At 58.5% G+C, this 57,421-nt stretch carries 53 protein-coding genes; 31 read left to right on the forward strand and 22 right to left on the reverse strand.

Translation table 11 applies throughout. The features are described from left to right. Positions 1 to 98: 98 nt before the first annotated feature. Complete coding sequence (locus AC3WMT_RS03330; protein ID WP_103302893.1) at positions 99 to 1,667, forward strand: SulP family inorganic anion transporter; 1,569 nt, start codon at positions 99 to 101, stop codon at positions 1,665 to 1,667. A 91-nt stretch (positions 1,668 to 1,758) separates the two neighbouring features. Here the strand turns inward: AC3WMT_RS03330 and aroE are convergent, their stop codons facing one another. Further along, a complete protein-coding gene (aroE, locus tag AC3WMT_RS03335) occupies positions 1,759 to 2,580 on the reverse strand; it encodes a shikimate dehydrogenase (RefSeq protein ID WP_103302892.1) in 822 nt (273 codons plus the stop codon). Between the two features lie 9 nt (positions 2,581 to 2,589). Beyond that, entirely contained in the window at positions 2,590 to 3,504 is a 915-nt protein-coding gene (gene hemF, locus AC3WMT_RS03340; RefSeq protein ID WP_103302891.1) for an oxygen-dependent coproporphyrinogen oxidase, read from the reverse strand. A gap of 162 nt (positions 3,505 to 3,666) precedes the next feature. Between hemF and AC3WMT_RS03345 the strand changes: the two genes are divergently transcribed. Then, the gene (locus AC3WMT_RS03345; RefSeq protein ID WP_103302890.1) at positions 3,667 to 4,644 is read left to right on the forward strand and encodes an NADPH:quinone reductase; all 978 of its coding nucleotides are present in this window, start codon (positions 3,667 to 3,669) and stop codon (positions 4,642 to 4,644) included. A gap of 7 nt (positions 4,645 to 4,651) precedes the next feature. On the opposite strand, the gene AC3WMT_RS03350 is transcribed toward AC3WMT_RS03345, so the two are convergent. The 8 genes from AC3WMT_RS03350 to AC3WMT_RS03385 all read right to left on the reverse strand — a co-directional run bounded on the left by AC3WMT_RS03350 (position 4,652) and on the right by AC3WMT_RS03385 (position 12,814). Then, positions 4,652 to 5,983 carry a phenylacetate--CoA ligase family protein gene (locus AC3WMT_RS03350; RefSeq protein WP_256583479.1) on the reverse strand — a complete coding sequence of 444 codons (1,332 nt, stop codon included), beginning with the start codon at positions 5,981 to 5,983 and terminating at the stop codon, positions 4,652 to 4,654. After that, positions 5,940 to 7,208: an aminotransferase class I/II-fold pyridoxal phosphate-dependent enzyme gene (locus tag AC3WMT_RS03355; RefSeq protein WP_103302889.1), complete on the reverse strand. Its 1,269-nt coding sequence runs from the start codon at positions 7,206 to 7,208 to the stop codon at positions 5,940 to 5,942. The genes AC3WMT_RS03350 and AC3WMT_RS03355 overlap by 44 nt, the downstream gene beginning before the upstream one ends. Continuing rightward, complete coding sequence (locus tag AC3WMT_RS03360) at positions 7,205 to 8,299, reverse strand: DUF3419 family protein (protein WP_103302888.1); 1,095 nt, start codon at positions 8,297 to 8,299, stop codon at positions 7,205 to 7,207. Before AC3WMT_RS03360 ends, AC3WMT_RS03355 begins: the two co-directional genes overlap by 4 nt. Positions 8,300 to 8,341: 42 nt before the next feature. After that, a complete protein-coding gene (locus AC3WMT_RS03365; protein ID WP_103302887.1) occupies positions 8,342 to 9,076 on the reverse strand; it encodes an iron-containing redox enzyme family protein in 735 nt (244 codons plus the stop codon). Beyond that, positions 9,054 to 9,698 (reverse strand): GNAT family N-acetyltransferase, encoded by a 645-nt coding sequence (locus AC3WMT_RS03370; protein WP_256583478.1) that lies wholly within the window; start codon positions 9,696 to 9,698, stop codon positions 9,054 to 9,056. Before AC3WMT_RS03370 ends, AC3WMT_RS03365 begins: the two co-directional genes overlap by 23 nt. 296 nt (positions 9,699 to 9,994) lie before the next feature. Then, entirely contained in the window at positions 9,995 to 10,552 is a 558-nt protein-coding gene (gene tsaC, locus AC3WMT_RS03375) for an L-threonylcarbamoyladenylate synthase type 1 TsaC (RefSeq protein WP_103302885.1), read from the reverse strand. Between the two features lie 55 nt (positions 10,553 to 10,607). Beyond that, positions 10,608 to 11,708: a DNA-processing protein DprA gene (gene dprA, locus AC3WMT_RS03380; RefSeq protein WP_103302884.1), complete on the reverse strand. Its 1,101-nt coding sequence runs from the start codon at positions 11,706 to 11,708 to the stop codon at positions 10,608 to 10,610. Positions 11,709 to 11,788: 80 nt separating this feature from the next. Further along, positions 11,789 to 12,814 (reverse strand): LysM peptidoglycan-binding domain-containing protein, encoded by a 1,026-nt coding sequence (locus AC3WMT_RS03385; protein ID WP_103302883.1) that lies wholly within the window; start codon positions 12,812 to 12,814, stop codon positions 11,789 to 11,791. Positions 12,815 to 12,972: 158 nt separating this feature from the next. On the opposite strand from AC3WMT_RS03385, the gene def reads away from it, so the two are divergent. The 5 genes from def (at position 12,973) to AC3WMT_RS03410 (ending at position 17,685) form a co-directional block, all read left to right on the forward strand. Beyond that, complete coding sequence (gene def, locus AC3WMT_RS03390) at positions 12,973 to 13,479, forward strand: peptide deformylase (RefSeq protein ID WP_095182315.1); 507 nt, start codon at positions 12,973 to 12,975, stop codon at positions 13,477 to 13,479. A 57-nt stretch (positions 13,480 to 13,536) separates the two neighbouring features. After that, positions 13,537 to 14,496, forward strand: coding sequence for a methionyl-tRNA formyltransferase (gene fmt / locus AC3WMT_RS03395; protein ID WP_103302882.1), 960 nt, complete (start codon positions 13,537 to 13,539; stop codon positions 14,494 to 14,496). Then, a complete protein-coding gene (gene rsmB / locus AC3WMT_RS03400; RefSeq protein WP_103302881.1) occupies positions 14,493 to 15,803 on the forward strand; it encodes a 16S rRNA (cytosine(967)-C(5))-methyltransferase RsmB in 1,311 nt (436 codons plus the stop codon). The genes fmt and rsmB overlap by 4 nt, the downstream gene beginning before the upstream one ends. 22 nt (positions 15,804 to 15,825) lie before the next feature. Further along, positions 15,826 to 17,202 (forward strand): Trk system potassium transporter TrkA, encoded by a 1,377-nt coding sequence (gene trkA / locus AC3WMT_RS03405; RefSeq protein ID WP_103302880.1) that lies wholly within the window; start codon positions 15,826 to 15,828, stop codon positions 17,200 to 17,202. Between the two features lie 168 nt (positions 17,203 to 17,370). Further along, complete coding sequence (locus tag AC3WMT_RS03410) at positions 17,371 to 17,685, forward strand: tetratricopeptide repeat protein (RefSeq protein ID WP_103302879.1); 315 nt, start codon at positions 17,371 to 17,373, stop codon at positions 17,683 to 17,685. Position 17,686: 1 nt separating this feature from the next. On the opposite strand, the gene AC3WMT_RS03415 is transcribed toward AC3WMT_RS03410, so the two are convergent. The 3 genes from AC3WMT_RS03415 to AC3WMT_RS03425 all read right to left on the reverse strand — a co-directional run bounded on the left by AC3WMT_RS03415 (position 17,687) and on the right by AC3WMT_RS03425 (position 19,521). Next, complete coding sequence (locus AC3WMT_RS03415) at positions 17,687 to 17,926, reverse strand: pilus assembly protein PilZ (RefSeq protein WP_103302878.1); 240 nt, start codon at positions 17,924 to 17,926, stop codon at positions 17,687 to 17,689. Positions 17,927 to 18,034: 108 nt separating this feature from the next. Beyond that, positions 18,035 to 18,922, reverse strand: coding sequence for a lysophospholipid acyltransferase (locus AC3WMT_RS03420; RefSeq protein ID WP_064389687.1), 888 nt, complete (start codon positions 18,920 to 18,922; stop codon positions 18,035 to 18,037). A 41-nt stretch (positions 18,923 to 18,963) separates the two neighbouring features. Next, positions 18,964 to 19,521 (reverse strand): DNA-3-methyladenine glycosylase I, encoded by a 558-nt coding sequence (locus AC3WMT_RS03425; protein ID WP_103302877.1) that lies wholly within the window; start codon positions 19,519 to 19,521, stop codon positions 18,964 to 18,966. An 80-nt stretch (positions 19,522 to 19,601) separates the two neighbouring features. Between AC3WMT_RS03425 and glyQ the strand changes: the two genes are divergently transcribed. The 4 genes from glyQ (at position 19,602) to AC3WMT_RS03445 (ending at position 24,012) form a co-directional block, all read left to right on the forward strand. After that, positions 19,602 to 20,555 (forward strand): glycine--tRNA ligase subunit alpha, encoded by a 954-nt coding sequence (gene glyQ / locus AC3WMT_RS03430; RefSeq protein WP_025112261.1) that lies wholly within the window; start codon positions 19,602 to 19,604, stop codon positions 20,553 to 20,555. After that, the gene (glyS, locus tag AC3WMT_RS03435; RefSeq protein WP_103302876.1) at positions 20,552 to 22,606 is read left to right on the forward strand and encodes a glycine--tRNA ligase subunit beta; all 2,055 of its coding nucleotides are present in this window, start codon (positions 20,552 to 20,554) and stop codon (positions 22,604 to 22,606) included. Before glyQ ends, glyS begins: the two co-directional genes overlap by 4 nt. A gap of 4 nt (positions 22,607 to 22,610) precedes the next feature. Then, the gene (gmhB, locus tag AC3WMT_RS03440) at positions 22,611 to 23,150 is read left to right on the forward strand and encodes a D-glycero-beta-D-manno-heptose 1,7-bisphosphate 7-phosphatase (RefSeq protein ID WP_177431363.1); all 540 of its coding nucleotides are present in this window, start codon (positions 22,611 to 22,613) and stop codon (positions 23,148 to 23,150) included. Between the two features lie 82 nt (positions 23,151 to 23,232). After that, positions 23,233 to 24,012, forward strand: coding sequence for a lysophospholipid acyltransferase family protein (locus AC3WMT_RS03445; protein ID WP_103302874.1), 780 nt, complete (start codon positions 23,233 to 23,235; stop codon positions 24,010 to 24,012). Between the two features lie 168 nt (positions 24,013 to 24,180). Here the strand turns inward: AC3WMT_RS03445 and AC3WMT_RS03450 are convergent, their stop codons facing one another. Next, positions 24,181 to 25,713 carry a sensor histidine kinase gene (locus AC3WMT_RS03450; protein WP_103302873.1) on the reverse strand — a complete coding sequence of 511 codons (1,533 nt, stop codon included), beginning with the start codon at positions 25,711 to 25,713 and terminating at the stop codon, positions 24,181 to 24,183. A gap of 167 nt (positions 25,714 to 25,880) precedes the next feature. Here AC3WMT_RS03450 and AC3WMT_RS03455 point away from each other — a divergent pair, with 167 nt between their 5' ends. After that, the gene (locus AC3WMT_RS03455) at positions 25,881 to 26,600 is read left to right on the forward strand and encodes a response regulator transcription factor (protein ID WP_103302872.1); all 720 of its coding nucleotides are present in this window, start codon (positions 25,881 to 25,883) and stop codon (positions 26,598 to 26,600) included. Between the two features lie 60 nt (positions 26,601 to 26,660). Here the strand turns inward: AC3WMT_RS03455 and AC3WMT_RS03460 are convergent, their stop codons facing one another. From AC3WMT_RS03460 to dnaA, 5 genes are all read right to left on the reverse strand, one after another. After that, a complete protein-coding gene (locus tag AC3WMT_RS03460) occupies positions 26,661 to 28,772 on the reverse strand; it encodes a DUF6311 domain-containing protein (RefSeq protein ID WP_103302871.1) in 2,112 nt (703 codons plus the stop codon). A gap of 146 nt (positions 28,773 to 28,918) precedes the next feature. Next, the gene (gene gyrB, locus AC3WMT_RS03465; protein WP_103302957.1) at positions 28,919 to 31,336 is read right to left on the reverse strand and encodes a DNA topoisomerase (ATP-hydrolyzing) subunit B; all 2,418 of its coding nucleotides are present in this window, start codon (positions 31,334 to 31,336) and stop codon (positions 28,919 to 28,921) included. A 5-nt stretch (positions 31,337 to 31,341) separates the two neighbouring features. After that, positions 31,342 to 32,445, reverse strand: coding sequence for a DNA replication/repair protein RecF (gene recF / locus AC3WMT_RS03470; RefSeq protein ID WP_007911886.1), 1,104 nt, complete (start codon positions 32,443 to 32,445; stop codon positions 31,342 to 31,344). Positions 32,446 to 32,459: 14 nt separating this feature from the next. Further along, positions 32,460 to 33,563 (reverse strand): DNA polymerase III subunit beta, encoded by a 1,104-nt coding sequence (gene dnaN, locus AC3WMT_RS03475; protein ID WP_007911887.1) that lies wholly within the window; start codon positions 33,561 to 33,563, stop codon positions 32,460 to 32,462. A gap of 39 nt (positions 33,564 to 33,602) precedes the next feature. Further along, positions 33,603 to 35,126 carry a chromosomal replication initiator protein DnaA gene (gene dnaA / locus AC3WMT_RS03480; RefSeq protein ID WP_103302870.1) on the reverse strand — a complete coding sequence of 508 codons (1,524 nt, stop codon included), beginning with the start codon at positions 35,124 to 35,126 and terminating at the stop codon, positions 33,603 to 33,605. Positions 35,127 to 35,692: 566 nt separating this feature from the next. Between dnaA and rpmH the strand changes: the two genes are divergently transcribed. The 5 genes from rpmH to mnmE all read left to right on the forward strand — a co-directional run bounded on the left by rpmH (position 35,693) and on the right by mnmE (position 39,620). Next, positions 35,693 to 35,827, forward strand: a complete 135-nt coding sequence (gene rpmH, locus AC3WMT_RS03485; protein ID WP_003213577.1) for a 50S ribosomal protein L34 — start codon at positions 35,693 to 35,695, stop codon at positions 35,825 to 35,827. A gap of 16 nt (positions 35,828 to 35,843) precedes the next feature. After that, complete coding sequence (rnpA, locus tag AC3WMT_RS03490) at positions 35,844 to 36,245, forward strand: ribonuclease P protein component (RefSeq protein ID WP_011336726.1); 402 nt, start codon at positions 35,844 to 35,846, stop codon at positions 36,243 to 36,245. Further along, positions 36,238 to 36,483, forward strand: coding sequence for a membrane protein insertion efficiency factor YidD (gene yidD / locus AC3WMT_RS03495; RefSeq protein WP_010465488.1), 246 nt, complete (start codon positions 36,238 to 36,240; stop codon positions 36,481 to 36,483). Before rnpA ends, yidD begins: the two co-directional genes overlap by 8 nt. Before the next feature lie 2 nt (positions 36,484 to 36,485). After that, a complete protein-coding gene (gene yidC / locus AC3WMT_RS03500; RefSeq protein ID WP_103302866.1) occupies positions 36,486 to 38,168 on the forward strand; it encodes a membrane protein insertase YidC in 1,683 nt (560 codons plus the stop codon). 81 nt (positions 38,169 to 38,249) lie between these two features. Next, a complete protein-coding gene (gene mnmE, locus AC3WMT_RS03505; RefSeq protein ID WP_103302864.1) occupies positions 38,250 to 39,620 on the forward strand; it encodes a tRNA uridine-5-carboxymethylaminomethyl(34) synthesis GTPase MnmE in 1,371 nt (456 codons plus the stop codon). Between the two features lie 41 nt (positions 39,621 to 39,661). On the opposite strand, the gene AC3WMT_RS03510 is transcribed toward mnmE, so the two are convergent. The 3 genes from AC3WMT_RS03510 to AC3WMT_RS03520 form a co-directional block, all read right to left on the reverse strand. Next, a complete protein-coding gene (locus AC3WMT_RS03510) occupies positions 39,662 to 42,097 on the reverse strand; it encodes a TonB-dependent siderophore receptor (RefSeq protein WP_103302862.1) in 2,436 nt (811 codons plus the stop codon). A gap of 120 nt (positions 42,098 to 42,217) precedes the next feature. Continuing rightward, the gene (locus AC3WMT_RS03515; RefSeq protein ID WP_103302861.1) at positions 42,218 to 43,165 is read right to left on the reverse strand and encodes a FecR domain-containing protein; all 948 of its coding nucleotides are present in this window, start codon (positions 43,163 to 43,165) and stop codon (positions 42,218 to 42,220) included. Then, positions 43,165 to 43,671, reverse strand: coding sequence for a sigma-70 family RNA polymerase sigma factor (locus tag AC3WMT_RS03520; protein WP_103302859.1), 507 nt, complete (start codon positions 43,669 to 43,671; stop codon positions 43,165 to 43,167). Before AC3WMT_RS03520 ends, AC3WMT_RS03515 begins: the two co-directional genes overlap by 1 nt. Before the next feature lie 581 nt (positions 43,672 to 44,252). Here AC3WMT_RS03520 and mnmG point away from each other — a divergent pair. The 14 genes from mnmG to glmU all read left to right on the forward strand — a co-directional run bounded on the left by mnmG (position 44,253) and on the right by glmU (position 57,242). Beyond that, positions 44,253 to 46,151 carry a tRNA uridine-5-carboxymethylaminomethyl(34) synthesis enzyme MnmG gene (gene mnmG, locus AC3WMT_RS03525; protein WP_103302856.1) on the forward strand — a complete coding sequence of 633 codons (1,899 nt, stop codon included), beginning with the start codon at positions 44,253 to 44,255 and terminating at the stop codon, positions 46,149 to 46,151. Next, entirely contained in the window at positions 46,148 to 46,792 is a 645-nt protein-coding gene (rsmG, locus tag AC3WMT_RS03530; RefSeq protein WP_103302854.1) for a 16S rRNA (guanine(527)-N(7))-methyltransferase RsmG, read from the forward strand. The genes mnmG and rsmG overlap by 4 nt, the downstream gene beginning before the upstream one ends. Before the next feature lie 18 nt (positions 46,793 to 46,810). Beyond that, entirely contained in the window at positions 46,811 to 47,608 is a 798-nt protein-coding gene (locus tag AC3WMT_RS03535) for a ParA family protein (RefSeq protein WP_007911909.1), read from the forward strand. Positions 47,609 to 47,617: 9 nt separating this feature from the next. Then, a complete protein-coding gene (locus tag AC3WMT_RS03540) occupies positions 47,618 to 48,490 on the forward strand; it encodes a ParB/RepB/Spo0J family partition protein (RefSeq protein ID WP_042607989.1) in 873 nt (290 codons plus the stop codon). A 148-nt stretch (positions 48,491 to 48,638) separates the two neighbouring features. After that, complete coding sequence (locus AC3WMT_RS03545; RefSeq protein WP_003229783.1) at positions 48,639 to 49,046, forward strand: F0F1 ATP synthase subunit I; 408 nt, start codon at positions 48,639 to 48,641, stop codon at positions 49,044 to 49,046. A 16-nt stretch (positions 49,047 to 49,062) separates the two neighbouring features. Continuing rightward, complete coding sequence (gene atpB, locus AC3WMT_RS03550; RefSeq protein ID WP_034152183.1) at positions 49,063 to 49,932, forward strand: F0F1 ATP synthase subunit A; 870 nt, start codon at positions 49,063 to 49,065, stop codon at positions 49,930 to 49,932. A 133-nt stretch (positions 49,933 to 50,065) separates the two neighbouring features. Continuing rightward, positions 50,066 to 50,323, forward strand: a complete 258-nt coding sequence (gene atpE / locus AC3WMT_RS03555) for a F0F1 ATP synthase subunit C (RefSeq protein ID WP_003097235.1) — start codon at positions 50,066 to 50,068, stop codon at positions 50,321 to 50,323. Positions 50,324 to 50,382: 59 nt separating this feature from the next. Next, entirely contained in the window at positions 50,383 to 50,853 is a 471-nt protein-coding gene (locus AC3WMT_RS03560; protein ID WP_003229781.1) for a F0F1 ATP synthase subunit B, read from the forward strand. 12 nt (positions 50,854 to 50,865) lie between these two features. Continuing rightward, positions 50,866 to 51,402 carry a F0F1 ATP synthase subunit delta gene (locus tag AC3WMT_RS03565; RefSeq protein WP_007911956.1) on the forward strand — a complete coding sequence of 179 codons (537 nt, stop codon included), beginning with the start codon at positions 50,866 to 50,868 and terminating at the stop codon, positions 51,400 to 51,402. A gap of 21 nt (positions 51,403 to 51,423) precedes the next feature. After that, entirely contained in the window at positions 51,424 to 52,968 is a 1,545-nt protein-coding gene (gene atpA / locus AC3WMT_RS03570; protein WP_103302851.1) for a F0F1 ATP synthase subunit alpha, read from the forward strand. Positions 52,969 to 53,018: 50 nt separating this feature from the next. After that, positions 53,019 to 53,879 carry a F0F1 ATP synthase subunit gamma gene (gene atpG, locus AC3WMT_RS03575; RefSeq protein ID WP_007911960.1) on the forward strand — a complete coding sequence of 287 codons (861 nt, stop codon included), beginning with the start codon at positions 53,019 to 53,021 and terminating at the stop codon, positions 53,877 to 53,879. 27 nt (positions 53,880 to 53,906) lie between these two features. After that, positions 53,907 to 55,286: a F0F1 ATP synthase subunit beta gene (atpD, locus tag AC3WMT_RS03580; RefSeq protein ID WP_007911961.1), complete on the forward strand. Its 1,380-nt coding sequence runs from the start codon at positions 53,907 to 53,909 to the stop codon at positions 55,284 to 55,286. A 45-nt stretch (positions 55,287 to 55,331) separates the two neighbouring features. After that, a complete protein-coding gene (locus tag AC3WMT_RS03585; RefSeq protein WP_007954164.1) occupies positions 55,332 to 55,757 on the forward strand; it encodes a F0F1 ATP synthase subunit epsilon in 426 nt (141 codons plus the stop codon). 117 nt (positions 55,758 to 55,874) lie between these two features. Next, a complete protein-coding gene (gene glmU, locus AC3WMT_RS03590) occupies positions 55,875 to 57,242 on the forward strand; it encodes a bifunctional UDP-N-acetylglucosamine diphosphorylase/glucosamine-1-phosphate N-acetyltransferase GlmU (protein WP_103302849.1) in 1,368 nt (455 codons plus the stop codon). The last annotated feature ends 179 nt before the right edge of the window (positions 57,243 to 57,421 follow it).

Here is a 57,421-nt window from a genome sequence, read left to right on the forward strand (position 1 = left end):
TGGGACGCGGAGCGTCACGGGCTGCATTCCCACGCAGAGCGTGGGAATGATCGGCGTAAGGGCTGATACCCTGTTTAAAATTTCAACCGCGAGGACCCATGGCCTTCCCCAGTCGCCGCTCACTGCTTCCCTTCCTCACCTGGCTGCCCCGGCAAACCCGCGCCAGCGTCGGACGGGATCTGATCGTCGGCCTCAGCGGTGCGATTCTCGCGTTACCGCAGTCGATTGCCTACGCCTTGATCGCCGGTCTCCCACCCGAATACGGCCTCTACGCCGCCATCATTCCGGTGCTGATCGCCTGTCTGTGGGGTTCCTCGTGGCACCTGATCTGCGGCCCGACGGCGGCGATTTCGATTGTGCTGTATGCCAGCGTCAGTCCGCTGGCCGTGCCGGCCTCCCAGGACTACATCACCCTGATTCTGCTGCTGACCTTTCTCGCTGGGGTTTTCCAGTGGTTGCTCGGCTTGCTGCGTTTCGGCGCACTGGTGAATTTTGTCTCGCATTCGGTGGTGCTCGGTTTCACCCTTGGCGCGGCAGTAGTGATTGCCATCGGGCAGTTGCCGAATCTGCTGGGGCTTGAGTTGCCAGCGAAAGCCACGGCGCTCGCCAGCCTGATGGATCTGCTGGGGCATTGGCGGGCGGTGGATAAACCTTCATTGCTGCTTGGCGTGGCAACTGTGTTCGTCGGTGTGGTGCTGAAACAAATGGTGCCACGCTGGCCGACCCTGCTGATCACGTTAGTGCTGGCCAGTCTGGTGGTGTGGCTGTGGCCGGCGATGTTCGGCCATGTGCATCTGGTCAGTGCTTTTGTGGGGCGGTTGCCGCCGTTCAGTGGATTGCCGCTGGATCTCGACATGATTCTGCGCCTGCTGCCGAGTGCGATCGCGGTGGGCATGCTCGGACTGGTCACCAGTCTGTCGATTGCCCGTTCGATTGCTGCGCGATCGCAGCAGTTGCTCGATGCCAATCAGGAGGTTCGCGCACAGGGTTTATCGAATATCGTCGGGGCGTTCTTTTCCGGATCGTTGTCCGCCGGATCATTTACCCGCTCGGGGTTGAGTTACGAGGCGGGTGCGTGCTCGCCGCTGGCCGGGATGTTTTCGGCGATCTGGGTCGCGCTGTTCGCAATTTTCGGCGCCGGGTTGATCGCGCACATTCCGATCCCGGCCATGGCCGGCAGCATTTTGCTGATCGCCTGGGGGCTGGTGGATCATCGAGGCATTCGTGCATTGCTGCGGGTCAGCCGTGCCGAGTTCGTGGTGATGGGCCTGACCTGCCTCGCCACGTTGCTGCTGGAATTGCAGACGGCGATTTATGCCGGGGTGCTGGCGTCGCTGTTCTTTTACCTCAAGCGCACTTCGCAGCCACGGGTGCAGCATTGGCGCGATGGCGAGGACGATGTGCTGCGCGTCGGCGGCTCGATCTTTTTCGGCGCCAGCCATTACCTGCAAGTGCGCCTGCAACGCCTGCACGGCGCGCGGGTGGTGATCGAGGCGCAGCAGATCAACTTCATCGACTATTCCGGAGTGGAAATGCTGCATCAGGAGGCGCGGCGCTTGCTGAGCCAGGATCGCAGCCTGACCTTGCGCCGGGCGCGGCCGCAGGTGGTGGAGGAGTTGAGGAAGCTTGAAGGGCCGGAGAAATGTCTGATCCGGTTTGAGGATTGATCTGATATCCGTGTCGAACTCAATCGCTGGCAAGCCAGCTCCCACAGGGATTCAGGTGATCCTTGTGGGAGCTGGCTTGCCAGCGATGCTTTTAAAGGGCCAGTTGCCGACGCAATTCTGCAAGCACAGGCGCCGTGTCAGGACGCACACCGCGCCACAAAAAGAATGCCTCTGCGGCCTGCTCGACCAGCATCCCCAAGCCATCCATCGACACCGCTGCGCCATGCTCGCTGGCCCAACGGCAGAACGCAGTCGGTTCCTTGCCGTACATCATGTCGTAGCACAGAGTCTTGCCCGGCTCGATCAGGCTCGGTGAAATCGGCGGCACCTCACCGGTGAGGCTGGCGGAGGTGGCGTTGATGATCACGTCCACCGGCTCCTGCAACCAGTCGAAGCCGCTGGCCGACACCGGGCCCAGATCGCAGAACAGTTCCGCCAGCAGCTCGGCTTTATCCACCGTGCGATTGGCGATGATCACCGACACCGGTTTCTCCGCGAGCAACGGCTCCAGCGCCCCACGCACCGCGCCACCAGCACCGAGCAGCAGGATGCGTTTACCGGTCAGACTGAACCCGGCATTCACCGTCAGATCACGCACCAGTCCGGCGCCATCGGTGTTGTCGCCGAGCAGCGAGCCGTCAGCCAGTTTGCTCAAGGTGTTCACCGCGCCGGCGCGTTGTGCCCGCGCCGTCAGGCTGTTGGCCAGGCGGTAAGCGTCTTCCTTGAACGGCACGGTGACGTTGGCACCGCGACCTTCCTGGAAAAACGCCGTGGCGCAACCGGCGAAGTCGTCGAGCGGCGCCAGCAAGGTGCTGTAGTCGAGGCTCTGCCCGGTTTGTTCAGCGAACAGTTTGTGAATCATCGGCGACTTGCTGTGACCGATCGGGTTACCGAAAACGACGTAACGATCCATCAGATGTCCTCAGGCCTGGGCCAGCCAGTCGCGGTCTTGCAGGAAATATTCAGTCAGGCGCGCCTCTTCGCTACCAGGCTCGGCCTTCCAGTCGTAGCCCCAACGCACTTGCGGCGGCAGCGACATGAGGATCGACTCGGTGCGCCCGCCCGATTGCAGACCGAACAGCGTGCCACGGTCGTAAACCAGGTTGAACTCGACGTAACGGCCACGGCGGAATTCCTGGAACTCGCGCTGCTGGGCGGTGAACGCATCGTTCTTGCGGCGCTGCACAATCGGCAGATAAGCGTCGATGTAGGCATCACCGATGGCACGCATGAAAGCGAAACTGGTGTCGAAATCCCACTCGTTCAGGTCATCGAAAAACAGGCCGCCGATGCCGCGCGGTTCGTGGCGATGCTTGATGTGGAAGTAGGTGTCGCACCACGCCTTGTAGCGCGGATACACGTCCGGGCCGAACGGCGCGCAGGCTTGCTCGGCGACGCGGTGCCAGTGAATGCAGTCTTCTTCATTGCCGTAATACGGGGTCAGGTCGAAGCCGCCGCCAAACCACCAGACCGGCTCTTCGCCCTCCTTCTCGGCGATGAAAAAGCGCACGTTGGCGTGGGACGTTGGCACGTGTGGGTTGTGCGGGTGAATCACCAGCGACACACCCAGGGCTTCGAAGCCACGGCCGGCCAGTTCCGGACGATGGGCGCTGGCCGAGGGTGGCAGACCGCTGCCAAAGACGTGGGAAAAGTTGACGCCGCCCTTTTCGATCAGCGTGCCGTTCTCGATCACGCGGGTGCGACCACCACCGCCGGCAGGCCGGGTCCAGGCGTCTTCGACGAAACGCGTGCCGCCGTCCTCGTTTTCGAGTGCGGCGCAGATGCGGTCTTGCAGGTCGAGCAGATAGGCCTTTACGGCGTCGGTGCGGGTCGTCATGGCTTCACCTTGAACGGGGCATAACTACGCGGCGCCCCGCAGGCGGGGGTCGGCGCAAATGGGCGCGTAGCATACCACCGCAGGCAAGCGCGCCGCAGTTGACGAAGATCAAGCATGAGAGTTGGATAGGGACCTCGCAAAAGACCCAAGGAGAGCAGGCAGATGGCAAAGCGTATCCAGTTCCGCGCCCACGGCGGTCCCGAAGTGCTCGAATATGTTGACTACCAACCCGCGGCACCCGGCCCCAATCAAGTACGTGTGGCCAACAAGGCCATCGGCCTGAACTTCATCGACACCTATTTCCGCAGCGGCCTCTATGCACCGCCAGCCCTGCCGTCTGGCTTGGGCGCTGAAGGCGCCGGCATCGTTGATGCGGTCGGCAGCGACGTCACCCGTTTCAAGGTCGGTGATCGTGTGGCGTACGGCAGTGGCCCGTTGGGCGCCTACAGCGAATTGCACGTCCTGCCTGAAGCCAATCTAGTGAAGCTGCCGGACGAGATCAGTTTTGAAACCGCCGCCGGGGTGATGCTCAAGGGCCTGACCGTGCAATACCTGCTGCGCCAGACCTACGAACTCAAGGGTGGCGAAACCATCCTGTTCCACGCCGCTGCCGGGGGCGTCGGCTCGTTGGCCTGCCAATGGGCCAAGGCGTTGGGCGTGAAGCTGATCGGCACCGTGAGCTCGAAAGAAAAAGCCGATCTGGCCAAGGCCAACGGGGCCTGGGCAACCATCGACTACAGCCACGAAAATGTTGCCGAACGCGTACTGGAGTTGACCGACGGCAAGAAAGTCCCGGTGGTCTACGACGGCGTCGGCAAAGACACCTGGCTGACGTCGCTGGACAGCGTGTCGCCGCGCGGTCTGGTCGTGAGTTTCGGTAATGCCTCTGGCGCAGTGGACGGCGTGAATCTGGGCATCCTTTCGGCGAAGGGCTCGCTCTACGTGACCCGTCCGACCCTGGCGACCTACGCCAACAACGCCGAAAACCTGCAGCGCATGGCCGATGAGCTGTTCGAAATGATCATCAGCGGCAAACTCAAGGTTGATATCAGCCAGCGTTATCCACTGGCTGACGCAGCGAAGGCGCAGACCGAGTTGTCGGCTCGGCGCACCACCGGCTCGACCGTCCTGCTGCCGTGACACGACGTTACCCCGCTGAGTCCGGGGTAACGCCCAGCTCGATAAAAAATGGCGTCTTGCCGGCAGAGGTTGTTTCGAAACCACTGCGGTCAAGACGCTGTACCCGCAATCCCAACACGCCAGGCAATCTGAGCAGAGCGCTGGCTTGCGCTTCGCTTTGCAACGCCTGTTCGAGGGCGACTTCTGCACGGGCAGGCAGTTTGTCCTGAGCGATCACCAGTCGCATGCGGGCACCATTGGCCTGCCGATTGATCTGTACCTGAACGTCGCTGGTGTCCAGGTCAGGCAGCGCCCGGGCGAGTACGCTCATGACCTGCCGCTGCGTGACGATCGCACCGCCCAGTTTGATCGTGGTTTCGACCCTCCCCTCGAGTTGCAGCACGGGCAGTGTGCTGCCACAGGCACACTTCGCCACATTACGCAGCACCCGCCCACGATCACCAATCCGATACCGCAACAGCGGCACATGATCTGGCAGCAGGGATGTCAGCAAAAACTCGCCGCGCTCACCTTCGGCCACTGCTTGCAGGGTCAGTGGATCAACCACTTCGAGCAGCATGGCGTCGGCGTGCAGATGATAGAACCCGTGCTCAAGATGAGCGCACTGAAAGCCGATGGGGCCGGTCTCCGTCGAGCTGTAGCCCAGCGACCGAATTTTTATCGCGGGCCAGTCCCGCGCCAATTGATCGCGCAGCCGCTGACTGCATGGCTCCCCGATGTAGTAGAGCCATCGCAGACTGGCCAATTGCTCTGTATCAATATCGTCGTGGTTGAAAAGAGCCGCCGCAAAGGAAGGGGTGCACATCAACGCATCGGCCGTTTGCGACTGAATCAGCTCGGCAATCCGCTGAACGCCCATCAATGCTCCAGCGGGCAACAGGCGCGCACCGATGTGCTCGACGATGGCTGCGGCGTGCTGAAAAGCGCCCTGCATCTCGCCGGCGGTCAGGCAGTTGATGACCACTCCGGGACGTTCATCCGCCACACCGAACATCCTCGCACCCAAAGGCACGATGCTCGCGTTGAATGCCCAGGAATGGGTGATGTGTTTACGGTTGCCGGTGCTGCCTCCCGACGTCAGGGTCAGCCCGCCACCCAGCGCACGGTGCGAAGCCTCGCCCAGCGCGGAAAACAACACACCACCGTGTTCATCTTCCACGGCTTGGATCGGCAGGCGATGCAGGTCTTCCCGGGTCTGCACCTGCAGGATCTGCGGACACAATTTACAGAACCACGGCAGTGACCGCGCATTGGCAAGTTTGCGCGCAAAGGCCTGATCGGGCGGGACTGTCGGATCAATGTTCATCGCCGCGCCCTCCCTGACGAATGCCCAACTCATCGAATCCGTCCGTGATGGCATTGGCCAGACATTCCAACTGGGTCTGACTGTGGATCGCACTGATGGCCAGACGCAGAATCGCCTCACCTTTGGCCACCACCGGAAACAGTGCGGTGGTGACCGCAATGCCCTGCCGCCGCAGGTGCAGCGCCAGATTGATCGCATCGCGCTCGGCGCCGACACGGACAAAACGAATAGGCGAGGCGACTTCATGGTTACCCAGCACCGGGCCGAGCAAAGCGTCGATCACGGCCACATTTCGCCACAGTGCCGCCTGTAATAGCCCGAGCTCAGGCGACAGGTGAATGTCCCCGGAGGCGACCGCCGCGCCAACGCCGCCCATCGACAGTGGCCCGCCGAAGGTATAGGTCGACGCATGGCGTCTGATCATCTCGGCATCGGCGGCGGTCAGCACGGTAATCGCCCCGCCCGTCGCACCAAACGCCTTGGACAGCGAAGACAGAAGGATCAAGCGATGACGCAGTCGCGCATCGGCCGCGGCGAGTGCATAACCACCCCCTGACGTGCCGTGGATCGAGGTGCCGTGAGCATCATCCGCATACAGATATCCCTCAAAGCGCTCAGCCAGTTGCAGCATTCGATTGATCGGATACACACCTCGCATCGAGCCAATGCTGTCGGTCAGGATGATCGGAGTATTGCCAGCGGCTACCGCAGTGGAGCAGGCCTGCTCGACTTGCTCCACATCACTGCAATCGCAACGCTGGACGGGCCCGAACTGCCACAGAATCCCTTGCAGCACTTGCATCGAGGCATGCGCCGCCCGGTCGACGATCCAGCAAGGACCACGCCGTAACGGGTAGGACGGCAACTCGCCAGAACCCAGCAAAGGCAGACAGCCCAGATGCGCACTGCCCACCGAGTTGAAGGTGACCGTGTGCCCCTGAAATATCTGGTTCAACTGCTCATCCAGCTCAAGCATGGGCGGCAGCAGGGCTCGGGTGCGTGCGGCGGCAAACTGCACACCAAAGGATTTCACGGCGCTCACCGCACTGTGAATCAGGCGTGGATCACACTCCAGTCCCAGGTAAGAGCATGAGAGGAACTCGGTCAGCCGTTCTCCGCTGCTCAACTCAATGTCCTTGCCCTCGCGCCTGACCAGCTCCAAGCGGTTGAGCCCGGAATCGAACAACTGCTGCTGATCGGCGCGCGCCTGTCTGACACGGTTTTTTACCCAATTGACGGTCGGTTGCTGAGTATTCATCGGGATGCCTGCAAAGATGTCGTCCGGCGATAGACCTGCACACGCCAGAGCTGGGTTTTCTCTCGTGCAATCGCTGCCTGGTATTCGGCGGTGGTATCGCAGAAACCTGCACAATCGGGCCGGACAACATGCAAATGGGCACGGATGACCGTCAGCGCTTCCTCGGCCAATGACGGGCGCAAGCGCTGCAAGACGCTGGCACCGGTGGCCTTGGGCATGAAGGAAGGCACGTCCGAGAGCGAGACGAAATCGATATCCGTGTGGTTGGCGGCGCAATCGAGGATGTCGGCCTGCACCACCCGCAACTCGCACTGTTGAAGAGCTTCACGGGCCTTGTGGAAAATTTCCGGCTCGCACTCCAGCGGGAAACCTTGCGGGTCGCGCAGTTCACCGAAAAACAGCATTTGCAGGAAAAAGCTCTCACGCACGACTTGCGTGGTGAACAGGGCATGGAAAATCCCCAGGTACACCTCGCGAGAACTGATACCCAGGTTGTTGCGAGGAAACGAGCCCTTGTACAGCAGCGAGTTGAGCACCGCTGCGTTGCCCAACAACGCAATCACCGCCCGCCAGCGCTTCAGAGGGAAACGGGTTCGGTAATAGTTCGTTTGCTCGTCGAGGTCCCGGCACTGAAAAATCTCCCGACCCGCCTTGCCAGTAAATAGCCGGTTGATCTTCGCCAACCGCTGTAGGGTTTGCTCGAACGCCCCCATGTAGATCGGCGCTTGCCATTGACGGGCCTGGAACAACTCCGCCAGCCAGCGCCGATCGGCTCGCGGTACGTTGAGTTGCTGCAGGATGGATTGGCGTCGTGACACCAGAGTCCCCGCCCGGTACCCCATGAAATCCATGAACGTTTCGTGATCGGTCTGTTCCAGCAGGGCAAATCGTAACCGCGTGTACGCCAGTTGCGGCGCGCTGATATCGGTACAGGTCATGCGCGCCGGACTGCGGGCCAACAGCGGCAACAGCCGTCCGCCACTCCCGGCGATGCCCATCACATGCTTGGCACGTGCGGGCAGGATCGCGTATTCCAGCGCGGAGTCTTCATCCCCCAGTGCGGAGTTCAATTGCTGGAAGTAGTCAGCCATGCCTGCCTCCCGGCACCCATCGGGGAAATCGCCGCAGGAGCCTCATGAGTCGGCCAGTGCATGGAGAAAGTCATAACGCGGCGCGAGGTCGTTTTGCCAGGCCTCATATTGCTCATAAACGGCTTCAAGCATATTGCCGGTCAGGCGCAAGCTGGTTTCCATCACATTGGCAATGGCGTCCCAGTCGCACTGGCGCTTGCACGTACGTTGCAGGATGACTTTTATTTCGTTGAAGTGTTCGACATCAATATCGGAGTGAGCAACGAAGAACGTCAATTGCGCCGATTTCAATGACAGCGTTTCGCTCAATTTATTGATTAGCGGCGTGATGAATTGATAGGCATTTTCCGCCCAATAACTGTATCCGAGGCGTTGTAGTGGATTACCGGTGAACGATATCCAGTACAAATAGGCAATCAATACTTCGGTTGCCGGAAGTGCCGGGGGTATATCGAAACTCTCATTCTTGAGTCCAAGACTCATGACATCATGCAGGGCCATTTTTTCATGACCTACTTCTTGCGCTGCGTGCTCAAAACAGAACTTTGCATAGACCGGGTTATCGGCATGACGCACACCGACCAGTCCCTGGTTTCGCGCATTGTGCGCGGTGTAGTGAAAGGTTTCGATCATGTAAATCGCATATAAGGCTTTGGACACACGACCTTCACGTATGGCTTTTACCAAGCGAGAACCATTGAGTATCTCGGCCCATGCTTTTTCGATTCGGTTATCAAGCTGGATCAACTGTTGTTCAAAGCTGAGTGGCGCATTCATTGTGGTGCTCCGGTTGGTCTACGGTGGCGTGGTCAGGTTGTTGTACAGCCGCAAGGATCTGCTGCCATTGCGCGGATAGCAGCCAGTAGCCACCGCGAGCGCGTTGCTCGATTTGCAGGGCGTCGGAGGTGATCGGTGTCAGGCCGAATCGCTGGAACAGTCGCCGTTGCGGCGTTCGGCACAAGGCAGTGACGCCTTGATATCCATGGTTGATTGCCCACGCTGTGGCGGCTGCCAGCAGGCAGGTGATCGGCACGGGCAGATGGGTTCGCGAGTGAGTAATCAAGCGGCTGAACTCGACATGGCGCGACAACGCCACGGTGGGAGAAACATGCCGATGCGCCAGTGACGCCCACTCGAACGGCGCAGGCGTTACCCTTAATACCGCCACAAGGTGGTCATGCTGATAAAGCAGGAAGTGCGTACTGCGCGACGTGATCCCGAGCCGCTTTTCAAGCATCCGGGCCCGGGAGGTCAGCATGTAATGTTGCAATCGCAGGCGAAACTGCCGACCAATGAATCGTTCAAACTCTTGCGTGTCTGAACCCGCATCAAGAGTAATGACGCGACAATCTTCATGGCGACTGCTCAAGGTTGCCTGAAGTGACTGCAGATAATCCATGAGTTGCAAATCCGTAGTATCCATTCCTTCTCCGCAGACGTTGACTTATCGAAGTTTCCTTGGCGCATTGGAATAATGGATGCTTTTAGAAATATCGCCACTGCGCGACTTCTGATAATGACGTGGGAAAAGTTACTGAAAATGAATACTTACCGATTATTCTTACGCGTATGGAAAAGAACAAAACAACGAAGTGTTTAACTCGGTTAATTACTTGAAGGATAAATCGCAGACATGCGTAGTACTCCTCGCTATAAAAGCCGAAGAGCACTCAATACATGAAGTTCTAAGTGATGTCAGTCTGGACGAATTACATTACCGGTGGCCAGATCACGGATGACACTGGGATTCTTGCGACCGCCCAACTGGCCACCCAGGATCAAATCGATCTGCCCACGGAAATACTGCTCGACCCGCAGCCGCGTACGCGCCGCCGGCCGCCCCTGCGGGTTGGCCGACGTGGAGATCAACGGCCCGACCATCGAGCACAAATCACGTACCTGCGGGTGATCACTGACTCGCAGCGCCACGGTATCGTGCACTCCGGTGACCCACTCCGGCAGCAGGTTCTGATGGGGCACCAGCCAGGTATTCGGCCCCGGCCAAGTGCTGGCCATGCGGTCGATCCACTCTTGCGGGAAGTCTTCGAACAGGAAATCGAACTGGCGAATGTTGTCGGCGACCAGGATCAGTCCCTTGTCGACCGAGCGATTCTTGATCGCCAGCAGCCGATCCACCGCGTCTTCGTTCCACGGGTCGCAACCCAGCCCCCAGACGGCTTCGGTTGGATAGGCAATCACCGCCCCGGCGCGAATCTCTCGTGCGGCTTGTTGCACACGCCAACTGTTGACCATGAAAAAACTCTCCACAAACAGGTTTCGCGCAGTTTACCGATCTTCCTTGTAAAACCTAGCTCACCCGCGCAAACCAGCGGCCGTTTTCACTCGCGGCGCGGCCATCCATTTCCAGTTCGGTAAGGGCCGCCAGGACTTTGGGCAAGGACCAGCCACTGCTGTCGGCCAATGCCTCACTGGTGTGCGGCGCCGCGTGAAGCAGAGCAAGCAACGGATGATCGGGTTTCGAAGTTTCTGCGCAGTGTGGCAGATGCTGCCAGCCACGCAGGGCTTCGAGGATATGTTCGATGGTTTCCACCAGCACCGCGCCGTCGCGGATCAACTGGTGGCAACCGCGCGCGCCGGGGTGATGGATCGACCCGGGAATGGCGTAAACCTCTCGCCCCTGTTCGGCCGCCAGCCGTGCGGTGATCAACGAGCCACTGGCAACACTCGCCTCAACCACCAGCACACCCAGGGACAAACCACTGATGATCCGGTTGCGTCGCGGAAAGTTGCTCGCGCTCGGCCCGGCGTCCAGCGGAAACTCTGAAAGCACCGCGCTGCCGGAGGCGATCATCGCCTCAGCCAGCCGCCGATTGCGCTGTGGATAAAACTTTTCCAGACCGGTGCCCAACACTCCGACCGTGAGCCCGCCGACATCCAGCGCCGCCTGGTGCGCCGCCGCATCAATCCCCAAGGCCAGGCCGCTGGTGATGACAAAACCGGCCCCTGCCAGGCTGCGGGAAAACGCTGCGGCGGTGTCCATTCCCGGCCGCGAAGCACTGCGGCTGCCGACCATTGCCAGTTGCGGCTTTTCCAGAATCAGCGGATCTCCGGCCACGAACAGCAGCGGTGGCGGATCGGCAATCTGCGCCAGAAGCGCCGGATAATCCGCCTGATCCCACATCAGCAAATGTTGTCCCGGCCGCTCTAGCCAGCGCATTGCATGGCTGGCGCCGTCGCGCACCTCGGGGCTGCGCCGCGCTTCGGCTGACACCGCCGGTAAACCCAGTGAGCGCCAGGCGCTCGCCGGCGCGCTGATGGCTTTTGACGCCGAGCCGAAGGCTTCGAGCAATTTGGCAAATCGCTTCGGACCGATTTCCGGCAAGCGATGCAGGCGCAGGCGCGCTTCCAGTTCCGCAGGGGAAACCGGCGTACAGACAGACAGCGTCATGGATCATCCTTGATCGTTATAAGCCCCGAATTATTCGGAACAAGCTGTGGATAACTCTGTTGGTAACTTGTGAAGCATGCTTACGGATTTCGCACCTTGTCGAGCACCGCCAGCGAGCGCGATGCATTGAGCACGAGGCCGTAACTGAGTTTGTCGTAGGTGCGGAACACCATCAGCAATCCTGCCCGTTCGTCGGGGATTTTCAGCGGTTGGCCGGTGACCCGGTCGCGCACGGTTTCGCCGGTTTTCATGACCACCAGCACATTGCCCTCGGCGAGCCCGTCGCGTTTGCCCTTGTTCAGGGTGACCACGTCCATCACGCCGATCTGGGTGACGCCGCGTGGCACGTCGATGATCACGCCGTTGATATTGCTGGTCGGTGCGCTGGGCATGAAGGTCGAATTGATCGAGCGCTCCTCGCCGCTGAACAAGCGGTCACCGAGGCGCACTTCCTGGGTGGTGCGTTGCAGGGCGAGGGTGGCGACATCGCCTTCAGTGGCAACGATCTCACCGCCACCGATGTCATCGGCGTTGATCCCCAGGAACTCCTTGGTCTGCGGATCGGTGTAGACCTTGCCCTGGCGGAAGATGCCGTAGACCGGCTGATTCGGGTCGAAATGGCCACGCGCGAAGATCCGGTCGCCGGTGCCGCTGAGCACGCGTTCGGCATCGCCAGCGACGATGTACGGCGCCTTGTCGAAATCCTCGACCTTGTCGACGATGCGATTGCTCAGCAGAAAGCTGTTGATCGATTTCAGCGGGATGCTCGGAATCGCCTCGGCCACCGGGCTGGTGCGGATACGCGGCGACAGCTTGATGGTGCCGCGTGACTCGCCGCGATTGACGGTCAGGCGCGGCTGGCCATCGACGTAACTGAGCGTCAGCGTGTCGCCGGGATAGATCAGATTGGGGTTTTCGATCTGCGGGTTGGCCCGCCACAGTTGTGGCCACTGCCAGGGCTCGCGCAGGTATTTGCCGGAAATGTCCCAGAGCGTGTCCCCCGAAACCACCGTGTATTGCTGTGGAAAACCATCCCTGAGTTGCACTTGCCCTTGCGCAGCGCCGGCCGAGGCCAACAGCAGCAGGGCGAGTAGTGTTTTCCTCATGCAGTGAATCCCTTTATCATGTGCACTCGCGTGAATCGTCAGAGCCCCCGTGGCTCGCTCCTGCAATTGCAGCAGCTACGCTTCACAACGGTAGCCTGCATCTTCGGACCTGCCAGGCCATCGACCCGACTTTACTCAATACGTGCAGCAATCAGCCTATGGCCATTTTAAACATCCTCGAATTCCCGGACCCGCGTCTGCGTACTATCGCCAAGCCTGTGGCTGTAGTGGACGACGAAGTGCGTCAGTTGGTCGATGACATGTTTGAAACAATGTATGAAGCGCCGGGCATCGGCCTTGCCGCGACCCAGGTCAACGTGCACAAACGTATCGTCGTGATGGACCTTTCCGAAGACCGCACCGAACCCCGTGTGTTCATCAACCCCGAGTTCGAATCGCTGACCGACGAGATGGATCAGTACCAGGAAGGCTGCCTCTCGGTGCCGGGTTTCTACGAAAACGTCGACCGCCCGCAGAAGGTCAAGATCAAGGCGCTGGACCGCGACGGCAAGCCCTATGAACTGATCGCCGAAGGCCTGCTCGCGGTGTGCATCCAGCACGAATGCGACCACCTCAACGGCAAACTGTTCGTCGATTACCTGTCCACGCTCAAACGCGACCGGATCAAGAAGAAACTGGAAAAGCTGCATCGCCAGAACGCTTGATGCCCTCCTTCAAAGGCTTGCTGCGGCAAGCCTTTTTCTTTTTATGAGACTCCCTGAATGACTGAGCCACTGCGCATCGTTTTTGCCGGCACCCCGGAATTCGCCGCCGAACACCTCAAGGCCCTGCTGAACAGCCCTTACGAGATCGTTGCGGTCTACACCCAACCGGATCGTCCGGCCGGTCGCGGACAAAAACTGATGCCGAGCCCGGTTAAACAGCTGGCGCTGGAAAATAATATCCAGGTGTTGCAGCCGCCGACGTTGCGCAACGCTGACGCTCAGGCTGAACTCGCCGCACTGAAGCCGGATTTGATGGTGGTAGTCGCCTACGGCTTGATCCTGCCGCAAGTGGTGCTGGATATTCCGCGTCTGGGCTGCATCAACAGCCACGCCTCATTGCTGCCGCGCTGGCGCGGTGCGGCGCCGATCCAGCGCGCCGTGGAACACGGTGATGCCGAAAGCGGCGTGACCGTGATGCGCATGGAAGCCGGTCTCGACACCGGGCCGATGCTGCTCAAAGTCGTTACGCCAATCAGTGCCGAAGATACCGGCGGAAGCCTGCATGACCGTCTCGCCGAGATGGGTCCGCCAGCCGTGGTGCAAGCGATTGCGGGCCTCGCAGCCGGGACGCTGGAAGGCGAAGTGCAGAATGACGAACTCGCGACCTACGCGCACAAATTGAATAAAGACGAAGCACGCATCGACTGGAGCCGTCCGGCGGTTGAGCTGGAACGCCTGGTCCGCGCCTTCAATCCATGGCCGATTACCCACAGCACCCTCAACGGTGAGGCGCTGAAAGTGCTGGCGGCGACAATCGCCGACGGTAAAGGCGCGCCGGGCACCATCCTCAGCGCCAGCAAGGACGGCCTTATCGTCGCCTGCGGCGAACAAGCACTGTGCCTGACCCGTCTGCAATTGCCCGGCGGCAAGGCGCTGAACTTCAGCGACCTGTTCAACAGCCGTCGCGAGAAATTCGCTGTTGGCACCGTCCTCGGCGCAGTGGTGGACGTGCAATGAACCCGCGTCTGGCCGCCGCCAAGGCACTTGCCGCCGTGCTCAGCGGCAAAGCCTCGCTGAACAGTTCCCTGCCGACGCAACTGGACAAGGTCGAGGACCGCGATCGCGGCTTCACTCAGGATCTGGCGTTCGGCACCGCCCGCTGGCAGCCACGCCTGTCGGCACTGGCAGAAAAACTCCTGCAGAAGCCGTTCAAGGCAGCTGACGCCGATGTCGAGGCGCTACTGCTGGTCGGCCTCTACCAGTTGCTCTACACCCGCGTGCCAGCCCACGCCGCCATCGGCGAAACCGTGGGTTGCGCCGACAAGCTGAAAAAGCCCTGGGCCAAGGGTCTGCTCAATGCCGTGCTGCGCAACGCCCAGCGCGAAAGCGAAACGATTTTCGCCGAGCTGGAGCGCGATCCGGTAGTGCGCACCGCCCACCCGCGCTGGCTGCAAAAATCCCTGAAAGCCTTCTGGCCCGAGCAATGGGAAGCCATTTGTGCGGCGAATAACGCGCATCCACCGATGATCCTGCGGGTCAACCGCCGCCATCACAGCCGCGACGCCTACCTCGGTCTGCTGACCGACGCCGGAATCGCCGCAACGCCATGTGTCTACAGCCGCGACGGCATCATTCTTGAAGCCGCTGCTGATGTGCGCAGCCTGCCGGGTTTCGCCGAGGGCTGGATCAGCGTGCAGGACGAAGCCGCGCAGTTGGCCGCCGACCTGCTCGATCTGGCGCCAGGGCAACGCGTGCTCGACGCCTGCTGCGCGCCGGGTGGCAAGACCTGCCACATCCTCGAAGCCGAAACGGCGCTGGCCGGCGTGGTGGCAGTAGATCTGGAAGCCAAGCGTCTGGTGCGCGTGAAGGAAAACCTCGAGCGCCTCGGCCTCAACGCCGAACTGATCGCCGCCGACGGTCGCGATACTGAAAAGTGGTGGGACGGCAAACCGTTCCAGCGCATTCTGCTCGACGCGCCGTGCTCGGCCACTGGCGTGATCCGTCGCCATCCGGACATCAAGCTGACCCGTCAGCCAGACGACATCGTCGCCCTCGCACAACTGCAAGGCGAGCTGCTCGACGCCATGTGGAAAACCCTCGAAGTGGGCGGCATCCTGCTTTACGCCACCTGCTCGACGCTGCCGACCGAGAACACCGAGGTGATTGCCGCGTTCCTTGAGCGCACGCCAGGTGCCCGGGAGCTGGATCTGGCCACGACTGCCGGAATCAAACAGCCCCACGGTCGCCAATTGCTGGCCCAACAGGGCGGGCATGACGGTTTCTACTACGCAAAGCTGATCAAGATCGCTGCCGCGCGCGGCTAAACGGATTCAATGGAGTGACTGGATGAAAATCATCATCCTCGGTGCAGGGCAGGTCGGCGGTTCGCTGGCGGAACATCTGGCCAGCGAAGCCAACGACATCACCGTGGTCGACACCGACGGCGAGCGCCTGCGCGACCTCGGCGACCGCCTCGATATCCGCACCGTGCAGGGCCGTGGCTCGCTGCCATCGGTGCTGCGTCAGGCCGGCGCCGACGACGCCGACATGCTGGTCGCGGTGACCAACAGCGACGAGACCAACATGGTCGCCTGCCAGGTTGCCCACACGCTTTTCCACACGCCGACCAAGATCGCCCGTGTGCGCGAAGCGTCCTACCTCAATCGCGAAGAGCAGCTGTTCCAGAACGAAGCGATTCCGGTCGACGTGCTGATCAGTCCCGAGCAGGTTGTTACCAACTACATCAAGCGCCTGATCCAGCATCCCGGCGCCTTGCAGGTGATCGACTTCGCCGACGGTGCGGCGCAACTGGTGGCAGTGCGCGCCTATTACGGCGGGCCGCTTGTAGGCCAGCAACTGCGCCAGCTACGCGAGCACATGCCGAATGTCGAGACCCGCGTCGCCGCGATTTTCCGCCGCGACCGGCCGATCCTGCCGCAGGGCGACACGGTGATCGAGGCTGATGACGAAGTCTTCTTCATCGCTGCCCGTGAGAATATTCGCGCGGTGATGAGCGAAATGCGTCGTCTCGACGAGACCTACAAGCGCATCGTCATTGCCGGCGGCGGGCAGATCGGCGAACGTCTGGCCGAGGCCATCGAAAGCCGCTACCAGGTGAAGATCATCGAGATGAACCCGGCACGTTGCCGCTATCTCTCCGATACCCTCGACAGCACCGTGGTGTTGCAGGGCAGCGCTTCGGATCGCGATCTGCTGCTGGAAGAGAACATCGCCGATGCCGACATCTTCCTCGCCCTGACCAACGATGACGAAGCCAACATCATGTCGTCGCTGCTGGCGAAACGGCTGGGGGCGAAGAAGGTCATGACGATCATCAACAACCCGGCCTACGTCGACCTGATCCAGGGCGGCGACATCGACATCGCCATCAGCCCGCAACTGGCGACCATCGGCACGCTGCTGGCCCACGTGCGTCGGGGCGATATCGTCAGCGTGCACTCATTGCGCCGCGGCGCGGCGGAGGCCATCGAGGCGATTGCCCACGGTGATGCGAAATCGAGCAAGGTCATCGGCAAGCCGATCGAGAAGATCGGTTTGCCGCCGGGCACCACGATTGGCGCGGTGATCCGCAATGCACAAGTGATCATCGCCCATGACGACACGGTGATCGAAGCGGGCGACCATGTGATTCTGTTCCTTGTGGATAAAAAGCATATTCGCGATGTGGAGAAGCTGTTCCATGTTGGGTTGAGCTTCTTCTGATCCGGATTTTTCAGTGCCTGCACTGGCCCCATCGCTGGCAAGCCAGCTCCCACAGTTTTTTTGGTTGTTCAAAGATGTGATGCACACCAAAGATCCCTGTGGGAGCTGGCTTGCCAGCGATGGCGGCGCCACAGATTTTCCCTGAAACACCAGAAAAGGAATCCACCGATGCTCGAATCCCTGGAAAAAATGCTCGCCAAGGGTGTGGATAACTCCCTGCTGCGCTTCGGCCTCGGCAAGGGTTATCTGGATCTGGGCGAAAACGCCAAGGCCGCCGAGCACTTCGAACGCTGTGTCGGTTTTGATCCGAAGTATTCAGCGGCGTGGAAATTGTTGGGCAAGGCGCAACTCGCGCTGGGCGATCACGCCGCCGCACGGCAGGCATGGGAACACGGCCTGGAAGCCGCGCGCGCCCATGGCGACAAGCAGGCCGAAAAGGAAATGACGGTGTTTCTGAAGAAGCTCGAGCGTCAGGCGCAGTAAGTCAAAGGTAGCGAAGACCGATGCCGTCGGCATCCACCGTCACCACTTCCATCCGCACCCGTGGCGCACCTGTGGGTAAACCCTGCACCTGGCCATAAACCACTGCGCCCTTGGGCAACGACGCCAGACGCGGGTGCTGCACATATACCCCGACAGGCGTCAGATTGCGCGTCTGCCCGAGACATTCGCCGAAGCTGTCGTGGCTGATCTTGATGCGGAAGGATTTGCGTTGTTCGGACATCTTTCTGCGCCCTTCGATGAACGGGGTGTGAATAACCGCAGAAGCCAGATCAAAAGATCGCGGCCTGCGGCAGCTCCTACAAGTTATCCACAGAGTGTGCCAAGTGGGTCAGTACCAGCGCTCTTCGCCCGGCGGACGTTTCTTGAAGCGCTTCATGCTCCACATGTACTGGCTCGGATATGCCGCCACATAGCGCTCGACGACTTTACTCATCGCGGCGCAGGATTCGGCGGTATCGGTGCTGTACATGGCCTCTGGCGCGGCTTCGAGGATCACTTTGTAGCCGGAACCGTCAGGCAAGCGCAGCGCATGCAGGAACACGCCAACCGCTTTGCCGCCCGCCAACATGTTCGGCACGAATTTGCTGGTCAGTGCCTGAGTGGCGAAGAACGGCACGAAGATCCCGGCGGATTCGGCCGGTTCCGGGTCAGCGGGAATGCCCACTGCACCACCTTTGCGCACTTCCTTGATGACGCTGAGGATGCCTTCCTTGGTGGAGGCAGCGACTTTGTTGCCCAGTTGCACGCGCTGTTTGCGCAGCAATTCATCCACAGCCTTCAACTTTGGCGGACGGTAGAAAATGATCGGTTTGCACTGGCTGCAATAGAAGTGGTTGAGCACTTCCCAGTTGCCCAAGTGGCTGGTGATGCCGACCACGCCTTTGCCCGAGGCCAGCGCATCCTTGAGGATGTCGAGGCCTTCGACTTCGCGCACCAGATCGATCGAGCGCTGCGCCGGCCAGATCCACGCGCAGGCGCTTTCGGTCAGGGACTTGCCGATGTCTTTCAGACTCTGACCGACCAGACGCTCACGTTCGGCCGGATCCATCTGTGGAAAACATTTGGCGAGGTTGATCCGCACCACGTCGCGGGAGCGGTTGGGGGTTTTCCACATGATCCAGCCAATCGCCGAACCCACGGCCTGCACGGCCCGCCATGGCAGCAGGGCAAACAGCCGCAGAGCGCCTACCAGCAGGGCGCCTTTAAACTTTTCCACAGGTCACTCCTGATCTTTGTGCGATGCGCGAGGCGGCCATTCTAACCGCCGTTGACGAGCTGCGCGTAGCGGTCGCAATCCTGCGTGTGATCCATGACCATGCCCGAGGCCTGCATCAGCGCGTAGCAAATGGTCGGGCCGACGAACGTAAACCCGGCCTTTTTCAGGCCTTTACTCATCGCCACAGCTTCGGGGGTGATCGCCGGGACTTCGCTGCGATCCTTGAAATGATTGATGATCGGTCGGTCGCCGACGAACGACCAGAGGAACGCCACCGGATCCTCCAGCGCCAGCCAGGCCTGGGCATTGCGCCGGGCGGCGTTGAGTTTGAGACGGTTGCGGATGATCCCCGGATCGAGCATCAATTCGTCGATTTCGGCGTCGCTCATCTGCGCCACGCGCTGTACGTCGAAGCCGAACAACACCTCGCGATAGCGCTCGCGTTTACGCAACACGGTGATCCACGACAGCCCGGCCTGGAACCCTTCGAGCAAAAGCAACTCGAACAAACCCTGCGCATCGCGTAGCGGCGTGCCCCACTCCTGATCGTGATAAGCCATGTACAGCGGATCTTCGGTACACCAAAAGCAGCGTGGCATAAGGCTCCAGGGGTGGAGGTGCGACTGAATCGGGTATACTCCCGCTCTTTAAATCGCAGCCCAAGAAACAGGTGAATTTCGTGAGCCAGCCTACGCCAGCCGTGCGTACCTTCCAAGACTTGATCCTCGCGCTCCAGCAATACTGGGCCGAGCAAGGTTGTGTGGTACTTCAGCCCTACGATATGGAAGTAGGCGCCGGCACTTTCCACACCGCGACATTCCTGCGCGCCATCGGCCCGGAAACCTGGAACGCCGCGTACGTGCAGCCAAGCCGCCGTCCGACTGACGGCCGTTACGGCGAGAACCCGAACCGTCTGCAGCACTACTATCAGTTCCAGGTAGTCCTGAAGCCGAACCCGGACAACTTCCAGGAACTGTATCTGGGCTCCCTCAAGCATGTCGGCCTGGACCCGCTGGTCCACGACATTCGCTTCGTCGAAGACAACTGGGAATCGCCGACCCTCGGCGCCTGGGGTCTGGGCTGGGAAGTCTGGCTCAACGGCATGGAAGTGACGCAGTTCACTTACTTCCAGCAGGCGGGCGGCATCGAGTGCTACCCGGTGACCGGCGAGATCACCTACGGTCTCGAGCGTCTGGCGATGTACCTGCAAGGCGTGGACTCGGTCTACGACCTGGTCTGGGCTGACGGCCCGATGGGCAAAGTCACCTACGGCGACGTGTTCCACCAGAACGAAGTGGAGCAGTCCACTTACAACTTCGAACACGCCAACGTCGACAAGCTGTTCGAACTGTTCGACTTCTATGAAAGCGAAGCCAAGCGTCTGATCGAACTAGACCAGCCGCTGCCGTTGCCAAGCTACGAAATGGTCCTGAAGGCGTCGCACACCTTCAACCTGCTGGATGCGCGCCGGGCGATCTCGGTGACTGCGCGTCAGCAATACATTCTGCGCGTGCGCACTCTGGCGCGTTCCGTTGCGCAAGCCTACCTGCTGGCCCGCGCCAAGCTGGGCTTCCCGATGGCGACCCCGGACCTGCGTGACGAAGTACTGGCCAAGCTGGAGGCTGCACAATGAGTGCGCAAGATTTTCTGGTTGAACTGGGCACCGAAGAACTGCCACCCAAAGCCCTGAACACTCTGGCTGAAGCGTTCCTCGCCGGTATCGACAAGGGCCTGCAAGCGGCTGGCCTGAGCTACGAGACTAAAACCGTCTACGCCGCACCGCGTCGTCTGGCTGTGCTGATCACTGCGCTGGCTACCCAGCAACCGGATCGCAGCATCAACCTCGACGGCCCGCCACGTCAGGCGGCGTTCGACGCTGACGGCAACCCGACTCAGGCTGCCTTGGGTTTTGCCAAGAAGTGCGGCGTCGAGCTGAGCGAAATCGACCAGAGCGGTCCGAAACTGCGTTACAGCCAGAGCATCGCCGGCAAGCCGACCGCGAGCCTGCTGCCGACCATCGTCGAAGATTCGCTGAACGACCTGCCGATCCCGAAACGCATGCGTTGGGGTGCGCGCAAGGAAGAATTCGTGCGTCCGACCCAATGGCTGGTGATGCTGCTCGGTGACCAGGTCATCGACTGCACGATCCTCGCGCAGAAGGCTGGCCGTGATTCGCGCGGTCACCGCTTCCACCACCCGGAAAGCGTGCGCATCGGTTCGCCGTCGAGCTACCTGGCTGACCTGCGTGCCGCTTATGTACTGGCCGATGCCAACGAGCGTCGCGAGATCATCAGCAAGCGTACCGAAGAACTTGCCACCCGTCAGGAAGGCACGGCAATCGTTCCGCCAGCGCTGCTCGACGAAGTGACCGCGCTGGTCGAATGGCCGGTGCCGCTGGTGTGCTCGTTCGAGGAACGTTTCCTCGACGTACCGCAGGAAGCGCTGATCACCACCATGCAGGACAACCAGAAGTACTTCTGCCTGCTGGATGCCGACGGCAAGTTGCTGCCACGTTTCATCACTGTGGCCAACATCGAAAGCAAAGATCCGCAGCAGATCATCGCCGGTAACGAGAAAGTGGTTCGCCCACGTCTGACCGACGCCGAGTTCTTCTTCAAGCAAGACAAGAAGCAGAAGCTCGAAGCCTTCAACGATCGCCTGCAGAACGTAGTGTTCCAGGAAAAACTCGGCAGCGTCTACGACAAGGCCGAACGCGTTTCCCGACTGGCTGCGTACATCGCCGCGCGCATCGGCGGCAACGCCTCGTGGGCTGCCCGCGCAGGCCTGCTGTCGAAGTGCGACCTGGCCACCGAAATGGTTGGCGAGTTCCCGGAGATGCAAGGTGTTGCCGGTTACTACTACGCCCTCAATGACGGCGAGCCGGAAGACGTCGCGCTGGCACTGAACGAACAGTACATGCCTCGTGGTGCCGGTGCAGAACTGCCAGCGACCCTGACCGGTGCGGCCGTCGCCATCGCCGACAAGCTCGACACCCTGGTCGGTATCTTCGGTATCGGCATGCTGCCAACCGGCAGCAAAGACCCGTATGCCCTGCGCCGTGCGGCACTGGGCGTGCTGCGCATCCTGATCGAGAAGAAACTCGATCTGGACCTGAACGACGCCGTGGCTTTCGCCGTGAATGCGTTCGGTGCCAAGGTCAAGGCTGCCGGTCTCAACGAAGCGGTGCTGGAATTCATCTTCGACCGTCTGCGTGCGCGTTACGAAGACGAAGGCGTCGATGTCGCCACTTACCTGTCGGTTCGTGCCCTGAAACCAGGTTCGGCGCTGGACTTCGACCAGCGTGTGCAAGCGGTTCAGGCCTTCCGCAAACTGCCGGAAGCGGCAGCGCTGGCGGCGGTGAACAAGCGTGTTTCGAACCTGTTAAGCAAAGTTGAAGGCTCGGTGCCGACTGTGGTTGAAGCCAAATACTTCGACAACGCCAACGAGTTCTCGCTGTACTCGGCGATCCAGCAAGCGGATCAGGCAGTGCAGCCTATGGCCGCCGCGCGTCAGTACAACGAATCGCTCGCACGCCTGGCGGCATTGCGTGAGCCGGTCGATGCGTTCTTCGACGCGGTGATGGTCAATGCCGAAGACGCCAAGGTTCGAGCCAACCGTTACGCGCTGCTGGCGCGTCTGCGTGGCTTGTTCCTCGGCGTTGCCGACATTTCGCTGCTGGGTTGAGGGATTGCTGTTGAAACTGCTGATTCTCGATCGGGACGGAGTGATCAATTACGACTCCGACGCTTACATCAAGTCAGTGTCGGAGTGGATTCCGTTGCCCGGCTCGATCGAGGCGATTGCGCAGTTGAGCAAGGCCGGCTGGACGGTGGCAGTGGCTACCAACCAGTCGGGCATTGCTCGCGGCTACTACGACCTCGCCACCCTCGATGCCATGCACGCGCGCCTGCGCGAGCTGGTGGCGGAGCAGGGCGGTGAAGTCGGGCTGATCGTTTACTGCCCGCATGGGCCGGATGAAGGTTGCGATTGCCGCAAACCGAAACCGGGCATGTTGAAAACCATCGCGGCGCATTACAACGTGACGCTTGAGAATGTCTGGTTCGTCGGCGACAGCCTTGGTGACCTGGAGGCCGCCAAAGCCGTCGATTCACAGCCAGTTTTGGTAAAGACCGGGAAAGGCGAAAAGACTCAGGGCAAAACCCTGCCGGTTGGCACTCTGATTTTTGACGATCTGGCGGCGATTGCCGCAGAACTTATCCACAACTAGAGTACTTCTGACATTCCTGACCAGGATTGATCGGGAGTGCGCTTGAACAGTCGGGCATTGCCCCGTAACGGTAAACGTCGCCATGTCGATACTGCGGGCCTTCAGAATTTTCCTTTTTTACCTGCTGCTGGGCACCACGTCCTTGCTGTGGTGCAGCCTGAGCTTTTTCATCGCGCCCTTTCTGCCGTTCAAGGCGCGATATCGTTTTATCAACGTGTACTGGTGCCGTTGCGCCTTGTGGTTGACCAAGGTGTTTCTGGGTATCCGTTACGAAATCAAAGGCGCGCAAAACGTGCCTGACCGGCCCTGCGTGATTCAGTCGAACCACCAGAGCACTTGGGAGACATTTTTTCTCTCCGCTTATTTCTCGCCGTTGAGCCAGGTGCTCAAGCGCGAATTGCTCTATGTGCCGTTCTTCGGCTGGGCCATGGCCATGCTGCGGCCGATTGCCATTGACCGCGATAACCCGAAAGCTGCGCTGAAACAGGTCGCGGCCAAGGGTGATGAGCTGCTCAAGGACAACGTTTGGGTACTGATCTTCCCGGAAGGCACTCGCGTCCCTTATGGCACGGTCGGCAAGTTTTCCCGCAGTGGCAGCGCATTGGCGGTGAATGCGGCGCTTCCGGTACTGCCAATTGCACACAATGCCGGCAAGTTCTGGCCGAAAATCGGCTGGGGCAAGAAGTCAGGTGTGATCACTGTGGTCATCGGTGAACCAATGTATGCCGAAGGCACTGGGCCTCGCGCTATTGCCGAGCTGAATGATCGGGTGCAGGCCTGGAACGAGAAGACTCAGCGCGAAATGGGTTCGCTGCCACCAGCCCCGCAGGCACCGGCCGCAAATGATCAGATCACTGTCTGAGATTTTGTGGATAACCTGTGTACGGTTTTGTTGAAAAGGCTTGAATATTGAAATTAAGTGATTGATTTACTTATATATTTCTCAAGCTCATAAAACACCGTAAAAGGTGCATAAGTTTTTTTCGGAAGTAAAAAAACCGGCTGATATAGCCGGTTTTTTTGTGCCTGCTTACTCGGCAATTAACGGCAGCTCAAGCACGAACGTTGTGCCTTGATCGACCACGCTGCGGCACTCGATCCGGCCGCCATGGTGATCGACCACAGCCTTGACCATCGACAGGCCCAAGCCGACGCCATCGATGCCTTGGGCTGAGGAAAACCGCCGGTATTGAATAAACAGATCGGGCAGCTCTTCGGCGGCAATGCCTTTGCCCTGATCACTCAGTTCAACGCGCAACACGTTGCCATCGCAGCGGACCTGCAGGTGAATCGTGGTGTGAGGTCCGCTGTACTTGATCGCGTTTTCCAGCAGATTGAACAGCGCCCGGGTCAGCAGTCCTTGATCAGCCAGCACGAGGCGCTCTTGAGAAGGTTCATCCATGTCGTGCAGCAGTTCGATGCTTTTCTGTTGGGCAATCGGCAACGCCTGATCCAGCACATCGAGTACCAGCATCGCAAACAGGCTTGGCTGAAACTGGTAAGTCTCGGACTCCGCCCGCGCCAGCAATACGAAGCCATCGGTCAGCGACAGTGCGCGGCGCACCTGGCGTTCGATCTGTTCGAACAGCGGCGCATCCGCGCCAGCCTGATGGCGATGGACATCGAGCAACGCGAGGATGGCCGAATGGGGGGCGCGCAGATCATGGGAAAGAAAGCGCAGCAAAACGCTGCGTTGCTCTTCGGCCGCACGCTCGGCACTGAGGTCGGTCAGACTCAGCAACCAGCCGATGGGCGTATCGCCGTCCACCGGCAACAACGCCGCGCGCTCCAGGCGCAGGCTGCGTTCCTTGTGATCGCGGAACTCCAGCAGGGGCAGGGCGGATAACGACGGGCGGGCGGCAGTGGACAATTCGGGGTAGCCGAGTTGCGCCAACTGATCGAGCACATCGTCGCCCACCAGAGGGTTATCAAACAGGTTTCGCGCCTTGCGATTGCCTAACAGAATCTGCCCTTTGGGGTCGCTGATCAGCGTGGCGACCGGCAGGTATTCCAGACCGTCAGCGATAAAACGCCGCGTATCACGGGTGCGGCTCATCGCTTGTTCAAGCGCCATGATCTGTCCCTGCAGGCGATCAGCGCCCGTGAACTGCGCGCGACGGCGTTCCGGGAAGACTTTCGGTTCATTGTCCAGCCGTGCCAACTCCCAGCCAAAGTAGGTCAGCACCACGCTGAGACGTCGCCAGTTCCAGATCAGGTAGCCGAACAGCATGCCCAGCACGGCTGGCGTCGGTGACCACCACCACCGCATCTCCGCCAACCCTGCGCTGGTCAATAACACACAAGCCATACCGATCAGCGTCACCCAAAGTGCCAGACGCGGGCGCCATAACAATAGCCCGAGAACGCACGTCACCAAACCCACGGAAAGCACGGCGCCCAACCCCGGTGACGCGTCATGCAGATTGACCTGCGCCCGGTACGACAACAGCGCAGTCAGCGGTAACAGCACTAGACTTATCCACAACCACTCGCGCACCAACTGGCGGAACAGTCGCTGCACCTGGCTCGGTTCGCGGCTTTCGTGCCGTCTGCGGTCATTCATGGGAAAAAGGGCAGGGCAATGTGAATGGTTTCATGGGTCACTGGTCTGAGACATGACCCGAAGAATCATAGCGGACGTCGACCAACGGCGGGCCGCTTACTTTCATGGCTAGGCCCGAGCGACTAAGGTTTACGGCCAGATGCCCCAGCAACAAGGAACCACCGCGTATGCGCGTTGCGATACTGGACGACGAACCCGCCGAACTGCGCCGGGTCGAGCAGACTCTGCAGCAAATGGTCGAAGCCTCCGAACAGCCATGGTCGCTGCACAGCTTCGAGCGCGGTGAAGACCTGCTGCGACAACTGCGCCGGGAAACCTTCGACCTGCTGATCCTCGACTGGCAATTGCCTGATCTCACCGGTCTGGCGTTGCTGCGCTGGACCCGCGAACACATGGAAGCGCCTCCCGCAGCGATCATGCTCACCAGCCGCGATGGCGAAAGCGATATCGTCCAGGCGCTGAATGCCGGCGCCGACGACTACGTGAGCAAACCGTTCCGGCCCAATGAGCTGAAAGCGCGAGTCGCCGCCGTATTGCGTCGGCACAATCTGTCACGCAGCGCCGCGACCGAGGTGCTGAGCTTCAATGATTTGACGTTCGACGATGCCGAACTGACGGTTACCCGCGAGGGCAAACCCATCGTGATGACCGAGCGTGAGTATCGACTGGCGCGCTGCCTGTTCAGCAATCTTGGCCGACCGTTATCACGGGATTACTTGTATGAGCGCTTCTGGCCCCATGAAGAGATGGCCTCGTCACGGCCACTGGATACGCATATCTACCGGCTGCGTAACAAGCTGGGGCTGACGGCCGATCGCGGATGGCAGTTGCTGACAATTTATGGGTACGGGTATCGGTTGGAGAGTGTGGCGACTGCACAAGAATGAAGATCAAAAGATCGCAGCCTGCACGAGATCAATGCAGGCGCTGCGATCTCTTTTAACTGATCAATGAAACGTCAACCCGAGCAACCCGATCGCCAGCTTTCGTTCATCCACACTCATCCCCAGTTCGTGTGGGCTGATCGCCAATGGAAAATGAAACTGGATGCGCAAGACACCTTGCTGCGCAACGAGCTGCTGCACCTGCGGCGGTAGCACGACATCGATCTTGTTCGCGCTGGCTTGGGTCAGGCTGGTGGAGAGCACCGCAACATCATTGATGCGGATATCCACCACCTGGCGCGGATGTGATTCCGCCAGGAAGGCGTTGGCTTCCAGCGACAGCGAGGTCACACGACCGGCGGGTCTCAGAATGATTTCCGCATCTGAACCCACAGACCCGGTACCCCAGGCATCAGAAACCCACCAGCCTGTACCCAGACCGGCGGCCCCCGAACTGCTGTCGGTGAACTGAATTTTTTCACCCGGCTGGAAAGTCGGGATCAGCTCTTGAGGTTGCACTGCCTTGATGGCGGGACAGTCGGCACAACGCTTCCAACCCGGTGCCAAGACATAAAAATCGTCAATTCTGGCCAGGATATCGACAGTGCGATCCAGCTTGACCGTTGCTTGCAGCGCCGACCGCTGGTCCAGTACATACAGGGTGTCGGCATCATACTTTCCGGACTCGACGGTCCTTTCTGCGGCACGCTGAGCAGCTTCCTGCGCCACCGCGCTGACCCGTCCCAGATAAACGGCATCCGTTGCCAGATGATATTTGCCTGCATAGTCGGCCAGTGTCATCCAATGGACGGAAAAGTTTTGCGGACTCATCCATCGCACGTTCTGATAATGCGAAGCCGCGCTACGCCAGAAAGGATCGACTAACGGGGTTTTCCATTCCTTGCTCGGCGAAGCCATCATCAGATGGCTGCGCGTGTTTGCCCAGCCTGCACGGGTATCGGCCACTTGAGCGACCACCGCCAGCGCCAACAATACGATCGCCGCATGCGGTCTGGTTCCTCGGGCCACCAAGAAAACCACCGCGAAAATCGCCACGTACATGACCGGCCAGATCATCCGACCCGATGCGCGGAAGATACCTGCCATTTCAATGAAGGCGTCCGGCAACCAATAGTCGAATTCGTATGACGCGATCCCAACCTTGTTGGAGAGCGCAAAAATCATCAGCCCGAACAGCGCGAACATCAATATCCAGCGCTTGTGTATGGCGGCCATCACTCCGTTGTTCTTGCCGGACAACATGAGCTGCAACGCGCAAACGAGGAGCAACATCACCCCTAGCCCCGGGAAGGCCATGCCATCTCCATCGCCGGGCACTCCGGGGAAATCCCTCAGAACATACGACCACCCGCCAGGGTTGAAGAAGGTCAACGCATTCGCCCGGAACAGCCCAAACCCGACGGAGGCCAGACCAGCTCCCTTGATCGTGAAGTAGCCCGCCTGCCAGCAGCACAATCCCGTCAACAACAAGAGGCCGAACAACTCGGCAACTGCCTTGCCCGATCTCAGTTGGTTTTTGAGGGTTCGGTACAGAAGATCGGCGAACCAGATCAACGCAATCATGACCAGCAGATAAGCATGGACCAGAGCCGATGCAGCCAGCAGGGCTCCCCAGGCCAGAACGCGCTTGTCATTTCCACGGCGTAGCGTCAGGTATAACGCGGCGAGGATCAGGAAATGTCCGGAAAGGGATAAATGGACACCCATGCGCGCAATCATCGCCGGGTTGAAGAGAAACAATGCCGCGCCCAACAGACGCACTGTCACATTGCTTGTGGCCAGCCCCATCAGTTTCCAGGCAAACCAGCTCTGCAGCACAAAACACGTCAGCAACCAAAGCCCGAAGTACTGGAACGGCTCGGGAAGCAGCGAAGCGAACGGTTTGAAGATAAAGGCAAACAGCGGATTGGAATCCGAGAAGATGATCGCGCTGCCCAGCTCCAATCCATAGGAAGGATTGAGCCCCAGCGGAATCGACCAGGGTGCATGCCTGAAAAACGCCCACCCCAGGTAATGCGTCGCCGGATCACTGTGGCCCAGCCAGGCAATGTTTTCCGGGTTTAGCGCCCTTGGCCCCACGACGATAAAAAATGCCAGAACGCCCATCAGCAAAGGCAAGAGATTAACCGGCAAGCGTTTAAGCAGATCCTTCATCGATACACGTCCATTCGTCATGCGCCAACATCAGAGGCTGGAATCGAGGCTGCATCGTACGCAAAAAAAAGCCCGCTTGCGCGGGCCTTCTTCTGGCTTGGCCGGCCAACCCTTTGGGGTGGCCGAACCGTCACGGGTGTACCGGATCAGAAATCCAGATTGGACACCGCCAGGGCATTGCTCTCGATGAAGTCACGGCGAGGTTCGACCGCATCACCCATCAGGGTGTTGAAGATCTGGTCTGCGCCAATGGCGTCTTCGATGGTGACTTTCAGCATGCGGCGCACGCTTGGGTCCATGGTGGTTTCCCACAGCTGATCCGGGTTCATTTCGCCCAGACCTTTGTATCGCTGGATGGTGTGACGCTTGGTGCTTTCGGCCATCAGCCAGTCCAAAGCTTCCTTGAACTCGGTGACCGCTTTCTTGCGCTCGCCACGCTGGATGTACGCGCCTTCGTCGAGCAGGGTGCTCAGTTGAGCGCCGAGGGTGACGACGGTTTTGTAGTCGTTGCTGCCGAAGAAGTCGCGGTTAAACGTGACGTAGTTCGACAGGCCGTGGGAGATCAGTTCGACCTCTGGCAGCCACACGCCACGTTCACGATCTTCACGCAGGCTGGCTTTGTAGACCAGGCCGGACTTCTCGTTGGTGCGCAGGCGGACTTCGTACTGGGCCAGCCAGTCCTGCATCTTGGCGTGGTCGCCAAGCATTTCCAGGCTCACGGCCGGCAGATAAATGAAGTGTTCGGTCAGTTCCTGCGGGTACAGGCGCGACAGACGCTTGAGGGTCTTCATCACCATGCGGAAGTCGTTCACCAAACGTTCCAGCGCTTCACCGGAAATGCCCGGGGCCTCTTCGTTCAGGTGCAGGCTCGCATCTTCCAGGGCCGACTGCGTCATGTACTCTTCCATGGCGTCGTCGTCTTTGATGTATTGCTCTTGCTTGCCTTTCTTGACCTTGTACAACGGCGGCTGGGCGATGTAGATGTAGCCGCGCTCGATCAGCTCCGGCAACTGACGGAAGAAGAAGGTCAGCAGCAGGGTACGGATGTGCGAACCGTCGACGTCAGCATCGGTCATGATGATGATGTTGTGATAACGCAGCTTGTCGATGTTGTACTCTTCGCGACCAATGCCGCAGCCCAGTGCAGTGATCAGCGTGCCCACTTCCTGGGACGAGATCATCTTGTCGAAGCGTGCTTTCTCGACGTTGAGGATCTTGCCTTTCAGCGGCAGGATCGCCTGAGTCTTGCGGTTACGTCCCTGCTTGGCAGAGCCGCCCGCGGAGTCACCTTCCACGAGGTACAGTTCGGACAGCGCAGGATCTTTTTCCTGGCAGTCAGCGAGCTTGCCCGGCAGGCCGGCGATGTCCAGCGCGCCTTTACGGCGGGTCATCTCACGGGCCTTGCGCGCCGCTTCACGGGCACGGGCCGCGTCGATCATCTTGCCGACGACCAGTTTGGCTTCGTTCGGGTTTTCCAGAAGGAAGTCGGAGAAGTACTTGCCCATCTCCTGCTCGACCGCGGTCTTCACTTCGGAAGACACCAGCTTGTCTTTGGTCTGCGAGCTGAACTTCGGATCCGGCACTTTCACCGAGATGATCGCGGTCAGGCCTTCACGGGCATCGTCACCGGTGGTGGCGACTTTGTGCTTCTTCGCCAGACCTTCCTGCTCGATGTAGTTGTTCAGGTTACGCGTCAGTGCCGAACGGAAGCCCACCAGGTGAGTACCGCCGTCGCGCTGCGGAATGTTGTTGGTGAAACACAACAGGTTCTCGTTGAAGCTGTCGTTCCACTGCAGGGCGATTTCCACGCCGATGCCGTCTTCACGCTGGATGTTGAAGTGGAACACCTGGTTGACCGGAGTCTTGTTGGTATTCAGGTATTCAACGAACGCCCGCAGGCCGCCTTCGTACTTGAACAGTTCTTCCTTGCCGCTGCGCTCATCCTTGAGGACGATGCCAACACCGGAGTTGAGGAAGGACAGTTCACGAATGCGCTTGGCGAGGATGTCCCAGCTGAAGTGAATGTTCTTGAAGGTTTCGCTGGAAGCCTTGAAGTGAATCTGAGTGCCGGTGGTTTCGCTGTCGCCAACGATCGCCATCGGTGCCTGAGGTACGCCGTGGACGTAGGTCTGTTCCCAGATCTTGCCGCTGCGGCGAACGGTCAGAACCAGTTCTTCAGACAGTGCGTTCACTACCGACACACCTACACCGTGCAGACCGCCGGATACTTTGTAGGAGTTGTCGTCGAACTTACCGCCAGCGTGGAGGACGGTCATGATGACCTCGGCGGCGGAAACGCCTTCCTCTTTGTGCACGTCTACCGGGATGCCACGACCGTTGTCTTTAACGGTGATGGACTCATCCGGGTGGATGATGATGCTGATGTCGTCGCAATGGCCGGCGAGGGCTTCGTCGATCGAGTTGTCGACCACCTCGAACACCATGTGGTGCAGACCGCTGCCATCGTCGGTGTCACCAATGTACATACCGGGACGTTTGCGTACGGCATCCAGGCCTTTCAGCACTTTAATGCTCGTTGAGTCGTACGTATTTTCTTCGCTCAATGCCTTCACTCCCGATGGTCGTGGGTCTGGGTGATACGGCCCTGTTCCACGTGGAACAGAGCGACTGGCGTTTCCGTCTGCCAGCCTTCCCTCAATAATTCGTGATCTACACAGGTGATGAACACCTGGCAGCGTAAGTCTTCCAGCAAGCGGCACAGCGCGCGACGGTGGCTCTCGTCCAGTTCGGACGGCAAGTCATCCACCAGATAAATACACTGACCGCGTCGGGCCTGGCTGACCAGATGCCCCTGGGCAATCCGCAATGCACAGACCACCAACTTCTGCTGACCCCGGGACAAGATGTCCGCGGCGTTGTGTGCGCCCAATCTAAGACGCAAATCAGCCCGTTGCGGTCCGGCCTGGGTATGACCCATTTGCTGATCCCGTTGCAGGGATCCGGCCAATACGGCGCTCAATTCCCGGTCTTTGTCCCAGCCTCGGTAATAGCTGAGCGTCAAACCTTCAAGCTCAACCAGTTCGCTCAAGGTTTGTTCAAAGACTGGTTTCAAGGCTTTGATATAAGCGCGGCGGTATTCATCGATTTCAGCGCTGGCCTGGCACAGTTCCCTGTCCCAAACCGCTTGCGAAACGGCGTCAAGTGTACCATGCCGCAGCCAGGAGTTTCTCTGGCGCAAGGCCTTCTGCAAACGCTGCCAGGTCGCCATAAAACGCGGTTCGACGTGGAACACGCCCCAATCGAGAAACTGCCGGCGAATCTTCGGCGCACCTTCCAGCAGGCGGAAGCTGTCGGGGTTTATCAACTGCAGCGGCAGGATCTCCGCCAACTGCGCAGCACTGCGGGCATTCTGGCCGTCGATGCGGATCTGAAACTCGCCCTGACGGTCACGTGATATCCCCAATGCACTGTGGCCACCCTCGGCCAATTCGACCTGACCGAACACGGTACAGGCGAGTTGCTCGTACTGGATGACCGGCAACAGGCGCGTGCTACGAAACGAACGGGCAAGCCCCAGCAGATGAATGGCTTCCAGAACACTGGTTTTGCCGCTGCCGTTGGCGCCGTAAAGGATGTTGATGCGGGGGGAGGGGGAGAAGGTCACCGGGTGCAGATTGCGCACCGCGGTGACCGAAACACGACTTAAGGACATCCAGGGTCAGCTGATTACAGACGCATCGGCATGACAACGTAAGCCGAGTCGTCATTGTCGGACTCTTGCACCAGCGCACTGCTGTTGGAGTCGGACAGGATCAGGCGAACCTGCTCGGTGGTCATCACGCCCAGCACGTCGAGCAAGTAGCTCACGTTGAAGCCGATTTCCAGGGAGCCGCCGTTGTATTCAACGCCCACTTCCTCTTCCGCTTCTTCCTGCTCCGGGTTATTGGCCTGGATCTTCAACTGACCGCTCGCCAGTTGCAGACGAATACCACGGTACTTCTCGTTGGACAGAATCGCGGTACGGCTGAAAGCTTCACGCAGTGCCTGACGATCGCCCAACACCAGCTTGTCGCCACCCTTCGGCAGAACGCGCTCGTAATCCGGGAACTTGCCGTCGACAAGTTTCGAGGTGAAGGTGAATTCGCCGGTGGTGGCGCGGATGTGGTGCTGGCCCAGAACGATGCTGACGTTACCGTCTGGCTCGGTGAGCAGACGCGCCAGTTCGAGAATACCTTTGCGCGGCACAATGACCTGGTGACGATCCGGCTGACCGATATCGGCTTTCATCGAGCACATGGCCAGACGGTGCCCGTCGGTAGCCACAGCGCGGATAATGCCTTCGGAAACTTCCAGCAGCATACCGTTGAGGTAATAACGCACGTCCTGCTGGGCCATGGCGAAGCTGGTGCGTTCGATCAGGCGACGCAGTTTGCTTTGTTCCAGGCTGCAAGTCAGCGAACCCGGACCTTCTTCGACAGTCGGGAAGTCGTTGGCCGGCAGAGTGGACAGGGTGAAACGGCTACGACCGGCCTTCACGACCAGCTTCTGCTCGTCGACCTTGATATCGATCAGCGCATCGTTGGGCAGGCTTTTGCAGATGTCCATCAGCTTGCGCGCAGGCACGGTGATGGAGCCTGTTTCAGCCGGCTCTTCGAGTTGCACACGACCGACCAGCTCGACTTCCAGGTCGGTACCGGTCAGCGACAATTGCTGGCCTTCGACAACCAACAGCACGTTGGAGAGTACCGGCAAGGTCTGTCGGCGCTCGACGACGCCTGCGACCAGTTGCAGGGGTTTCAACAGGGCTTCGCGTTGAATGGTGAAATGCATGGTCTAGTCCCTTGCCTTAATAAGCTGCGCTGGTGTTCATCAAGTGGTCAGTGTACGCAGCAGGTTCTTGTAGTCCTCGCGGATGTCCGCGTCGGATTCCTTAAGTTCGTTGATCTTGCGGCAGGCGTGCAAAACCGTCGTGTGGTCGCGACCGCCAAATACATCGCCGATTTCCGGCAGGCTGTGGTTGGTCAGTTCCTTGGACAAGGCCATGGCCACTTGACGCGGACGCGCCACCGAGCGCGAACGGCGCTTGGACAACAGGTCCGAGATCTTGATCTTGTAGTACTCGGCGACGGTTCGCTGAATGTTATCCACAGAGACCAGTTTGTCCTGCAATGCCAACAAGTCTTTCAGGGATTCGCGAATCAACTCGATGGTGATGTCGCGACCCATGAAGTGCGAGTGGGCGATCACGCGTTTCAGCGCACCTTCCAGCTCACGGACATTGGAGCGAATTCGCTGGGCAATGAAGAATGCGGCGTCGTGTGGCAACTCGACTTTGGCCTGATCGGCCTTCTTCATCAGAATCGCGACACGGGTTTCCAGTTCCGGCGGTTCGACGGCAACCGTCAGACCCCAGCCAAAACGCGATTTGAGGCGTTCTTCCAGGCCTTCAATTTCTTTCGGGTAGCGGTCACTGGTGAGAATGACCTGCTGACCACCTTCAAGCAGGGCGTTGAAGGTGTGGAAAAACTCCTCCTGCGAACGCTCCTTGCGGGCGAAGAACTGAATATCGTCGATGAGCAATGCATCCACCGAACGGTAGAAACGCTTGAACTCATTGATCGCGTTCAGTTGCAGCGCCTTGACCATGTCGGCCACGAAACGCTCGGAATGCAGGTACACGACCTTGGCATTCGGGTTCTTCTTTAATAGATGGTTACCCACCGCGTGCATCAAGTGGGTTTTACCCAGGCCGACGCCGCCATAAAGGAAGAGGGGGTTGTAGCCGTGCTTGGGATTATCCGCCACTTGCCAGGCCGCCGCGCGGGCGAGCTGGTTGGATTTACCTTCGACGAAGTTTTCAAAGGTAAAGGTGCGGTTCAGGTAACTGGTGTGCTTGAGCGCGCCTTCAACCTGAACAGTGCGCTGTTCGGCGCGAACCGGTGCCTGTTGCGAAGCGGCACCGGACATCGGGTCGAAACTGTCGCGAGACGGTTCATCGCTGATTTCGGGGCTTTTCTGCGTCGAGCGCTTGGCCGCCGGTGCTGGCGACTGAACGGATGGCGTACTCACAGGCGCGGCATTTGCCTGGGCCTGGGACACCTGCGCAGCAGCCAGCGGCGCGTTCGGTGCAGCACGCGGAGCCGAACTGCGTTTGCTGCCTATTAATAAGGAAAGCGCCGGCGCCATGCCGTTGCCGTGCTCATCCAGCAGTTCAAGGACACGGCCCAGGTACTTTTCGTTGACCCAGTCCAGCACAAAACGGTTCGGTGCGTAGACGCGCAACTCGTCGCCTTCGGCTTCGACCTGTAGTGGACGGATCCAGGTGTTGAATTGTTGGGCAGGCAGCTCCTCGCGCAAAAGCTCCACGCACTGCTGCCAAAGTTCCACTGACACGGATATCCCCTAAGTTGAAAGCCGGTGAGGCAAAAACAAGCGGCCATTGTAGCGGCGAGCCGCCCACTTATCCACATGCAGGTTGTGCGGTCACCATGATTTATCAATGCGTTAACCGGGAAAAAGGCGACCAACGGTGTGTGAATAAGCTCTGTGGATAACCGCCTCTGAGGGCACTGGACAACTGGGGGCGAAACTCGGTGGATAACCTGCCTGTGGATAACAGACCATTCCACACACAGGTTATCCGATAGCGCAGCACAGGCTGAACACGGTTTTCCACTGTAGTTGTCATTCTCTGTACATCACGAAAAATAAGGCCTCATGGCACTTATCCACAGATGATGCCGTGCCTAGCTTTTATAAGCTTTACAGAAAAGCTTTAAATAATTCCCTTCTTTATTTTTATGTATGGCGAACAGGCTTTCAGCCAAAGAAGCCCCGAAGATCTATTTATAAGGAAACGCTGGTTGGAAATTGACCTGAAGGCTTGCTTTCTCTAGAATCCCCGGTCTCTTAAAACGGGGGCCATTCCGGCCCGTTGTGGACGAACCAGGTAACACGACATGAAACGTACTTTCCAACCAAGCACTATCAAACGCGCTCGTACCCACGGTTTCCGTGCTCGCATGGCTACCAAGAACGGCCGCGCAGTCCTGTCGCGTCGTCGCGCCAAAGGTCGTGCGCGTCTGGCAGTTTGATAATCCGGTACTGGAGGTGAGTCAGGACTTCAGTCGGGAAAAGCGTCTGCTTACTCCCCGGCATTTCAAGGCAGTCTTTGACTCCCCTACCGGCAAGGTTCCGGGGAAAAATCTCCTGCTCCTTGCACGCAACAACGATCTCGATCACCCCCGTCTCGGGCTGGTTATCGGGAAAAAGAGCGTCAAGCTCTCCGTTGAGCGAAATCGCCTCAAACGTCTGATGCGCGAATCATTCCGTCTGCACCAGGATTCACTGGTCGGCTGGGATATCGTTATCGTCGCGCGCAAAGGTTTGGGTGATGTAGAAAACCCCGAATTGATTCAGCATTTCGGCAAACTCTGGAAGCGACTGGCCCGTAACAAGCCCGTTCCAGCAGTCAAAACCGAAACTGTAGGGGTAGACAGTCCAGATGCGTAAACTGGCACTCGTTCCGATCCAGTTTTATCGCTATGCCATTAGTCCTTTGATGGCCAGCCACTGTCGTTTCTACCCCAGTTGTTCTTGCTACGCGTATGAAGCCATCGAAAATCATGGCCTTCTGCGCGGTGGCTGGCTGACCTTTCGTCGTTTAGGTCGCTGTCATCCGTGGAATCCCGGTGGTTATGACCCGGTTCCACCTATCCCTACCTCCCGTTCTTCTTCGATGGCCGAGTAATCATGGATATCAAACGCACGATCCTGATCGTCGCCCTGGCAATCGTGTCCTACGTTATGGTTCTTAAATGGAACCAGGACTATGGCCAGGCTGCCCTGCCGACTCAGAATGTTGCTTCCAGTACGACTACATCCGGTTTGCCGGACACCGCCACTGGCAATAATGCTGCCGCCAGTGACGATATTCCGCGCGCCGCTAGCGATACCAGCGCACCTGCCGAAACTCCGGTGGCCGCCAGCAAGGATCTGATCCAGATCAAAACCGACGTGCTCGATCTCGCGATCGATCCACAAGGTGGCGATGTTGCTCAACTGACCTTGCCTTTGTATCCACGTCGTCAGGATCGTCCTGATGTTCCGTTCCAGCTGTTCGATAACGGCGGCGAGCGTGTTTATCTGGCACAAAGCGGTCTGATCGGTACCAACGGCCCGGACGCAAATCCGGCCGGTCGTCCGGTTTACTCTTCGGAGAAGAAGACTTATCAACTGGCTGACGGTCAGGATCAACTCGTCGTTGACCTGAAATTCAGCAAGGACGGCGTCAATTACATCAAGCGTTTCACCCTGAAGCGCGGCCTGTATGACGTAGCCGTTTCCTACATTGTGGATAACCAGAGCGCTCAGCCCTGGAATGGCGCGATGTTCGCCCAGTTGAAGCGTGATAACAGCGCTGATCCTTCGTCCACAACCGCTACTGGTACCGCGACTTACCTGGGCGCCGCCCTGTGGACAAGTTCGGAGCCGTACAAGAAAGTGTCCATGAAGGACATGGACAAGGCCCAACTGAAAGAAACCGTCACCGGTGGTTGGGTAGCGTGGCTGCAACACTACTTCGTGACTGCGTGGATTCCGGCCAAGGGCGAAAACAACATCGTCCAGACCCGTAAAGACAGTAAAGGCAACTACATCATCGGTTACACCGGTCCTACACTGACCGCTGCTCCGGGTGCCAAAGTTGAAACCAGCGCTGTGCTGTACGCCGGTCCGAAAAGCCAGGCTGTGCTCAAAGAGTTGTCCCCAGGTCTGGAACTGACCGTCGACTACGGCATCCTGTGGTTCATTGCCCAGCCAATCTTCTGGCTGTTGCAACACATCCACGCGATTGTGGGTAACTGGGGCTGGTCGATCATCTTCCTGACCATGCTGATCAAGGGTCTTTTCTTCCCTCTGTCGGCCGCTAGCTACAAATCGATGGCGCGCATGCGTGCCGTTGCGCCGAAACTGGCTGCGCTGAAAGAGCAACATGGCGATGACCGGCAGAAAATGTCGCAAGCCATGATGGAGCTGTACAAGAAAGAGAAGATCAATCCGCTGGGCGGCTGCTTGCCGATCCTCGTGCAGATGCCGGTTTTCCTTTCGCTGTACTGGGTTCTGCTGGAAAGCGTGGAAATGCGTCAGGCACCGTTCATGCTGTGGATCACTGACCTGTCGATCAAGGATCCGTTCTTCATTCTGCCGATCATCATGGGCGCAACCATGTTCATCCAGCAGCAGCTGAACCCGACTCCGCCGGATCCGATGCAGGCGAAGGTCATGAAAATGATGCCAATCATCTTCACCTTCTTCTTCTTGTGGTTCCCGGCAGGTCTGGTGCTGTACTGGGTTGTGAACAACTGCCTGTCGATTGCACAACAGTGGTACATCACGCGTAAGATCGAAGCGGCGACGAAAAAAGCCGAGGCGTAACTTGCACTGTGGATAACACCACTCAAAACGCCCCCTAGTGGGGCGTTTTGCTATCTGCCACTTTTGTCTGGATACCGGTTTATGAGCACACCTCGTGAAACCATCGCCGCTGTTGCCACCGCCCAAGGTCGCGGCGGTGTCGGCATCGTCCGTATTTCCGGGCCGTTGGCCAGTGTCGCGGCCAAAGCCATCAGCGGCCGCGAACTGAAACCGCGTTACGCCCATTACGGCCCATTTTTCAGTGATGACCAGCAAGTGCTGGATGAAGGTCTGGCACTGTATTTCCCGGGGCCGAACTCGTTCACTGGTGAAGACGTGCTGGAACTGCAGGGCCACGGTGGCCCGATCGTTCTGGACATGTTGCTCAAGCGTTGCCTGGAATTGGGCTGCCGTTTGGCTCGCCCGGGGGAATTCAGCGAACGCGCCTTCCTCAATGACAAACTCGACCTGGCCCAGGCTGAGGCGATCGCCGACTTGATCGAAGCAAGTTCTGCACAGGCGGCGCGCAATGCCCTGCGTTCTTTGCAAGGTGCGTTCTCCCAGCGTGTGCATAACTTGACCGAGCAACTGATTGGTCTGCGCATCTACGTCGAAGCCGCCATCGACTTTCCGGAAGAAGAAATCGACTTCCTCGCCGACGGCCATGTATTGAGCATGCTCGACAAGGTGCGTGATGAATTATCGACAGTACTGCGCGAAGCCGGGCAGGGTGCCTTGTTACGTGACGGCATGACCGTGGTGATTGCCGGTCGTCCGAACGCCGGCAAGTCCAGTCTGCTGAACGCGTTGGCCGGTCGCGAAGCCGCCATCGTCACCGAGATTGCCGGCACCACGCGGGATATCCTGCGTGAACATATCCACATCGACGGCATGCCGTTGCACGTTGTGGATACCGCAGGCCTGCGCGATACCGATGATCATGTGGAAAAGATCGGTGTCGAGCGTGCATTGAAAGCCATTGGTGAAGCCGATCGGGTACTGCTGGTCGTCGATGCCACCGCCCCGGAAGCGTTGGACCCGTTTGCCTTGTGGCCGGAGTTCCTCGAAATCCGCCCAGACCCGGCGAAGGTCACTCTGATTCGTAACAAGGCCGATCTGACCGGTGAAGCGATTGCCCTGGAAGTCAGTGATGACGGCCATGTGACCATCAGCCTGAGCGCGAAATCGGCAGGCGATGGTCTGGAACTGCTGCGCGATCACCTAAAAGCCTGCATGGGTTACGAGCAAACCTCGGAAAGCAGTTTCAGTGCTCGACGCCGACACCTGGAAGCCTTGCGTCACGCCAGTGCGGCGCTGGAACACGGCCGCGCACAACTGACTTTGGCTGGCGCGGGTGAATTGCTGGCCGAAGATTTGCGCCAGGCTCAGCATTCGCTGGGGGAGATCACCGGGGCCTTTAGCTCGGACGACTTGTTGGGAAGAATCTTTTCCAGCTTCTGCATCGGAAAATGACCAAAGGGTCTGTGGATAAGTTGTCCACAGACCCTTTCGTTTTACCAGTTGTAGGAAACCGTGCCGAGCAGCGTACGGTCTTCACCCCAATAGCAGCGGCCGGCGTCGTTGCATCCCGAGACATATTCCTTGTCGAAAAGATTTTTCGCGTTCAAGTCGACGCTCCAGTGAGTGTCGATCTGATAACCGATCGCCGCATCCACCAAGGTGACGTCGCCGGCATCCAGCTTTCCGTATAACGAAGGCGAGGTGTAAGCGAAGGCACTGTCGAAGTAACGCACACCACCGCCAACGTACAAACCTTTCAGATCGCCATCGAGGAAGCGGTACTTGGCCCAGGCCGAAGCCTGATTACGCGGCACGCCGGTCATTTGACGACCTTTGACCAGTGACGTCGCGGCATCCTTGGTGATCCGCGCGTCAGTGTAGGTGTAAGCAGCGGTGACATTGAGGTTCTGGGTCAGGTTGCTGTTCAGTTCCAGCTCTACACCTTTGGAACGGCTTTCGCCGACCTGGCGATAGGTCGCTGTCGTCGAGTCGAAGTAGGTGTCGTCCTTTTTGCGCAGGTCATACACCGAAGCAGTGAACGCGGTATCCCAGCTGATCGGCTCGTACTTAAGGCCTACTTCGTACTGGCTGCTGGTGATGGGATCAAGCGGCGCGCCGGCATTAGAGATCTGCTGCACCGGCACGAACGAGGTCGAGTAGCTGACATACGGCGTCATACCGTTGTCGAACTGGTACATCACGCCGCCCTGATAGGTGAACTTCTTGTCCTCGGAGCTGATGTTGCTGCCCTTGGCCACTTTGTCGCGAAAATCACTGTCGACCCAATCCTGACGGCCGCCGAGCAGGAACAGCCAGTGGTCATACTTGCTCTGGATCTGTGCATAAACACCTTTCATCTGCTGCTCAAGCAGGGTGTTCTGCACTGCAATCGGCGTTGTCGGGTCGCGCAGGTAAACCGGGTTGTAGATATCAATCGGTCCGACGATGCCGGCGTTCCAGTCCTGATTGAACGACGTGCGGTCATAGCTGGCACCGAACAGCACAGTGTTCTCCAGACCGCCGACCTGGAACTTGCCTTCCAGCTGGTTATCCAGCGAGTACACCATGGATTTGTTGAAGCGATCGTAAGCGGTCATGTTCAACCGCGTTCCGAACCCGGCGTTGTTCAGGTTGCCCGGCCAGGTTTCATGGCGGGTGATGCGCGACTGCATGTAGCGCGAGTTCTGGCGGAACTGCCAGTCGTCGTTGAAGGAATGGCTGAACTCGTAACCGGTGCTCCAGGTTTCGCGCTCGAAGGTATTCCAGTCCGGATCACCGAGCATGGTGTCTTTGGATAACTTGCCGTTGGGATTGCTCAACAAAGTACCCGCGGCCGGCAGGCCGAGTTCCATGTTGGTGTGATCCTTCTGGTAGTTGGCCAGCAAGGTCAAAGTGTTGAAGTCGTCGAAATTCAGCGTCAGCGACGGGGCGATGTAGATACGATCGTCCGGTACATGATCGGTCTGAGTGTCGGACTTGCGCCCGAGCATCACCACCCGACCAAGGACACTGCCGCTGTCGTTGAGAGGTCCGGATACATCGACCCCCATCTGCCGGCGATTATTCGAGCCATACCCCAATTGCACTTCGCCCTGAGGGTCGGCTGTCGGACGCTTGCTCACCAGATTGACCAGACCGCCCGGCGCGTTTTCACCGTAGAGCAGTGAAGACGGGCCGCGGAAAACCTCGACCCGCTCCAGCCCATATGGCTCGGTGCTGGTGTCATAGCGGTTGCCCTGCACGCGTAGTCCATCGCGCAGCAGGCCGTAGCCGTAATCGGTGGCGTTGAAACCGCGAATGAAAAACAGATCGCCGGCCAGACTGTCGCCGGCGGCAAACGGTGGGGCAAAGATCCCCGGAACGTAGCCAAGTACTTCGGTCAGCGTCTGAGATTTCTGATCTTTCATGCGTTGCGCGGTAACCACCGACACCGAACGCGGCGTTTCCGACAACGGTGTGCTGGTTTTCGTACCGATCCGGCTGTTCTGCGCCTTGTAGCCAACATCGGCGGCGTAATCCAGATTCATCGAGTTGGCCAACTGGCCATTGATGTTGGTCGGCGCCAATTCCAGCGAATCGCCGGTCGGCAGTGCCTGCAGAATGTAACTGCCCGCTGCTTGTGGCACGGCTTGCAGACCGGAACCTTGCAGCAGTTGGGCGAAACCCTGTTCCACGGAGAAATTGCCGCTCAGTCCAGGGCTGCGCAGGTGACTGGTCTGTTGCGGCGAGAACGACAGAATCACGTTCGCTGCCGACGCAAACTGGCTCAGGGCGTTGTCCAGCGGTCCGGCGGCAATGGCGTATCGCTGGGTTGCCGTCGCCGCGAACGCGCTACCGGTCAGTACCAGGCAGGACGTGGCACTGGTCATCAGTAAGCTATAGGCAATGCAGTGGTGGGAAAAACGCTGACGAAACGTGGGAAGACGCATGTGTGGATAAGCCCTGAAGTTGGCAAAGAGCCGCGTTTATCGCGATTACCTGTAGGGCCGGGTCAGGGCAAAAAAAGATAACCCCGTTTTCGATTTATTTTTCCACAGGCGTCTATTCGATCAGGCGTTATGGCGGATCGAAACCCAATAACGAGTGAAATAACGCACGTTTATTGGCATTGAAGCCTGCAGATTTGCCAGTACCGCATCGGTGGAATCGAGACGGAAGGTGCCAGACACGCGTAAATCCCGGGCGCGTTCATCGCACTGCAACACGCCATGACGATAGCGGCCCAACTCTTCGAGTACGTCGCCCAGACGAGCATCGAGCACGATCAGTTGGCCATTGGTCCACGCCACTTCTGCGGGTTTGAAGGAATGAATCCGGCTGATGTGCTGACGATCGAAATCCGCGCCTTCGCCGGCTTTCAATATTCTTGCGTTAGCCACCTCTTCACCAGGCTGAATGCTGACCCGATCTTCAAGCACGCCAACTCGGGTCGATCCCGACAACTGATGCACAGAAAACCGGGTACCCAAGGCTTGAATACGTCCATCGCGGGTTTCGACGTACAGGGGGCGCTGATCACCGAGCTTTCCGGTCTGGACAAGGATTTCGCCAGTGCGCAAACGGATCAATCGTTGCCTGCTATCGAAAGACACGTCGATGGCCGTATCGGTATTCAGTTGAATCTGACTGCCATCGGCCAGCGTGATGTCACGTCTCTGACCGACGCGGGTTTTATAGTCGGCCCAGACGTTTCCCAGGGAGGTGTGTTGCTGGACATTCCAGCCAACCAGACCTGCGCCAGCCACCAACACCATCAACTTCAGCATTTGGCGGCGTTGCTGGCCGGTGCTCAACGCTCGTCGCTTCAGATCCTGCGGCAGCGTGCCGAGGTGGCGTTGCAACCGTTCCATCTGATTCCAGGCCGCCAGATGTTCAGGAGCGCTATCTATCCACAGCTGCCATGCCCGTTGTTCGGCAAGCGTCGGTGGCTGTGACTGAAACTGCACGTACCAACCCGCAGCCGCTTCAAAGACTTTGCGATCAGGGGTGATAGCCATCACAGCTGCGCCATGATCAATGCACATTCCGTCAGTGCGCGGATCATGTGTTTCTTCACGGTGGTCAGCGAGACTTTCAACTGCAAGGCGATCTGTTGATAAGTCAGGCCATCGATCTGCGAGAGCATGAAGATCTGCCGGGTTCTTGCACCCAAGCCGGTCAAGGCCTTATCCACAGCGACCAGCGTCTCGATGATCAGCGCCCGGTCTTCTTCGCTGATGGCTGTGGCTTGGGGACGAGATGCGAGGGCTTGCAGATAAGCCGCTTCGATGGCCTGTCTTCTATAGCGATCAATGACCAGGCCCCGTGCAATGGTGGTCAGATAGTCCCGAGGTTCGCGAATCTGCGCGGCATTACGCGCAGCAAGGATCCGCACAAACGTGTCGTGCGCGACATCGGCAGCATCGCAGGCGTCATTCAATTTGCCCTTGAGCCACCCATATAGCCACGAATGGTGTTGCTCGTAGATTTGCTCAATCGCAGCGTTATGAATGGATAAGGACATGAGGAGAAGAGGGCGAGTTAATGATAATGGCTATTATTAGCCTCTGTTACGTCCTCTCACAATAGGCCTCTGACAACACTCCATCGTTTGTTTTTGGGTTTTCTGTTCGCTATCCAGCAATGGGTGGCGATTTTTTTGTGCTCGAAAAAGGTGATTCATCGATTTTCTGTGGATTAAGCCCTGTGAATAAGTGCCACTGAGGTCAGTTGATAACAGGGCTTGAAAACTGGATATAAACCCCTCTGTGGATAACAACCCCTTTCATCCACAGGCTTACACCGGTTATCCAAACCCCTCATGGCCACATGGACACAGGCTTTTGAAACTCTGTACATATTGAATATAAAGGCCTGTAGCAATCTATCCACAGAAAGGTGGCTCAGTAAGAATAAGCTTTAAAACAAAGGTTTTATAAATTTCTCTCTTTTTTATTCTTTTAACCGCAAGTTCTCCACAGCTGGTTAAATTTTGTGCAAAGGGTTCTTTAGGAAGGGCGAAGTCCCTATACTTGCCGACCAGGTCCATAAACCTGATCTCAAACTATTCCTGAATTACCTACTTAAGCAGGCACGAGGTGCGTGGTGGATTTCCCTTCCCGTTTTGAAGTGATCGTCATCGGCGGCGGTCATGCCGGTACCGAGGCAGCACTGGCCTCAGCACGTATGGGGGCAAAAACCCTGTTGCTGACGCATAACGTGGAAACCCTCGGCGCCATGAGTTGCAACCCGGCCATTGGTGGCATTGGCAAAAGCCATCTGGTCAAGGAAATCGACGCCCTCGGCGGCGCGATGGCCATCGCCACCGATCTGGGCGGCATCCAGTTTCGCGTGTTGAACAGCCGTAAAGGCCCGGCCGTACGAGCAACCCGTGCGCAAGCCGACCGAATTCTTTACAAAGCCGCTGTCCGCGAAATCCTGGAAAACCAGCCGAACCTGTGGATATTTCAACAAGCCGCTGACGACCTGATCGTTGAGCAGGAACAAGTGCGCGGTGTTGTCACCCAAATGGGTCTGCGTTTCTTCGCCGATTCCGTGGTGTTGACCACCGGTACGTTCCTCGGCGGACTTATCCACATCGGGTTGCAGAATTTCTCCGGCGGTCGCGCCGGTGATCCGCCGTCGATCGCCCTGGCTCATCGTCTGCGTGAACTGCCATTGCGTGTCGGTCGCCTGAAAACCGGTACGCCACCGCGTATCGATGGCAAATCTGTGGATTTCTCGGTCATGACCGAGCAGCCAGGGGATACGCCGATCCCGGTGATGTCGTTCATGGGCAACAAAGAACAGCATCCGCGCCAGGTCAGTTGCTGGATCACTCACACGAACGCCCGCACCCACGAAATCATCGCGGCGAACCTCGATCGTTCGCCGATGTATTCCGCTGCCGGTGAAATCGAAGGCATCGGCCCGCGTTATTGCCCGTCGATCGAAGACAAGATTCACCGTTTCGCCGACAAGGAAAGCCATCAGGTGTTCATCGAACCGGAAGGTTTGACCACCCATGAGCTGTACCCGAACGGGATATCCACAAGCTTGCCGTTCGACGTGCAATTGCAGATCGTGCAGTCGATTCGCGGCATGGAAAACGCGCACATCGTGCGTCCGGGTTACGCAATCGAGTACGACTACTTTGATCCGCGCGATCTGAAGTACAGCCTGGAAACCAAAGTCATCGGCGGTCTGTTCTTCGCCGGGCAAATCAACGGCACCACCGGTTACGAAGAGGCGGGCGCCCAAGGTTTGCTCGCTGGCGCCAACGCTGCACTGCGTGCGAAAGGCAAAGAAGCCTGGTGCCCACGTCGCGATGAAGCCTACATCGGCGTGTTGGTCGACGACCTGATCACCCTCGGCACCCAAGAGCCGTACCGCATGTTCACTTCCCGTGCCGAGTACCGCCTGATCCTGCGCGAGGACAACGCCGACCTGCGTTTGACCGAAAAAGGTCGCGAGCTCGGCTTGGTCGATGACGCGCGTTGGGCAGCCTTCTGCAAGAAACGCGAAAGCATCGAGCTGGAAGAACAGCGCCTGAAAAGCACCTGGGTTCGCCCGGGCACGCCGCAGGGCGAGGCGATTGCAGAAAAATTCGGCACGCCGCTGACCCACGAATACAACTTGCTCAATCTCTTGAGTCGTCCGGAAATCGACTACGCTGGTCTGGTCGAAGTGACTGGCAACGGCGCCGAAGATCCACAGGTCGCCGAGCAGGTTGAAATCAAGACCAAGTACGCCGGGTACATCGACCGTCAGCAGGACGAAATCGCCCGTCTGCGCGCCAGCGAAGACACGAAACTGCCTGTGGATATCAATTACACCAACATTTCCGGTCTCTCCAAGGAGATCCAGAGCAAGCTCGGCGCGACTCGACCCGAGACGCTGGGCCAGGCTTCGCGGATCCCGGGTGTGACCCCGGCAGCAATTTCGCTGTTGATGATTCATTTGAAAAAACGCGGCGCGGGCCGTCAGTTGGAGCAAAGCGCTTGAGTTCTAAGGTCACTTCGCAACACGCCGAAGAGTTATCCACAGGAGCCCGCGAGCTCGGTGTCAATCTCAGTGAAACCCAGCACGAATTGCTGTTGGGTTATCTGGCCCTGTTGATCAAATGGAACCAGGCCTACAACCTGACGGCTGTGCGCGATCCGGACGAAATGGTTTCTCGTCATTTGCTCGATAGCTTGAGCGTAATGTCGTTCATCGAAAACGGTCGCTGGCTCGATGTCGGCAGCGGCGGCGGTATGCCGGGAATTCCGTTGGCGATCCTGTATCCAGACTCGCAAGTGACCTGTCTGGACAGCAATGGCAAGAAAACCCGCTTCCTGACTCAGGTCAAACTCGAACTCAAACTGGATAACCTGCAAGTTATCCACAGCCGTGTCGAAGCCTTCCAGCCTGCGCAGCCGTTCAACGGGATCATTTCCCGGGCGTTCAGCAGCATGGAAAACTTCACTAACTGGACTCGCCACCTCGGCGATGCCGATACACGCTGGCTGGCAATGAAGGGCGTTCATCCGGCCGATGAGCTGGTAGCATTGCCGGCAGACTTCAAACTCGATAGCGAACACGCCCTGGCCGTACCCGGTTGCCAAGGCCAACGCCATCTGCTGATACTGCGCCGCACGGCATGATTGGGAACACAAGCAAGAATGGCTAAGGTATTCGCGATAGCGAACCAAAAGGGTGGTGTGGGCAAGACCACCACCTGCATCAACCTCGCAGCATCCCTGGTCGCGACCAAGCGCCGGGTGCTGTTGATCGATCTCGATCCACAGGGCAACGCCACCATGGGTAGCGGTGTGGATAAACACGGTCTGGAAAACTCCGTCTACGATCTGCTGATCGGCGAATGCGATCTGGCCCAGGCCATGCACTATTCCGAGCACGGTGGTTATCAACTGCTGCCGGCCAACCGCGACCTGACGGCCGCGGAAGTGGTTCTGCTGGAAATGCAGATGAAGGAAAGTCGTCTGCGCAGTGCGCTGGCGCCGATCCGCGAAAACTACGATTACATTCTGATCGACTGCCCGCCGTCGCTGTCGATGCTCACGCTGAACGCATTGGTCGCCGCTGACGGGGTGATTATCCCCATGCAGTGCGAGTACTTTGCGCTCGAAGGTTTGAGCGACCTTGTGGATAACATCAAGCGCATCGCCGAACTGCTGAACCCGAACCTGAAAGTCGAAGGTTTGCTGCGGACCATGTACGACCCGCGCCTGAGCCTGATGAACGACGTTTCGGCGCAGCTCAAGGAACACTTCGGCGAGCAGCTCTACGACACAGTGATCCCGCGCAACATTCGCCTGGCCGAAGCGCCAAGCTACGGCATGCCGGCACTGGCGTACGATAAGCAATCGCGCGGCGCGCTGGCCTATCTGGCCCTGGCGGGCGAAATGGTTCGTCGTCAGCGCAAAAATTCACGCATTGCCGCCGCTCAGGCAACTTAAGGAATCCCCATGGCCGTCAAGAAACGAGGTCTCGGACGTGGACTGGATGCACTGCTGAGTGGTCCGACTGTCAGCGCGCTGGAAGAACAAGCCGCGCAAGCCGATACGCGTGAACTGCAACATTTGCCGCTGGATCTGCTCCAGCGCGGCAAGTACCAGCCACGCCGGGACATGGATCCGCAGGCGCTGGAAGAACTGGCGCAGTCGATCAAGGCGCAAGGCGTCATGCAGCCGATCGTGGTTCGCCCGATCGGTGGCGGGCGCTTTGAAATCATTGCGGGTGAACGTCGCTGGCGCGCCAGCCAGCAAGCCGGGCAGGAAACCATCCCGGCGATGGTCCGTGATGTACCGGATGAAACCGCGATCGCCATTGCACTGATCGAGAACATTCAGCGCGAAGACCTCAATCCGATTGAAGAAGCGGTGGCCCTGCAGCGTTTGCAGCAGGAATTCCAGCTGACCCAGCAACAAGTCGCCGAGGCTGTGGGTAAGTCCCGTGTCACTGTGGCTAACCTGTTGCGGCTTATTGCGTTGCCGGAAGTCATCAAGACCATGTTGTCTCACGGTGACCTGGAAATGGGTCATGCGCGTGCTTTGCTCGGTCTGCCGGACAATCAGCAGGTGGAAGGGGCGCGACATGTTGTCGCACGCGGCCTCACCGTGCGCCAAACCGAGGCACTGGTTCGCCAGTGGTTGAGTGGCAAACCGGAGCCTGTGGAGGCTACAAAACCCGACCCGGATATCGCTCGTCTCGAACAGCGTCTGGCCGAGCGCCTAGGCTCTGCGGTGCAGATCCGCCACGGGAAGAAGGGAAAAGGGCAGTTGGTGATCGGTTACAACTCCCTTGATGAGCTCCAGGGTGTGCTCGCACACATCCGCTGAAACATTTCCTCATGTAGCGCGCAGTCGGAAATCACTACCTGACAGTTGAATAGGGGCAGAACCGCCCCTATACTCTGCGCGCATTTTGTCGGCACAAATTATGCCAAGTTATTGAATTCTGGCAGCCGACCATTGGAGAGCAAACGTGATGGAAACCCGCAAGCCAAACCGCCTGCCGTTCCATCGCCTGGCGGTTTTTCCGGTGTTGATGGCTCAATTTGTCATCTTGCTCATTGCCGCTTTGGCGCTCTGGCAATGGCATGGAGTCGTTGCCGGATACTCGGGACTTTGCGGAGGCCTGATAGCCTTGCTGCCCAATGTTTATTTCGCTCACAAGGCATTTCGGTTTTCCGGCGCCCGAGCAGCCCAGTCCATCGTCCGGTCTTTTTATGCCGGCGAGGCAGGCAAACTGATTTTGACAGCAGTGCTTTTCGCACTGGTGTTTGCAGGTGTGAAGCCACTGGCGCCGATAGCTGTATTCGGCGCGTTCGTGCTGACTCAGTCGGTCAGCTGGTTCGCTCCCCTGCTGATGAGAACAAGACTTTCGAGACCTTAGGGCGTTTGAGGCAACCATGGCAGAAACAACCGCTTCGGGCTATATCCAGCACCACTTGCAGAACCTGACCTTCGGTCAGCTACCTAACGGCGGCTGGGGCTTTGCCCATACCGCAGCAGAAGCCAAAGAAATGGGCTTCTGGGCTTTCCACGTCGATACCCTCGGCTGGTCGGTCGCGTTGGGTCTGATCTTCGTTCTTCTTTTCCGCATGGCGGCAAAGAAGGCAACTTCGGGTCAGCCAGGTGCTTTGCAGAACTTCGTTGAAGTATTGGTCGAATTCGTCGATGGCAGCGTGAAAGACAGCTTCCATGGCCGTAGCCCGGTGATTGCACCGCTGGCACTGACCATCTTCGTCTGGGTGTTCCTGATGAACGCCGTCGACCTGGTACCGGTCGACTGGATTCCTCAGCTGGCCATCCTGATCACCGGCGACCACCACATCCCGTTCCGCGCCGTGTCGACTACCGACCCGAACGCGACCCTGGGCATGGCGTTCTCGGTTTTCGCACTGATCATTTTCTATAGCATCAAGGTCAAGGGCCTCGGCGGCTTCATCGGCGAGCTGACCCTGCACCCGTTCGGCAGCAAGAACATCTTCGTTCAAGCCCTGCTGATCCCGGTGAACTTCCTGCTGGAATTCGTGACCCTGATCGCCAAACCGATCTCCCTGGCTCTGCGTCTGTTCGGCAACATGTATGCCGGCGAGCTGGTGTTCATCCTGATCGCTGTGATGTTCGGCAGCGGCCTGCTCTGGCTGAGCGGCCTGGGCGTTGTTCTGCAGTGGGCGTGGGCTGTGTTCCACATCCTGATCATCACTCTGCAGGCGTTCATCTTCATGATGCTGACCATCGTCTACCTGTCGATGGCGCACGAAGAAAACCATTAAGACCAGTTTCGACTAGTCTGATGTCCCTCCCGGTCAAACGGGAGGGGGCTCTTCACAGGGCACCTGAAACGATTTGTTTTACCGCTTTAATCTAAAAAACCTAAACCATACGACGTAAAAGTCGGGAGGAAAGATGGAAACTGTAGTTGGTCTAACCGCTATCGCTGTTGCACTGTTGATCGGCCTGGGCGCACTGGGTACCGCAATTGGTTTCGGCCTGCTGGGCGGCAAGTTCCTGGAAGGCGCAGCGCGTCAGCCAGAAATGGTTCCAATGCTGCAAGTTAAAATGTTCATCGTTGCCGGTCTGCTCGACGCCGTAACCATGATCGGTGTTGGTATCGCTCTGTTCTTCACCTTTGCGAACCCGTTCGTTGGTCAGATCGCTGGCTAATTACCCGGATTCTTCCGAGTAATTTGATGTGATGGACAACGTAACTGCGAGGTGTTGGCGTGAACATTAATGCGACCCTGATTGGCCAGTCCGTTGCGTTCCTGATTTTTGTACTGTTCTGCATGAAGTATGTATGGCCTCCGGTCATCGCTGCTCTGCACGAACGTCAAAAGAAGATCGCTGATGGTCTGGACGCTGCCAGCCGTGCAGCTCGCGACCTGGAGTTGGCCCAAGAAAAAGCGGGTCAGCAACTGCGCGAAGCGAAAGCTCAGGCAGCTGAAATCATCGAGCAAGCCAAGAAACGCGGTAACCAGATTGTCGAAGAGGCCGTTGAAAAGGCCCGTGTCGATGCTGACCGTGTGAAGGTTCAGGCTCAAGCCGAGATCGAACAGGAACTGAACAGCGTCAAAGACAAGCTGCGTGCCCAAGTGGGCTTGCTGGCTGTCGGCGGCGCCGAGAAGATCCTGGGTGCCACAATCGATCAAAACGCGCACGCAGAGCTGGTTAACCAACTGGCTGCTGAAATCTAAGCGAGGGCGATCATGGCAGAACTGACCACGTTGGCCCGACCTTACGCTAAGGCGGCCTTCGAGCACGCTCAGGCCCACCAGCAACTGGCCAATTGGTCAGCCATGCTCGGCCTGGCAGCAGCGGTGTCGCAAGACGACACCATGCAGCGCGTGCTCAAGGCCCCGCGACTGACGAGCGCAGAAAAGGCCGCCACGTTCATTGACGTGTGCGGCGACAAGTTTGATGCAAAGGCACAGAACTTCATCAACGTCGTTGCCGAAAACGACCGTCTCCCGCTTCTGCCGGAGATCGCCGCTCTGTTCGACCTGTACAAGGCCGAGCAAGAGAAATCGGTAGACGTTGAAGTAACCAGTGCATTTGCATTGAACCAAGAACAGCAAGACAAACTCGCCAAGGTTCTCAGTGCACGACTCAACCGGGAAGTGCGCCTGCAAGTTGCGGAGGACGCTGCCTTGATTGGTGGTGTCGTGATCCGCGCCGGCGACCTGGTTATCGATGGCTCGATTCGCGGAAAAATCGCGAAACTTGCCGAAGCATTGAAATCTTGAGTTTGAAGGGGCAGCAGAGCAATGCAGCAACTCAATCCTTCCGAAATAAGTGAAATTATCAAGGGCCGCATCGACAAGCTCGATGTGACCTCCCAAGCCCGTAACGAAGGCACTGTCGTCAGCGTATCTGACGGCATCGTGCGGATTCACGGTCTGGCCGACGTCATGTACGGCGAGATGATCGAGTTTCCGGGCGGCGTCTACGGTATGGCCCTCAACCTGGAGCAAGACTCCGTAGGTGCCGTTGTATTGGGCTCCTACCAGTCTCTGGCTGAAGGCATGAGCGCCAAGTGCACCGGCCGCATCCTCGAAGTTCCTGTTGGTAAGGAACTGCTGGGTCGCGTAGTCGACGCACTGGGTAACCCTGTTGACGGCAAAGGTCCACTGGGCAACACCGAGACCGACGCGGTCGAGAAAGTTGCTCCGGGCGTGATCTGGCGTAAGTCGGTAGACCAGCCTGTACAGACTGGCTACAAGGCTGTCGATGCCATGATCCCTGTCGGCCGTGGCCAGCGTGAGCTGATCATCGGTGACCGTCAGATCGGTAAAACCGCTCTGGCGATCGACGCGATCATCAACCAGAAAGACAGCGGCATTTTCTGCGTCTACGTAGCGATCGGTCAGAAGCAATCGACCATCGCCAACGTGGTTCGCAAGCTGGAAGAAAACGGCGCCCTGGCCAACACGATCATCGTGGCTGCCAGTGCTTCGGAATCTCCTGCGCTGCAATTCCTGGCACCGTACTCCGGTTGCACCATGGGTGAATTCTTCCGCGACCGCGGTGAAGACGCGCTGATCGTTTATGACGATCTGTCCAAGCAAGCAGTGGCTTACCGCCAGATTTCCCTGCTGCTGCGCCGTCCACCAGGCCGTGAAGCTTACCCAGGCGACGTGTTCTATCTCCACTCCCGTCTGCTGGAGCGCGCATCCCGCGTTTCGGAAGAATACGTAGAGAAGTTCACCAACGGCGCAGTGACCGGCAAAACCGGTTCCCTGACCGCACTGCCGATCATCGAAACCCAGGCTGGCGACGTTTCCGCGTTCGTTCCGACCAACGTGATTTCCATCACTGACGGTCAGATCTTCCTGGAATCGGCCATGTTCAACTCGGGCATCCGCCCAGCAGTGAACGCCGGTGTTTCGGTATCCCGTGTGGGTGGTGCCGCTCAGACCAAGATCATCAAGAAGCTGTCCGGTGGTATCCGTACCGCTCTGGCTCAGTACCGTGAACTGGCGGCATTCGCCCAGTTCGCTTCTGACCTGGACGAAGCGACCCGTAAGCAACTTGAGCATGGTCAGCGCGTTACCGAGCTGATGAAGCAGAAGCAATACGCACCAATGTCGATCGCTGACATGGCGCTGTCGCTGTATGCCGCTGAGCGTGGGTTCCTGACTGACATTGAAATCGCCAAGATCGGCAGCTTCGAACAAGCGCTGATTGCTTTCTTCAACCGCGATCACGCCGATTTGATGGCCAAGATCAACGTTAAAGGTGACTTCAATGACGAAATCGACGCTGGCATGAAAGCCGGTATCGAGAAGTTCAAGGCCACCCAAACCTGGTAAGCCGCAGCGGGAGCCGCGAGGCTCCCGCTTGCTAACCTGATAGGTGTTACATGGCAGGCGCAAAAGAGATTCGCAGTAAGATTGCGAGCATCAAAAGCACGCAAAAGATTACCAGCGCCATGGAAAAAGTGGCGGTCAGCAAAATGCGCAAGGCACAAATGCGCATGGCTGCTAGCCGTCCTTATGCGGAGCGTATCCGCCAGGTAATTGGGCATCTGGCCAACGCCAACCCGGAATACCGCCACCCGTTCATGATCGACCGCGAAATCAAGCGCGTCGGTTATGTCGTCGTGAGCAGTGACCGTGGTTTGTGCGGCGGCTTGAACACCAACCTGTTCAAGGCCCTGGTCAAGGACATGGCGGTAAACCGCGAAAACGGCGTCGAGATTGATCTGTGTGTCGTTGGTAGCAAGGGTGCGGCCTTTTTCCGCAACTTCGGCGGTAACGTCGTTGCAGCTATCAGCCACCTGGGTGAAGAGCCGTCGATCAATGATCTGATCGGCAGCGTCAAGGTGATGCTGGATGCCTACCTGGACGGCCGTATTGATCGCCTGTCCGTGGTGTCCAACAAGTTCATCAACACCATGACGCAACAGCCTACCGTGGAGCAGTTGATTCCACTGGTGGCGACCCCGGATCAGGATCTCAAGCACCACTGGGACTATCTCTACGAACCGGATGCCAAAGAGCTGCTTGACGGCTTGATGGTCCGTTACGTCGAGTCGCAGGTCTACCAGGCGGTGGTCGAGAACAACGCGGCTGAACAAGCTGCGCGGATGATCGCGATGAAGAACGCTACCGACAACGCCGGTGATTTGATCAGCGATTTGCAGCTGATCTACAACAAGGCGCGTCAGGCTGCGATCACCCAAGAGATCTCGGAAATCGTCGGCGGCGCTGCCGCGGTTTAACGGTTCAAATATTCAGAGGATCCAGCTATGAGTAGCGGACGTATCGTTCAAATCATCGGCGCCGTTATCGACGTGGAATTTCCACGCGACAGCGTACCGAGCATCTACAACGCGCTGAAAGTAGTGAGCGCGGCCGAAACCACTCTGGAAGTTCAGCAACAGCTGGGCGACGGCGTGGTTCGCACCATTGCGATGGGTTCCACCGAGGGCTTGAAGCGCGGTCTGGAAGTTACCGATTCCGGCGCAGCCATCTCCGTACCGGTCGGTAAAGCGACCCTGGGCCGGATCATGGACGTCCTCGGTAACCCGATCGACGAAGCTGGTCCGATCGACACCGAAGAGCGTTGGGGCATTCACCGTCCAGCGCCTTCGTTCGCTGAACAGGCGGGCGGCAACGACCTGCTGGAAACCGGCATCAAGGTTATCGACCTGGTTTGCCCGTTTGCCAAAGGCGGTAAAGTCGGTCTGTTCGGTGGTGCCGGTGTAGGCAAAACCGTAAACATGATGGAACTGATCCGTAACATCGCCATCGAGCACAGCGGTTATTCCGTGTTCGCCGGTGTGGGTGAGCGTACTCGTGAGGGTAACGACTTCTACCACGAGATGAAGGACTCCAACGTTCTGGACAAAGTGGCACTGGTTTACGGTCAGATGAACGAGCCGCCGGGTAACCGTCTGCGCGTAGCTCTGACCGGCCTGACCATGGCCGAGAAGTTCCGTGACGAAGGTAACGACGTTCTGCTGTTTGTCGACAACATCTATCGTTACACCCTGGCCGGTACTGAAGTATCCGCACTGCTGGGCCGTATGCCTTCGGCAGTAGGTTACCAGCCGACCCTGGCTGAAGAGATGGGCGTTCTGCAAGAACGTATCACTTCGACCAAGGAAGGTTCGATCACCTCGATCCAGGCGGTATACGTACCTGCGGATGACTTGACCGACCCGTCGCCAGCGACCACCTTCGCCCACTTGGACGCCACCGTCGTTCTGTCCCGTGACATCGCTTCCCTGGGTATCTACCCGGCGGTAGATCCACTGGATTCGACCTCGCGCCAGCTGGATCCGAACGTAATCGGCCAGGACCACTACGACACCGCTCGCGGCGTTCAGTACGTTCTGCAACGTTACAAAGAGCTGAAGGACATCATCGCGATCCTGGGTATGGACGAGCTGTCGGAAGCCGACAAGCAGTTGGTAAACCGTGCTCGTAAGATCCAGCGCTTCTTGTCGCAGCCGTTCTTCGTGGCTGAAGTCTTCACCGGTGCTTCGGGTAAATACGTTTCCCTGAAAGACACCATTGCTGGCTTCAAAGGCATCCTCAACGGTGACTACGACCACCTGCCAGAACAAGCGTTCTACATGGTTGGCGGCATCGAAGAAGCGATCGAGAAAGCCAAGAAACTGTAATCCCGGCGCCCGGCAACGGGCGCTAATTTAGGTTGAGGCAATCAGATGGCTATGACAGTCCATTGCGATATCGTCAGCGCGGAAGGGGAAATCTTTTCCGGCCTGGTCGAGATGGTGATTGCGCACGGTGCACTGGGTGATCTTGGTATCGCTCTGGGTCACGCGCCGCTGATCACTAATCTGAAGCCAGGTCCGATCCGCCTGATCAAGCAAGGCGGGGAAGCCGAGGTGTTCTACATCTCCGGTGGTTTCCTCGAGGTTCAGCCGAACATGGTCAAGGTGCTTGCCGATACCGTGCAACGTGCCGCCGACCTGGATGAAGCTCAGGCCCAAGCAGCTCTCAAGGCTGCCGAGGCTGCTCTGCATGAGAAGAGCGCAGATTTCGATTACGGAGCTGCGTCCGCACGTCTGGCCGAGGCTGCAGCTCAGCTGCGCACCGTCCAGCAGATCCGCAAGAAGTTTGGCGGTTAATCCGTCAGCCACTTGTTGTGCGATTGATAAAAAAGGGTAGCCTCGGCTACCCTTTTTTCTTTTCCGAATTTACAACCCCGGTCGCAGTTGCTGACCACCCAGGATTGGTAGCCAGTCATGTCTCTCGAAATCGTAATTCTCGCGGCCGGCCAAGGCACTCGCATGCGTTCGGCGCTTCCGAAGGTTCTGCATCCGATTGCCGGTAATTCCATGTTGGGCCATGTTATCCACAGCGCCCGGCAACTTGATCCACAACGCATCCACGTGGTCATTGGCCACGGTGCCGATGTGGTGCGTGAGCGTCTGGCCGCAGACGATCTGAATTTCGTCCTGCAGGACAAGCAATTGGGCACCGGTCACGCGACCGCCCAGGCGGTGCCGTTCATTACCGCAGACACCGTGCTGATCCTTTACGGTGACGTACCGTTGATCGAAGTCGAAACCCTGCAACGTTTGCTCAAGCATGTCGTCCCGGGCCAGATGGGCCTGCTGACGGTCGAGCTGGATGATCCGACCGGCTATGGCCGAATCGTGCGGGATGCCGACGGCAAGGTCGCGGCTATCGTCGAGCACAAAGACGCCAGCGAAGCACAGCGCGCAATCACCGAAGGCAACACCGGCATCCTCGCCGTGCCGGCCAATCGCCTGGCCGACTGGATGAGCCGCTTGTCGAACAACAATGCCCAGGGCGAGTATTACCTGACCGACGTGATCGAGATGGCGGTCAGCGATGGTCTGGTCGTGGCCACTGAACAGCCGCACGATCCGATGGAGGTGCAGGGCGCCAACGACCGCAAACAGCTATCGGAACTGGAGCGGCATTACCAGTTGCGTGCTGGCCGTCGTCTGATGGCGCAGGGCGTGACCCTGCGTGACCCGGCGCGTTTCGATGTACGGGGTGAAGTAACTGTTGGTCGCGATGTGCTGATCGATATCAACGTGATCCTCGAAGGCAACGTAGTCATTGAAGACGACGTGGTGATCGGCCCGAACTGCGTGATCAAGGACAGCACCCTGCGCAAAGGCGTGGTGATCAAGGCCAACTCTCATATCGAAGGCGCGGTGCTGGGTGAGGGCAGTGATGCCGGTCCGTTCGCTCGCCTGCGTCCGGGCACCGTGCTGGAAGCGCGCGCCCATGTGGGTAACTTTGTTGAACTGAAAAACGCCCACATGGGCGAGGGCGCGAAGGCTGGTCACCTGACCTATTTGGGCGATGCCGAAATTGGTGCACGTACCAACATTGGCGCCGGCACCATCACTTGCAACTACGATGGCGCCAACAAGTGGAAAACCGTGTTGGGAGCGGACGTGTTCATTGGCTCCAATAACTCGTTGGTAGCCCCTGTGGATATCTCTGACGGTGCAACCACTGCTGCCGGATCGACCATTACGCAGAATGTGGATAACGCGCAATTGGCCGTCGGTCGTGCGCGGCAGAAGAACATCGATGGCTGGAAACGGCCGGAGAAGATCAAAAAGAACTGAGTTATACACAGACCGTTCGATGGCTATCGCGGGCAAACCCGCTCCCACAGGACTCGCGTTGAAGCAAAGGTCTTCAATGCACAGCGAATCCATGTGGGAGCGGGCTTGCCCGCGATGCTTTTATCCACAGAATATTTTTCCAGCATCCGCTTGACGATTTATTGCTGATAGGTTTTGAT

The sequence above is a fragment of the Pseudomonas sp. FW305-7 genome (assembly GCF_058786735.1).

Coding starts and splice junctions, on each gene's coding strand:
- hemF (WP_103302891.1), bottom strand. CDS start 3,504: ATGACGACCCGCACCGACGCCGTAAAGGCCTATCTGCTCGACCTGCAA.
- AC3WMT_RS03370 (WP_256583478.1), bottom strand. CDS start 9,698: ATGGATTATCTGCAGTCACTTCAGGCAACCTTGAGCAGTCGCCATGAA.
- AC3WMT_RS03365 (WP_103302887.1), bottom strand. CDS start 9,076: ATGAATGCGCCACTCAGCTTTGAACAACAGTTGATCCAGCTTGATAAC.
- AC3WMT_RS03510 (WP_103302862.1), bottom strand. CDS start 42,097: ATGCGTCTTCCCACGTTTCGTCAGCGTTTTTCCCACCACTGCATTGCC.
- aroE (WP_103302892.1), bottom strand. CDS start 2,580: ATGGATCGTTACGTCGTTTTCGGTAACCCGATCGGTCACAGCAAGTCG.
- AC3WMT_RS03545 (WP_003229783.1), top strand. CDS start 48,639: ATGGAAACCCGCAAGCCAAACCGCCTGCCGTTCCATCGCCTGGCGGTT.
- atpD (WP_007911961.1), top strand. CDS start 53,907: ATGAGTAGCGGACGTATCGTTCAAATCATCGGCGCCGTTATCGACGTG.
- def (WP_095182315.1), top strand. CDS start 12,973: ATGGCCATTTTAAACATCCTCGAATTCCCGGACCCGCGTCTGCGTACT.
- AC3WMT_RS03415 (WP_103302878.1), bottom strand. CDS start 17,926: ATGTCCGAACAACGCAAATCCTTCCGCATCAAGATCAGCCACGACAGC.
- AC3WMT_RS03350 (WP_256583479.1), bottom strand. CDS start 5,983: ATGAGTTGGGCATTCGTCAGGGAGGGCGCGGCGATGAACATTGATCCG.
- AC3WMT_RS03565 (WP_007911956.1), top strand. CDS start 50,866: ATGGCAGAACTGACCACGTTGGCCCGACCTTACGCTAAGGCGGCCTTC.
- trkA (WP_103302880.1), top strand. CDS start 15,826: ATGAAAATCATCATCCTCGGTGCAGGGCAGGTCGGCGGTTCGCTGGCG.
- AC3WMT_RS03445 (WP_103302874.1), top strand. CDS start 23,233: ATGTCGATACTGCGGGCCTTCAGAATTTTCCTTTTTTACCTGCTGCTG.
- AC3WMT_RS03385 (WP_103302883.1), bottom strand. CDS start 12,814: ATGAGGAAAACACTACTCGCCCTGCTGCTGTTGGCCTCGGCCGGCGCT.
- AC3WMT_RS03540 (WP_042607989.1), top strand. CDS start 47,618: ATGGCCGTCAAGAAACGAGGTCTCGGACGTGGACTGGATGCACTGCTG.
- rsmB (WP_103302881.1), top strand. CDS start 14,493: ATGAACCCGCGTCTGGCCGCCGCCAAGGCACTTGCCGCCGTGCTCAGC.
- atpA (WP_103302851.1), top strand. CDS start 51,424: ATGCAGCAACTCAATCCTTCCGAAATAAGTGAAATTATCAAGGGCCGC.
- yidC (WP_103302866.1), top strand. CDS start 36,486: ATGGATATCAAACGCACGATCCTGATCGTCGCCCTGGCAATCGTGTCC.
- atpE (WP_003097235.1), top strand. CDS start 50,066: ATGGAAACTGTAGTTGGTCTAACCGCTATCGCTGTTGCACTGTTGATC.
- fmt (WP_103302882.1), top strand. CDS start 13,537: ATGACTGAGCCACTGCGCATCGTTTTTGCCGGCACCCCGGAATTCGCC.
- mnmE (WP_103302864.1), top strand. CDS start 38,250: ATGAGCACACCTCGTGAAACCATCGCCGCTGTTGCCACCGCCCAAGGT.
- AC3WMT_RS03345 (WP_103302890.1), top strand. CDS start 3,667: ATGGCAAAGCGTATCCAGTTCCGCGCCCACGGCGGTCCCGAAGTGCTC.
- AC3WMT_RS03455 (WP_103302872.1), top strand. CDS start 25,881: ATGCGCGTTGCGATACTGGACGACGAACCCGCCGAACTGCGCCGGGTC.
- AC3WMT_RS03355 (WP_103302889.1), bottom strand. CDS start 7,208: ATGAATACTCAGCAACCGACCGTCAATTGGGTAAAAAACCGTGTCAGA.
- glmU (WP_103302849.1), top strand. CDS start 55,875: ATGTCTCTCGAAATCGTAATTCTCGCGGCCGGCCAAGGCACTCGCATG.
- AC3WMT_RS03585 (WP_007954164.1), top strand. CDS start 55,332: ATGGCTATGACAGTCCATTGCGATATCGTCAGCGCGGAAGGGGAAATC.
- glyS (WP_103302876.1), top strand. CDS start 20,552: ATGAGTGCGCAAGATTTTCTGGTTGAACTGGGCACCGAAGAACTGCCA.
- AC3WMT_RS03425 (WP_103302877.1), bottom strand. CDS start 19,521: ATGCCACGCTGCTTTTGGTGTACCGAAGATCCGCTGTACATGGCTTAT.
- dnaN (WP_007911887.1), bottom strand. CDS start 33,563: ATGCATTTCACCATTCAACGCGAAGCCCTGTTGAAACCCCTGCAACTG.
- dprA (WP_103302884.1), bottom strand. CDS start 11,708: ATGACGCTGTCTGTCTGTACGCCGGTTTCCCCTGCGGAACTGGAAGCG.
- atpG (WP_007911960.1), top strand. CDS start 53,019: ATGGCAGGCGCAAAAGAGATTCGCAGTAAGATTGCGAGCATCAAAAGC.
- AC3WMT_RS03450 (WP_103302873.1), bottom strand. CDS start 25,713: ATGAATGACCGCAGACGGCACGAAAGCCGCGAACCGAGCCAGGTGCAG.
- AC3WMT_RS03410 (WP_103302879.1), top strand. CDS start 17,371: ATGCTCGAATCCCTGGAAAAAATGCTCGCCAAGGGTGTGGATAACTCC.
- AC3WMT_RS03330 (WP_103302893.1), top strand. CDS start 99: ATGGCCTTCCCCAGTCGCCGCTCACTGCTTCCCTTCCTCACCTGGCTG.
- AC3WMT_RS03535 (WP_007911909.1), top strand. CDS start 46,811: ATGGCTAAGGTATTCGCGATAGCGAACCAAAAGGGTGGTGTGGGCAAG.
- atpB (WP_034152183.1), top strand. CDS start 49,063: ATGGCAGAAACAACCGCTTCGGGCTATATCCAGCACCACTTGCAGAAC.
- yidD (WP_010465488.1), top strand. CDS start 36,238: ATGCGTAAACTGGCACTCGTTCCGATCCAGTTTTATCGCTATGCCATT.
- AC3WMT_RS03360 (WP_103302888.1), bottom strand. CDS start 8,299: ATGGCTGACTACTTCCAGCAATTGAACTCCGCACTGGGGGATGAAGAC.
- AC3WMT_RS03515 (WP_103302861.1), bottom strand. CDS start 43,165: ATGGCTATCACCCCTGATCGCAAAGTCTTTGAAGCGGCTGCGGGTTGG.
- AC3WMT_RS03520 (WP_103302859.1), bottom strand. CDS start 43,671: ATGTCCTTATCCATTCATAACGCTGCGATTGAGCAAATCTACGAGCAA.
- AC3WMT_RS03460 (WP_103302871.1), bottom strand. CDS start 28,772: ATGAAGGATCTGCTTAAACGCTTGCCGGTTAATCTCTTGCCTTTGCTG.
- rpmH (WP_003213577.1), top strand. CDS start 35,693: ATGAAACGTACTTTCCAACCAAGCACTATCAAACGCGCTCGTACCCAC.
- tsaC (WP_103302885.1), bottom strand. CDS start 10,552: ATGGTCAACAGTTGGCGTGTGCAACAAGCCGCACGAGAGATTCGCGCC.
- recF (WP_007911886.1), bottom strand. CDS start 32,445: ATGTCCTTAAGTCGTGTTTCGGTCACCGCGGTGCGCAATCTGCACCCG.